The organism is Desulfatiglans parachlorophenolica (assembly GCF_055394735.1).
In genome coordinates this window covers 343,854-401,024 of sequence record NZ_AP042460.1, presented here as the reverse complement: position 1 = coordinate 401,024, position 57,171 = coordinate 343,854, and the positions used below count along the sequence as shown (strand labels likewise).

Here is a 57,171-nt window from a genome sequence, read left to right as displayed (position 1 = left end):
TGGCCCGATAAGGGTAATTCCAGCCGGGTGGTCGTGGGGATGAGCGACGCCCAGGTGCGGACCATTCAGGAGCATCTGGGGTTGGATAACGTCGTCCGGACCCTCGCCGGAATCCCGCGCATCGGCTACGTGAAAGTCGCCGCACCCTCCAGGGGCGGACCGGAGGCTGCGCCGGCCGCCTCCGTGACCATGAAGGAGCATGAGGGCCGCAGGGTGGCGGAGGCCCTTGTTTCCGTGGATGGAAAGGAGATTGCGGTAGCCCTGGATGCGGGTTATCTCAACCGGGCCATCGGACGGCTGTGGCGCGATTTCTTCCTTTTCAGCGCGGCCCTTGCCCTCCTTGGTGCCGTCTTGTCGATCGTCCTCTACAGGCGGCAGGCGGCCCATCTCGCCCAGATCCAGAAAATCGACGGGCAGCTTGCCCTGGAGCGGGAAAACGCCGCACTCGGCCGCTCGGCCGCCGCCATCGCCCATGAGGTTCGCAATCCCTTGAATGTACTGAGCATGGGCCTTCAGCGTCTTCTCATGGAGAGCAAGGCGTTGAGCGACGATAATCGCCACCTGGTTGATCTGATGCTTGGCGCCGTCAAGCGCGCCAATACCAGCGTGGAGGGTCTGCTCAAATACGCGCGCCCGCAGAAGCCCTTCAAAAAACCGATGCGCCTCGATCTCCTGCTGGAGAACATGCTCCACCTCTACGAGCCTCAGTGCGAGGCATCGGGGATCAGGGTAACCCGGCGGATCGCCTTCCAAACGCCGATCCCCGGAGACCCCAACCTCTTGGGACAGGTGGTGGAAAACCTCCTCAAGAATGCCATCGAGGCTCAGCCCGGCGGGGGAAACATCCACGTGGAGATGTTTTCCGAGCAGGATGCGTGGGTCTCCCTGAAGGTCACGAACAGGGGTTTCACTCTAAAACCGGAAGAATCGGAGCGCATCCTGGAGCCCTATTTTACGACCAAGCCGGACGGGACAGGGCTCGGGCTAACGATATCCCGGAGGATCGTCGAGGCCCACGGCGGCAAAATCACGGTCCGGGTCCCAAAACCCGAGACCGTGGAAATCTCCATCGAGCTTCCTGCAACCGCATCGGAAAACAGTCCCTAGCAGAAGAAGAAAAAACGGGAGAAGCTCCTGCATGAAAATTCTTATCGTAGACGACGACCCGGCTCAGAGAGAACTGCTGCAAGGATTCCTGGAAAACCAGGGCTACTCGACGCTTTCAGCCCCTGACGGTCAGGAGGCCCTCCGCCTCTTCGAACGGGAGCCGATCCACCTGGTCCTCCTGGACCACCGGATGCCCGGCCTCAGCGGGGACGCAGTCCTCGAAAGGTTGAAGGAGATGAACCCGAAGGTGAGGATTATCATGATTACGGCCTTCGGCGACATCGATACGGCCGTCTCGGTCATGAAGCTGGGGGCCTCCGATTTTCTCGAAAAGCCCGTGGACCTCTCCGTCCTTCTGAAGATGATTCAGCAGATCGAGCAAGCGGTCAACGTCGAAGAGGACGTTGCGCAGGTGAAGGAAGCCCTGGCCGACGGACCGCTCCCGTTGAACATCATCGGAGAAAGCCGGGCCATCGAGGATGTGCTCTCCCTCGCAAGGCGCATGGCGGGAAGCCCCTGGCCCATCCTGGTATGCGGGGAGACCGGAACCGGAAAACAGCTGGCGGCCCACCTGATCCACCTCCTGAGCCATAGGGGCGACGGACCCTTTGTGGACGTCAATTGCGCGGCCATCCCGGAGACCCTTTTCGAAAGCGAACTCTTCGGGCACCTGAAAGGGTCCTTCACCGGGGCCTCTCACACCCGCAGGGGACGATTCGAACTGGCCGACGGGGGCACGCTCATGTTGGACGAGATCGGCGAGATCCCCATCTCCCTTCAACCCAAACTGCTCCGGGCCATTCAGGAGGGGCGAATCAACCCGGTGGGGAGCGAAGAGGAACGGGACGTAAACGTGCGCCTCATATCCGCCACGAACCGGAATCTGAGGAAGATGGTGGACGAGGGAAGCTTCAGGGAGGACCTCTTTTACCGCATCCGCGTCCTCGAGATCGAGATCCCGCCCCTGCGGCATCGACGGGAAGACATCCCTCCCCTTCTGGAATTCTTCCTCAAACGCTATGGCTCCCCTTCCCTGCGTTTATCCCCGGAAGCGGAGGACACGCTCATCAAATACCCTTTTCCCGGCAACGTACGGGAGTTGGAACACGTCGTACAGCGGACGGTCACCCTCGCGCGGGGCCCTGTCATCACCCCTGCGGATCTCCCCGATGAAATCCGTCATTTCCAGGCCACGACCCAGGGAACCCTCGAAGAACGATTGGAGGCGGTGGAACGGGAAATGATCCTTTCGGCCCTGGAAAAAAACGGCTGGGTCCAGACCAGGGCGGCGGACCAGCTGGGCATCAGCGAGCGGGTGCTCAGATACAAGATGCAAAAGGCGGGAATCCGGAAACCCGGCTAGCAACCCCATGGATATGGCATGCCGGGGGCAAGTGTTTGTTTCCACTCTGTCATGGTTGGTTCTTCCCATTCGAACGTCTCATCTTCCTTCGGAAAGCAAACCTCATCGATCGAGAAGCAGCGAGCCTCACGAATAGGGGGGTAATTTTTTCACCGGGCCCACACCCAGCAAGTAGAGCATCCTGGACGACTGGTTCAAGCCCAGCAGTTTGGCCGCCTCGCCGTCATAAAAGGCGCCGATGCCGCAGCAGCCCAACCCCAGGGCCGTCGCCGCCAGATACACCCTCTCTCCGAGCCGCCCCGCCGTAAGCATGGCGTAGCGGTACCCGCGCGGCCCCCAGACCTCTTCGAAAAGATCCAGGTTGGCGATCATGACCACATGCAGGGCGCAGTGCGAAAGCCACTCCTGGTCCAGACACACCCGCGTCATCGGCTCGATCAGGGCACCGCGGGCGGCAGAGCCCCAGGAGGAGGCGGCAGGGTCCACCAAATAAAAGCCCGGGTCCACCCCTTCAACGTTTCCGGCCAGCAGCCCCGGGCAAACGCAGTGATCCCCCATCCGCTCCAACCCCCCCGGCGGGTCGTCCAGGCAAAGCACCGACAGCAGGGCTGAGAATGAATCCCGTCCCAGTGCCCTTGGCACAAAATTGCGCAGGGACCTCCGCCGCACCACGGACTCCGCGAAATCCAAACTTTCGGGCCAGTACCCAGGCCGGGGCAGGGGGCGCCACTCATCGGGTGCAGGACCCAGGCTTCCGGCCGCCGCAGGCACGTCAACGGGAGTGCGCGCGGCGTGGGCGCTGCAGGCATGCATCTCGGCTGGCAGGGGATAATCGATCTCTTTGGGTGAAACGCGGCTGGCGGCCTGGATGGCTTCAGGAAGGGCCTCCGCATGATCCGGAATGCGGAATGGCGCCACTGCCGGATCGGCCACCTGCAGGACAGCCAGGCACACCTCCCGCCTCGGCTCGACTCCCAGGAAGGCGTTGGCGCTCTCGTCCTCGAAATCATAGCTCACCCGGCAGGGCAGACCGAAAGCCCTGAGGGTCAAGACCAGGTTCTCCAGCAAATGCCCCGTGTCCATCAAATGGTATCGGTAGGACCGGTCCCTGTATTTCCAGGCGCTCCGGAAAAAGATGGCCGTCATGAAAAAGGCCAGGTGCGGTGACGCGTCTTCTTTTACCGGGCCGTTGCGGCGCAGGCGTGACAGGCCGTGCCTGGCGATGGAAAAATGATAGAGCCCGTCCTCCAGCCCCTCCACCGACCCGGCGGCCAGATAAAGTTCGAAGGGATAAAGGGCGCCTGCCGATGGGACGCTCCTGAAGAAGAAATCCCCGTCGGAGTGGCGTGTCCTCGCCGTCAGCGTGTAGGCCGTTCCGATTACGCTGCTCAACAGCTCTATCGAGAGCGGGGACATCTTCCCCGGGCTTCTCTTGAGCACATCGGAAAGCCGCCCCTCCGGCCTGCGTATCTCCGGCGGCAGCTCAAACGTCACCCCGCCGGGGTATTCTTTGTACACAGCGGGCTGGTTGGCCCAATCCAGAAAGTGCCCGCCCAGCCTGCCGCGCTCATAGCTGGTGCGATGGTGGTATTGTCTGCCGGAATCGATCATGACACTACCCTCCTTCATTTTACAGGCGCTGCCTTGGGCGGCGCCACCCATGAAATGAGAACGCCTGACACTGCAGCGAGAAGCCCCAGGTAGGAAAAAACGCCGTAGAACGAAACCCCGCGCTCCAGAAGGGTGCCAGACAATGCCGGACCCAGCACGCTCGCCACGCATCCATAGGCTGTAAAGAGGAAGCCGAAGATCACCCCGAAGTGCTTCAACCCGAAGCAATCCGTTACGAGAGGAGCGGATATCGCGAACAGCGTGCCCAGGGCAAGGCCGATGAGCAACGCCAGCAAGCAGATTCCGCCCAGGATCGACACGTAGGGCATGCCGAAAAACGCTGCGCCCGACGCCGAAGGTTTCCATCCAGGTCGCCCCCATCACACCGGGATAACCGAACGTCATCGCGCCAGGGAACCAGATGGCCACGAAAGCGCCGATCACCGCCCATTTCCCTGACTGCTCCTCCCTCATCGCTCCTCCGGATGGGAACAGGAGGGGGAATCGAACTCCCACCGGATATGTCCCAAGGCAGTTGCCATCTGAACAACATCTCCCCTTTTTGTTGTGATATGCGGGGAAATTACCACATACATGCCGGCTTTAGCCAGGTGGATTCCGCACAGGGTGGGCCAAGGGGACAATCGAGATGAGGGGTGTACGATGAAATGGCATTGCGCCTACCCTGCGACACTCCAACCGGCACCCAGGCCGAAAAACGGGATTGTTTCCACCCCGTCATGGTTGTATTCTATCGTCTTGGAAAAATGACGACAGACTCGCCCCCTTTACGGAGCATCCACGCCCCGACAACCCTTGAAACGCTGATGGATCTATACGGATGCGCATCCACTATATCGGGCACTTGCCACCAGATGATCCGCTGGATGGATATTTGCGTTTCGACATCGCCCCCCGGCTCGACCTTCAAGAAACCCCTTCCGGGTTCCGTGTTTCGAGGTTCACCTTTTCGAGAGACGTGTACTTGTACGAGGCTGTCGAGAACACCTTTCGGGTGGTGGGCAAATTCTTTCCCCCCGGCCGCCGATCACCCCATGGGGCAGCAAGCCCTCCAACGGAAACGGAATTCCACAACCTGGGCCTCCTGCACCAGCTGGGCCTGAACCGTTGGCCTTTCCGGGTGGCCCGTCCGCTGGGATACAACCCCTGGATCGACCATGTCTTGATCGTGGAGCATTTCGACGGGCAGCTGCTGGACGAGGTGATCGATCGGGCGATCCGGCACCACCACCCCGACAGGCTTTTCCAGAAGCTCTCCGCACTGGCGGCGTTTCTTGCGGCCTTGCACAACCGCACCGCCGGCGATCGAAGCGTCGACTTCCGGGCGCCTTATGAATACGCAGGCCGCCTGATCGAGTCTCTGGTTCAAAAACGAGGAATGGCCCGCACTGAGGCCGACGAGATCTACCGGCTGCGGGAAGGGTGGTGGAACCGAAGCTGTATGTGGGAAGACCGCCGGGTGATCGTACACGGTGATGTGACACCCTCCAACTTCGCCTTCGGCCCGGGCCAGGAGGTCATGGTCTTCGATCTGGAGCGGATGACCTGGGCGGACCGCGTCTTCGACCTGGGCCGCCTAACGGGAGAGTTGAAGCACTTCTTCCTGCGAGGGACAGGAGACGCCTCGGCCGCCGAACCCTTCATCGGGCACTTCCTGTGGGAATACTGCGGCTATTTTCCGGAGCGGCAGGACGCCTTCCGCGCCATTACGCGCCGCATCCCGTTCTACTTAGGCATCACCCTCCTGCGGATCGCCCGCAACTCCTGGATCGATGACGCCCACCGCCGCCTCCTGCTGAATGCGGCCAAAGAGAACCTGAGGGCCATGACATGAAAATCAAGGGCATCTTATTCGACATCAACGGGACGCTCATCGACATCCTCACGGATGAAGGTCTGGATGAAATCTACCGGGCGATCAGCCACTTCCTGACCTACCAGGGCATCTACCTCCATCGGGATGAGGTCCGCAGCCAATACTACCGGATCATGGACGAACAGCTGAAGGCCAGCGAAGAAAAGCACCCTGAATTCGACGCCCTCGCCCTGTGGAGGGAGTTCCTGGATCGCAACACGGACCCTGCCCGAACCCCCCGCCCCGCCGCGTCCGAGGACATGCCCCGGATTCTGGCGTACCTGTACCGCGCCATTTCCCGCCAGCGTCTGGAACTCTACCCGGATGTGAAGTCCGTGCTCGAGGAACTCGAGCCGCGCTTCCCCCTGGCCGCGGTGTCGGACGGCCAGAGCGTCTGGGCCATGCCCGAACTGCGCACGGTGGGCATCGACCGCTACTTCTCACCGATTGTCATCTCGAGCGACAACGGATTCCGAAAGCCGGATCCGAGACTCTATCACGCTGCGCTGGCCGGGATCGGGGCAAAGCCCAAAGAGGTGCTGTTCGTGGGAAACGACATGTACCGTGACGTCTTCGGCGCCGCACGGATGGGCATGAAAACCGTTTTTTTCGCCTCCAATCAGGGGCGGCGGCATATGGAAGGCGTGGAGCCGGATTACATTATCTACCGCTTCGCCGAACTGAGAGAGGCGATCCGGTTTTTCGAACGGAGGTAACCCGGCGAAACCGGGAAAACCGGCGCCCAAGCGGTTTTCCTTTGGAACAGGGAGGCGGTCTTCGACGCCCCCGGTTTTCCACTCCGTCTGCCCGCCTGCCGAGAATCCGGATTCCTGCCGGATGCGAGCCTTTTTCTATTTCCCGGCCCCCAGGCTGTTCGATATCGTGTTGATGTAATTGAAGTAGGATGTTACGGCCGCGGCCTCCAGGATCTGGGAGTCCGAATAGCCGGCATCCCTCAGAACATCGATGTCCTTCTGCGTCATCTTGTAGTTTTCCTTGCCGGCGCATTTCATGCAAAACTCCATCAGGACCCTCTCGTTCTCAGGGATCTTCATATGTTCGATCCCGGCCAGGACATCGTCGACCTGCTTCTCCGTCATGCCCAGCATTCGGGCGATCCGTTCATGCTCACCGACGCACATGGTGCAGCCATTGAGGTTGGAAATGAGAATCGCGATGCTCTCCTTGATGGGTTTGCTCAATTCGGTTTGACTGACCAGCAGGGCCTTGAACAACAGGGTCGTCGCGTGGTAGATATCCGGGCGGATGGACAGGATTCTTGCAACCTCGCCCACCTCTCCCGTCTTCTTTTGGACAGCCTCCAACTGTACTCTAACCGACTCCTCGAGTTCGCTGATCGGCGGAAGATCAAGATATGCCATGGGATGCCTCCTCTTGTTTTTTTGGCCCCGGGCAGAACCCCTGCCCTTCTGGGCCGGAAGATTAACGAGCTTAACTCCTTTTACTTACCGTAATGGTAACCTTCATGGTTTCGCCTTTTAGAGCCAGTTCTCCGGCCATGGAAGAAAGTCATAGATAACCTTGACTTATCCCATGGGCTCATCTATGTATTTGATTTTTTCTTTCATATATTTTCAGTTCTTTCCGCCAATATCCGGCACCGATCATTCTGATTTTCCGTTTTCTGTATATAAATCTGAAGTTTCCTGAAAATGCTCACGCCGCCATGCGCCGCAGGGCATCCACAAAGGAATTTAGCCTGGATTTACACGGCACCGAGAAAAGTAAACCGAAATTATCATCCGCCGCGGCTTGAGCAACCGATCTTCGCACATCGGAGAAGGCGAAATGGTTGCGGCCCTCCACAATGTGTCGCCGGGCCGGGGTCTTCTCCATTCGGCTCGCGTAGACCCAAGCCACGCAAGCGGCCATCATGCAAAAGTGCAGATGGTTGCTGACAGCATCCGGATGCCGGGTTTGCGTCTCGGCACTTCCGATATCGCGCTTGAGCTCTTTGAAAGCAGCTTCGATTTTCCACCTGGCGCCATAGTACTCGATGATCTGTTGGAGGCAAAGGCTTGTGTCGGTTGAAAACAGGGCCACGTAGTGGTTGCCCCGATAGACCCATACCACCTTGACCGCGCATTTGATCGTTTTGAGCATCCCTTGGCGCTCATAGGCGATAACGGTTCGCACCCGCCCGTACAGGTTGACCTCGTAGGGGCGGGCAAGCGCTTTGAACTTGCCGGCCAGCATCGATGCCGCGCCCAGCTTTGTGCCATACTTGGCCGGTCTGCCGCGCATCTTGTGCTGACGCTGAGCGGGCTGCGCGAAGAGATTGCTGTTGGAGCGCAGTCGCGATATCAGGCTCAAGCGCGGGCCGAGACTTTTGTGCAGCGGTCGGTAGAGGCCGTTATTGCCGAACCATGAGCCGGCAACCACCGTAACGGGAGCGTGACTGAACACTGTGGCGATCTGTCCGATCATGGATACGGCCTGGCCGAGTTTGGTCTCAAATTCGATCCTGACCCGGTTTTGCGCACGGTTGACCTTCTCTCGATGTTCTTTTTCATATGATAGAACCGCCAGCTCAGCGGCAGACAAGCCCAGCGCCCCTTTATGATCTTCAACAGGCCGACGGCCACAACGTTCTGTGCCCAGGGGTATTTGGTCTGGTTCTGTTTGGCGGCATGGTCAAAGGTCTTGGCGCACGCGAAAATCTTGCGCCCTGTTTTGGGGTTTATGTAGTCGTCGAGGGCCAGCAGCAACCGGCCTTCGGTTAACGGCTCGGGGATCATGTTCCAGAGTGCTGGCCACAGCCGCTGCCAGGGGATCTTCGGTGAGGCCATGAAGGTGTAGAAGCGTTTCTTGGCAATGTGTCCGAAGCCGAAAAGGGTTGTGAGGCATCGGCGGATATGGGATGTTTTCGAGCCGGTAAACGGGATGATGATCGCCACGATGGTGTAGACGAACCAGATGCCGCGTTCGTCGGCTTTTCGGGAATCGGCGAATTGATCTTTGAGCTTTGCGAGGATGTCGTGTAGGATAAACATGCGAGGTTCCTTTCGTGGTACCGTTGTTTTTGGTCGAACAAACATACCACGATTGGACCTCGCGTTCAAGGTTAAAGCACCGTAAACATTGATAAAAACAGCGGAATGTGTCAATGAAAATGAGACACGCCATGCGGTAAATTAGTGTACCCCCGCATCGCTCGCCGTCGGTTTGTTGATCCATACGGCATCGGGTAAGGGGGTAGGTTGTGGTACGATGCCCTTGAACCTTTTGGGAAAGCGCTGGAAAGCCTCAAAGAGGACTTCTTGGCGTTGTTTCTGAATGGTCTGGGCATAGCCGTAGTGAAGGCTTTCCGGTGTCATCATGGCGATGCCGGAATGATGGTGGTGCTTGTTGTACCAGTTAAAGAAGAACCGGCAAAACGCCGTGGCATCCTCGATAGAACCGAATGTGCCTGGAAATTGCGGGCAGTATTTCAGTGTCTTGAACTGGGATTCTGAATAGGGGTTATCGTTGCTGACGTACGGCCGGCTGTGGGTCTTGGTAACGCCCAAATCAGCCAGAAGTTGAGCGACGGCCTTAGATTTCATGCTGGAGCCGCGATCAGCGTGCAGCGTCAGTGTTCCAGGTTCGATGTTCTGTTTGATGCAGGTTTCCTCGATGAGCTGTTTGGCCAATTCACTACTTTCATGGGGGGCTACCAACCAACCAACGACATAGCGACTGAAAATATCTATGATGACATACAGATAAAGATAAGTCCATTTTTGCGATGTTTTGAGTTTAGTAATATCCCAGGAGTAGACCTGATTCGGACCTGTAGCCAGTAATTCAGGTTTTTCGTAATGTGGTCGTTGCACCTGACGACGACGCTCTTTGACATCACCGTGTATTTCCCTGATGAATCGGTACATGGTGCTTACAGAGCACAAGTATTGCCCATCATCAAGAAGATTGGTATAGATCTGATGTGGTGCCATGTCCTGAAAACGCTCCGAATGCAACACGTCGATCACGGCCTGCTTTTCTGCGGGCATCAAGGCCAAAGGCGGAGCAGGCGAGCAGATCTTTTCCATGGGAGTGTCGTTGTTCGAGGTGTGACGGTAAAAAGTGGCACGAGAAACGCTCAATGCGCTGCAGGCGGATTTTATCCCCACTGTCCGATGGAGATCCTGTGCCACAATCATGAGATCCTTCCGCTGCCCTTGTCCTGGTCTTGAGGGATCCCCAGGATCTCTGAAATTTTTTTTTGAACTTCGATGATGGTTTCAGCTTTGTGCAGCTTCTCTTTGAGTTTCCGATTCTCCTTTTCGAGCTGCGCAACGCGTGGTGCCAACGGATTTTTCTCGATCTCTTTGCGGCCGCGTTTCTTCGGTTGAAGTGCGTGCAGCATCCCCTCTTCCCGCTGGCGGCGCCAACAGGTCAGATTCGAAGAGTAAAGCCCTTCACGGCGAAGCAGGGAGGCCACTTCTCCGGGTTCAGAGCACTTGTCGACCTCTGCAAGCATACGCAGCTTGTATTTGGCTGTAAAATTGCGGCGCCGTTTTCTCGCGACAACCTCGGGGTCTGGAGGCTCGACCGCTGCAAGCCCTGTGGGTGACCCGGTCGCCCCTAGGGCGACCGGGTCACCCACAGGGCCCGTTTCCTCAACCCTGGACCTTTTCAATGCAATTTGCGTTAGCTTTTTCATGGCTTAAAACCTTACCCGCCCTACACTAAATTTTCAAGGGGGGCGTGTCTCACCCACATTGACACAGAGGGTGGGGAAAACCAGTGGTCGAGGCCGGATGGACCGCGCCCATCAGCGTCATGGAGCGGAAGTGAAAACCGTGATGGTCTACCCACTTGTCAAGGATGCAGCGATAAGGCTCCGAGACGGCTTCGGAGGGTAAGGAACGATGAATGCATTGGCCGTATTGTCGTCCCGGGAGCGCTTTTATGAGCAGTCGAGGCAGGGGTTTGAAGAAATGGTTGGGCGCCTGGATTCCGAGGAGGTTCGCTCGATGACCCATAGTGAGATTGAACGGGAGCTCGAGAAGATGGGTCGGGAACTGATGCGCAAACTCTTGCAGGAGCATTTGGAATCCCGGGGTCCTGGAGAAAGTGCACAACCCGTTCAGGGCTCCGATGGCGTCAAGCGGCCGCGGGCGAGGCTTCAGAAGCGAGAGTTCGAGACGATTTTCGGCACGGTCTCGATAGAACGCGCGGGCTACGGCCAGGAGGGGAGCCGTAGTCTGCATCCGCTGGATGCCGAGCTCAATTTGCCCGACAAAAAGTATTCCCTTGAACTGAGCCGCCGTGTGGCAGAAGAAGCTGCAAGGAGTTCCTTCGACGAGACCTTCGAGAGCATCGGTAAAATCACTGGAGGTCATGTCCCGAAGCGTCAGATCGAGGAACTGGTCAGGCTTGCAGCTCAGGACTTCGATGCTTTTTACGAGACCCGTCAAGCACAATCGGCAGTGGTTGAAGAAAATGACTCGATTATGGTGATAAGCGTCGATGGCAAAGGGGTAGTGATGCGGACGGAGGATCTTCGAGAGCAAACCCGTAAGGCCGCCAAGGCGCGTAAGCACAAGATGGGCGCGAGGCTTTCCAAGGGGGAGAAGAAAAACGCCAAGCGCATGGCTACTGTGGCCGCCGTTTACACGATTGCGCCCTTTGTGCGTAAACCGGAGGACCTGGTTCCCGAAACCGACTCTGAACGTGTCGAGCTGCCTCGCCCCCGGCCTGAGAGAAAACGGGTTTGGGCGAGTCTGGAGAAGACCCCGGAAGAGGTGATCGAAAAAGCGTTCGAGGAGGCAGTTTGTCGGGATCCCGGGCATCGAAAGAAGTGGGTGGCACTGGTTGACGGCAATAAGACCCAGATTCGCCTCCTGCGCCGCATAGCCAAAGAGAGAGGCATCGATCTGACCATCATTCTCGATTTCGTTCATGTAACAGAGTATCTTTGGAGTGCGAGCAGGGCGTTTCACTCCGAATCGGGTGAAAAGCTGGAAAATTGGGTTCGCGTGCGGCTTCTTGAAATCCTGCGGGGAAAGGCCGGGTATGTTGCAGGAGGCATACGCCGCAGCGCCACATTGCGAGACTTTACCCCGCCAGAACGCAAACCCGTCGATGTCTGCGCCAATTACCTGCTCACCTATGGACCCTATCTGAAATACAACGATTACCTTGCTCAAGGATTTCCCATTGTTACGGGAGTCATTGAAGGCGCTTGTCGTCATCTGGTCAAAGATCGCATGGAAGTGACTGGCGCCCGATGGAGCTTGAACGGGGCCGAGGCCGTGTTGCGTCTCCGTGCATTGCGCTCCAGCCACGATTTTGATGAGTACTGGGAATTTCATGAAGTACAGGAGTATGAAAGAAACCATCGAAGCCTTTACGCCGGTGGCATCGTACCCCCCACAATCAAGCCAACACACGCTCCCGAACGTAGTCGTAGTCATCTGAAGATCATTAAATAAGGGAAATATTTCCGTTCAAATTTTTGATAACATACGATGAAAAATGCTGCTCAAAGTCGTTCTAAAAGAGCCGCACCCTTTTGATTTTGTGGTCTACATTCAGGAGGTCCGGTGATATCATTAAAAAAGTTGGTGAAATGGTCTGCCTCTGGCAGACCTGTACCTCCATGTGAAGCCTTCATGTGCATCGCCGGCGGGCAGGGTGGTTACGACTTTGGCGGGTCTGCCACCGCCTTTTTTTAGCCCTCCTTCGGGCGATCCCCTCCCTCCTCCCGTGAAGCCCTTTCTTGCTCCAGTTGTTGCATGGCCTTGAGCGCGGCCTCTTTTTGTTTGGGATGTCCGGCCGCGTTTTCAAAGGCGCTGTATGCGCCCTGCAAATTCTTTGCGTTCCAGGCCGCATACCCTGCCATAAGCCAGGCCCTCCCGGCATGTTCCCTTTGATGGGCAGCCGTTTCAAAGACATGAATGGCCTCCGGATACCTTTCCAGCTCATAGAGGAGATCTCCTTTGAGCAGCAGTAAGCGGCCGTTGTCTTCTTTTTGCAAAAGGGCCTTCTCCACCCATTCAAGGGCCTTTTCAGGCCGATGGAGCCGGAAATACCCCTGTGCGATCCGGTATGCCATATCGGACCCTGGTTCTTGCCCCGCGAGCCTTTCATAAACCCGGACCGCCTGAGCCGGGATATCCAGGGTCATGTTCAGATCCGCGACAATCCTTTCCTCCTGGGCCGTGAGAGGCTCAAGGAACCCCTTAACGGTCAGGGCCACCAGGGCGGGTTTGTACTGGTTCTCCTTCAGGTAAAAATGGGATAGTCCCTTCCACCATTTGGGCTCAGCCGGGTATTCCATGACCAGGCGCTTTACGTACGGGAGGGCCTTTGCTTTCATGTCCAGGGAGAGATAGGTGTGCAGTCTCAGTTCCTGCCACCGTTGGCGTTTTTCTCCTTCTGCTTTTTCCGAGAGTTCCTCGATAAAGGGCAGGGCCTTTTGAGGCTGATCTGAATCCAGAAATGACTGGACCAGGGCCTCCTTCCATTCAAGTTTGATGTCTGAATGAGAATGCTCGTTCAAAAGCCTCTGAAAGGTTGCCAGGGCCTTTTTGGCATCTTTTGCGGTGATGAAACAGATCGCGCCGTAATAGAGGGTTTCAGGGTCCTTTTTGGGGGCGGTCTCATACCCCTTTAAAAAGGCGTCGCCCGCCTTGCCATGGGCGTTCATGTCGCAACGGCATCTGGCCAGGTTCATCCAACCCGCGTGAAAATCCGGATACCGGTCCAGGGCCGCGCCATAATGGGACGCTGCTGCGGCATGGTCCTGGGTCATCAGGCAGCAGTTGCCAAGGGTGAAATGGACCAGGTAATGGTCATACCCCGTTAATTTGCCTGCCTCAGAATCAAGGCCTTTCCCCTTTTCCCGGAATTTTTGGAGAATGCCGATTGCTTCTCTAAACCGGTTCTTTTCCATTAATTGCTGAGCCTCACGGATGGCCACCCGGACGGGCAGGGGAATATCGGCCTCTCCCTGGTCCGCCCAGGGGATCCCGTGACACGCCAAAAGCCCGATAATAAAGACCCATAGGCCCAAAGCATATTTCGAGACAGAACTCATCCTCTCTCCTCCTGAAGATCAAATTGAATGGTTGTCTTAACCCATGTTTTGACCGGGACCCCGCCTACGGTCCCTGGCGTAAAGCGCCAGCCTGAAACGCAGCGGATGACGGCCTCGTCGAACACTTCTTGCGGATGACTTTCAATGATCCGGATATCCTCGACCTTCCCCGCCTCGTTCACAATGAACCGCACCTTGACCCACCCTTCGATCCCCCTTCGTCTCGCCCGCATTGGGTACATGGGCGGGACCCGGGCAAGCGGTGTCAGGGGGTTATCGATTTCCCCCACCCCATAGAACCCCTTCAAGTCCTGCGTACCCAGAGAAACCGTCTGCATGGGCAATACCGGCACCGTGCCGGAAATCGCAGGCATTTTCGGGTTGATTTCAAATGGGAGGTCAACGGCCTGTTTTATGGGATGGTTTTCATGAACCCTCTTTTGGGGATTCAGTTTTTTCGGGGTTTCCTGGGGCTTGGGCTCTTCCTTCTTTTCTTCTCTGCGGGCAGGGGGTTCGGATCGTTTGATCCGGACCACATTGACCGTCTCGATATATGGGCCGTACACAGGCCTCCCTATCTCCCTATCGATCAGCCGCGGCATGAGATCAAACAAAATCATATTGAGGACCAGCGAAGAAATCACCGCGACGGTCCAAACCACAGAGCAACGGATTGTCCTCCAGGCTTTGATCTGGTTCGGCGAGACCGATTCCATCACCACGCCCATCTCGTTACTCCCCTGTTTCCGATAGGAGACCCGCGCCTAACGAGACACTTTTGGCCCCCGCCAGCTTGCATTCGTCCATGACGTTGATGGCAATGCCGGTACGGCTTTCCCGGTCGGCCACCACGATGACGGCCCCTTCCGGATTCTCGGCCAGGGCCCGTTCCACATGCGCCCTTACCGCGCGAATATCGATCTCGCGCCGGTCCATGAAGATTCGATCTTCCTCGGTGACTCCAATCAGGATATTGGCCTTTTCCTTGCTGACCGCCGTAGCCGCGGTCGGCCGGTCGATGTCGATCCCTGTTTCCCTGACAAAACTGGTGGTCACCAGGAAAAAGATCAGCAGGATAAAAACCATGTCTATCAAAGGCGCGATGTTCAGCTCGATCCCCCGTTTCCTCGCCTTTCGCGCTGCGGATATGTTCAGCATGATCCCCTCTCCCACAACATAAAACAGCCCCCCATACGATTACACATGCCGCCTCAGATAGATGCCCACCGCTGAGATCCGTTGTTTCAGGTTCTCGGCCCGGCGACTCAGAAACCCGCTCATATAAAGCCCGGGTATTGCCACCAAAAGCCCGGTCTGGGTCGTGATCAGGGCCTCCGAAATCCCCCCGGCCATGGCCTTGGCGTTCCCCGTCCCGAAAATCGAGATAATGTCAAATGTGGCGATCATCCCGGTCACCGTGCCCAAGAGGCCCAGCAAGGGCGCCATCGCCGCAAGAACGGCGATCAAAGAGAGGTGCCGGTTCAATGAGGACGTCAGAACGAGCACGGTCTCATCCAGAATGAATCGATCCACCTCGGCCATGCCGCACCGACGAAGCAGAAAGGCGTTGACCAGCAGGGCCCCAGCCCCCCTGTACTGCTTGGGATCCGGCAGTTGGCAGGCCTTTACATGCGCCAGGGCTGTTTTTCGGCTCATACTCTTCCGGTACAATCGCCTGAAGAAAAAGACCCGGTTGACAATGAGCGACCACATCACCACCGAGAGGACCGCCAGGGGAACCATGACCACGCCCCCTGCACAAAAATAGTCCTCCAGACCGAGAAAATGATCGTGAAAGACCCCCATCATCTCCCCTCCCGTGCCTTGAACACGGTGTTTACAAATGAAACCGCCTTCTTTTCCATCTGGCCGATCAGGTTCTCGACCTTTCCGGACAAGAGGGTGTGACACAGCATGATGGGAATAGCCACTGAAAGCCCCAGCATAGTGGTCACCAGGGCCTCGGATATTCCGCCCGACATCATCCTTGGATCCCCGGTGCCATAATAGGTGATCACATGGAAGGTATTGATCATGCCGGTAACGGTTCCCAGGAGTCCCAGCAGGGGCGCGATCGCCCCCAGCATGCCCAGGGTGGACAAAAACCGCTCCAGCTTCGGGACTTCGTTCAGCGTAGCCTCCTGGAGCACGTTCTCCAGGTCCTCACGGCCCATATCCCGACCATTGATACCTGCCAGGAGCACATTGGGCATCGGCTTTTTCCCGGCCTGGTTGCAAAGCTCCACACACCTGTCCCACTCGCTCCGGCTTGCATGGCCGCATACCGCATCCACAAAGCGGTCTGTTTTCATTCCTTTCCGGAACAGATAGAAGGTCCTCTCCAGAATAATCAGCAAGGCCAGAACCCCGATGCCGAGGATCGGGTACACGATGGGGCCGCCCTTGGGGATCTGTTCCATGAGGCTCAGTTGATGGGTCAATTGCCGCAAGGCCGCACCCTTGGACATATCGATGGGAACATCCTCCGATTCACCCTTCAGATACGCCTCCAGCTTTCTTGCCATACGTGGCGGAGGAGCTTCGGAAAGGGCAAAAAGATGTCGATTGTCGTCGGAATAGAGCAAAAACCCGGTCTCTCCGGCAACCTTATAGGCAGCTGAGAAATTCCCCAGCACCAGGATGTCGCCGGAAACCTCTTCCCCGGCTCGATTGACAAACGGTCCCTCCTTTATCCGAACCTGACCCGATAAACTGATTTCATCAAACAGGAGATCCACCATCGCCCGGATGTGATCCATCCCCGGATATTCCGTCTGGTTCAAGATCGGCTGCAATGCCGCCTCCCGGCCCGCGACAAGGGCGCTCTGCAGGCTCCGGCCCAGAAGAAGGTCAGTATCCTTGGCATTGACACGCACAAATCCAACCAGTTCCCGGACAGCCCCCTCCACCTCCTGCCGGCGGCCAAGCAATTCCCTCTCCTTGGCTTGAAGGGCCTTCAGACTCTCTGCCAATGCCAGGCTTTCAGTCGTCAGCCGCTCCTTTTCTCCACTCAGCCGCTCAAGTGATCGGTTGAGTGCCGATCTGTCGGCAAATATGCCTTGCCTGCTCTCTTCCGCCTCCCTCGCCGCACGCTCCTTTTCCTCCCTTGCCTTCTCCAGCATGATCGCCCGCCTCTCCCTGGCCTCGGTCTGCACGGCCCTCATATCCTGGGCAAAGGCTGCTGTGGACACACACAGTAGGATCATGGCCACAAGGCACATACCAGATCCCCTTTTCATTTCATCACCAGCCTTCCAAGCGGCAGAACCAGCAGATCCACCGGTCGTTGCTTCGCCCCCATCTCCATGGCCGCGCTGATCGCCTGGTTGTATCCAGGCGGAAACTTCTTCCACTCAAAGGCCGCCGGATCAAAATGCCCGGCCATCTTCCCGTCCAGAGATTGGAAAAACAATGAGATCCGTCCCAATCGGAAGATGTTGACCTGGATCTCCTTGCCGTCAATCTCGACCTCTTCACGGTACACCTCCACGGTGTTCCCGTACTCCGCCTCGACCGACAGGGCCTCCATCACCTTCCTGAACTTCTCACCGGCAGAGACCGTGGCGTCATCCAGGGTCCGTCTCAGGGTCTCAAGGCGTCTCTCCCGTTCATCCCGAAGAAACGGGACATCCCCCCTCACCAGGGTCTCCAGCCGGTCATAGGTCTCTTCAAGAAAGGGGATCATTTCATTGGAGATACGACCAATTTGTGCTATCTCCTCTTCCAGAACGTCAACCAAGGCTCGGCGGGCCGCCACGTCCCGTTTCAATGCGTTGTTTGCGGCCGTCAGCCGATCCTTTTCCACTTCCAGGGCTTCATGCTCCTCCTTGAGCTTGCGTCGCTCCTCGGCCCATCGATCCTCGGCCTTCTGGGTCGCCTGACGGAGCGCAATGGATTCATCCACCGGCTTTTCAACCTTCGCCGGAAGATCTTCCGAGAACCCCGGTCGCCCAATGAAAAGGCCTGAAAAACAGGCGATGGAAACAAGAATAAATGTAAACTTCGCCAACAGCTTTCCCTCCCTTGGTTCCTGACGCCCATATTGGAATTGAAAGTTCAGACCGCAGATCCAGGTCCGGGGAGGAGCAAACAACCTGTCCCCGTAAAGATATGTCTTGTTCCACATGCTGCTTACCTCCCCAAACAGATCAAACCGGCCCCACCCAATGCAGCCCATGCAGGACTGCATTCGATTCTCACATCGCATACGGTGCGGCCAGGCACTAAGGCCTTATTGTCGGAGCAGGTATACTGCATGGATTCACACTACAGATTAAAAATCACTCAAAAGTTCTCTCTGGGGGTGTAGTAAAGATCCGCATACACCCTGTGCGTCGCCTTGCAAGCCACCCATAAACCCGCCTCTTCATCGATGGCCCTCAGACATTTATAGGTCCGTCGCCTTGAAGGTCTTCCATGAGATTTTCCACCGACAGGCCGTCAACTCCGGGAGTGTCCTTGTTCGCCCTGACTCGGCGATAGGCCGCCACCATGTTCTCGCGTTCGACCACTACTTCCATAAAATGAGGAATCTTCGCCTGGGAATACTCCGTCTTTGCCATCACGTTTGACGCACCAAGGCCATGCTCTGGCGGATTCCGTCCGCTACCCTCCGGGCTGGCGGCGGCCATCCCAGACCGCCCTTCTGCCTTCTCCGTTTGTCATCGAAATTCCGGCTCCCATGCCGTAATTCATGCTCGGGCCTTCAGCCGGGTCGACCGGCCTAATATGCCCTCGGCTGACTTCCGCCGATCCATCCCAGCACCTTTCGATGCCGGTAGCACGTGGCAAATCGACGGATCTCCCCGGGTAATGCGCACCGACCTTCACGCTTATGCCCACCGCATATACGTCCATGCTTTCTGTATAGGTATCGGATTTTGAAGATATGTGCCTTCTCATCCAGCATGACCGCCTCATATACGGTTCCTGTTCGTCGGACCAGCGCTTTGCCAGCGGCTTCCTTCAGATCCCGTCTTACGACGGGCACCCTTGCCGTCCGGCTAACATTTCCCCCCGTCGGGCGTGCAGAGGACTTTCACCTCCAAGTCAGTGCGCCCTGCCGGGCGCACAAAAAAAATCCCCGGACCGAAATGAATCAATCCGGGGATTTCCCAATTTTATCCTCAGAACCGCTGAGCCACCTCTGTCCGCGAAGGTTTGCGCTCTCTCCGTTCGGGCAGGTCTTCTGACTCTCGGATCTCCCTACTTGCCGCGCCTTCCCGTCAGATGATCACTCACTTACTGAACATCCGACAGTGGCAACATGCGGCTTTCGTCTCCGATCACAGCGGCGGGTCCGCCCTCGACTTCCACGAGGTTCCCTATTAAGCCTAGTTAAAGGCACCTGAACGAATTTCCCTTTTGCGCGGGGATTTTACTGAGCGCAAAAACTAAAGTCAAGAAGAAAGATAACATCTTTTCGCAAAGCCAGACCCAAGACGACCTCGGCGGCCTTGATCAGCGACCCCGGAACAGGGCACACCAGATGGCACTTGGAAGCCTCTGCAGCCCGGAAGATGGGGCAGTGGGGCAAAGGAAAAACAGATTTCTCGACGATATCCATTCGAGGTGGAAGCCGTGAACCAGGTCCTGGCCCGTGATTTTGGCGTCTTGTGCAGCGCGACAGGCTCCGGCAAAACGACGATGGCCTTATACTGCATCACCCAGAGACGGCAACCGACCACGATCCCTTTTGTCGGTTGGCAGAATATGCTGCCCTCTGTGTCAATGTGGGTGAGACACGCCCCCCTTGAAAATTTAGTGTAGTGTCCATCCGGAAATGATTTCCCTATAGAACCCGGTTTCCAATCCGGAAACGAGGATTTTTGGCCAATATCAAGGAAATCAAGCGTTTGCGCGGAGGCGACCTGTGGGTCGCCGCACAAGCAAACGTGCAGATTGACGCCGAGATTGGCCAAAAAGACCATTTCCGGATGGAAACTGGCTATCAATTGAACGGAGGCCTCGGAGAGGCCGATCAGGGATGTCAAGGGCCTCGCAAATTTTTGGGTATGTGCCATAATGCCGGAATTGGCACGGATAAAGACAAGGAACGTAATGGGAATCAGGACAATTGAAACGGACTTAAGCCCGGTCAATGCCTCAAAAAGGGACTCAGGGTCTGTCTCAATGGGAGTCGTTCCTGATTCCCGTCGTGTGCAACCTCAACGAGGCAATGCCTTTTAAGCAATGATCTTCCGATAATAATACCGATAAGCGTTTGAAGTGCCCCGCATGCCACAAAACAACCTATATATAAAGAACCGACCGCCATCCCCAGGACAGGCAGGGCAATGGGACATGAAAAAAAGAGCGCAATGTAGATCATTACCGGAGCCCTGGCCACAAGGGATGCAACCACGACTGAATTATCGCTGACCATACCGTCCTTGCGGAACCGTACCAGGGTCATCACGGCCGCGGGAAGGTTGATGTGGCAGGCTGTAAAATAGATGGAGCAACAGAACGGAAACCTCGATAAAGAACAGAGGGGCCGCATCACAATGCTTAACTTTTGGAGACTAGGAATGCGATATGCCAGTGAGGCGAAATAAAGCCCCAGGAAAACCAAGGGAATAATTTCAGCCAACAGGCTGAATGAATCCTCGAATGTCATTTAACAACTCAGGCATCGATTATGCTCACTCGTTACAAACCCCTCAACATCCCATTTATTATCTCTTCTGCCAGCGTTAGCACACCGTTAAACCCCATGTAGGGTGCCGATGTCAGGGTGATATGCGTGATGGTCGGATAGGAGATGGTGATAAGATACGTGTCCTTTCTGCTGCAAATGGGCCGGTCCAGGTCAGAACCAAACACAAACTCCACATCCAATTTTCCCGCCAGGTCCTTAAACCGCTCCCATGAAGCATGAGAGAGGATTTTGGGGCAGACATGTTCAAGCCCGGTATTCCGTTGAGCCCGGGCGGGAGACGAGGTGATATGCACGACCCGTACATCCATGCCCAATTCTGTTGAAAGGAACCGTGCCAAACCTCTGGCTCGTGGAAGGTCCGCTGAAATGGCCGCCGGCAATCCATACAGAGAAGGAAGATAGAGATGTGCCGTCTTCAAGATGTCCAGGACTTTCCTCTCTTCCCTCTGGATCGTTCTCTCCATAAGTCTTGGATCAATGTCCATCTTCTCGCCGACAGAGCGGAGAAGATGCGTTATGCCCGCAAGGCCATAGGGATATTCCGCAAACACGACGCTGGGAATGCCCCACCTCTTTTCCATCCTTTCCGCCAGATCGCCGCCATACCCAAAAACGATATTCAAATCGCCATAAGGCGCCTTCTTGAGCTCATTCATGCTGATTGGGGGGAAAACTGAGTTAACGCGTATCCCAATCAGACCAAGTGCCCTTCCTATTTCTTTGGTATCCGCTGCGCCCCTTGCAATATCGCGCTGCATGCCGACCAGATTGACCTTCGGCCCGGATCCTCGCCCCACCCGATGGGGATCATCCATCCACTGAGACAATTCAGCCAGGCACGCATCATATCCCTCGCCCATTGTTCCCAGATACCCACCGCAATCCAGGGCGATAGAGTGGAAATCAAAGCCCACCGGGTCAATGACCCCCTGCCAGTCTTCCCCGATAATGGAGGGTACGCTCCCTGCCAGAAGGATCAGATACCGCCGTTTTCGGTCCTTAAAAATGATCTCAATAGTCTTTTTGAGGCTGTCCTCCCCCCCAAAGACCACACTCCGCTCCCGAAGGGCTGAAACCGTCCCGCTGGTCTTGATCGAAGACAACCTCTCCATATAGTTCACCCCCCAGTGACAGCCAACAGGGGCATGCACCAGCACCAGGGCGCCTCTTATCCCGCAGGCTGCCCGGAATGCGCCCAGCAGCTTATCCCCCTGAACAGGGTCGATAAAAGCGTTTCTTTCCCGCTTGTTACCCATAATCCCGGGCTCAATTTCCAACATTATGACCTCCCCGCCATACCTTCTTCATGATCTTCTCCCATCTGAATTCATCGCTCACATCCGATAGGAGGGTCGGATATCTGCCTGGATGGTATGAATATCGAAGATAGACAAGGTCCCTTTTCCATACTGGAACTCGCAAGCGGTCGGCGATGATCTTCCCGAGCCGAATGTTTTGAGAAAAGGATATACGAAAAGACGAATAGCCCATAGAGTGGGGATTCAAGGCCCTTATGCCATGGTTTTCATAGAGCATGCTCCGCGAGGTATCCGAAATGAGGACATCGGCCATCACGAGGTCCACCCCGCTTCCCTTTAACCGCTCGACCTCTTCTTCAATAGTCAAATCGGAATAGATCATCGGGTCGGATCGGATATCGTTCAGCCTGGCCCTGAATTCGGCCACAACCCTGTCAACGGTCCTTTTGGACATCCCCCACCGTCTCCACCACTCCGTGTTGATGCAAAGCACACGGATATCGAGGCCCAGTATTTCAAGGAGTCGTACAATCTCAGGGGAGGTATGAAGGGGAGTACAAATATAGGCAACTTTTTTTCCCTTGGTTTCTGTTCGAATCTCAGAAAACCTTGTTTCCAAGTCCTGTTCCATCTCCCTGACAACTGCCTCCCCCTGCTTTTCCAGGCCAAATCTTTGAGCAATATCGAGGTAAAAGCGTTTCGCGCCATTGACGCCGACATAGCGTGTCCCGAAAATATCAAAGATATAGTCCATTCCGAACTTTTCCTTAAGGAATCTGGCGCTGCGTTCACTCCGCCGCATAAAATTCAGCTTGGCCCGCGCCATTTTCTTCATCGCTTCCACCGAGCATCCGGGAAACACGGTATTGACTCTTATCCCTATCTTTTTCAATATCGTCGTTATCTCGTTCAGCTCTCCAGCCAAGTCTTCATAATAGTGAAATCGCCCATAGGTATCGATATTTATGGACTTCTCTAGCTTATGGTCGGGCTCTTCAACCAATTGCTCGATCAATGAATACAGGGTGTCAAGCCTGCCGCATTTTTCGATCCCCCATTTGGGTTTTTCATCAGGATTTTTCCAGATATTGATAAGATCGTCGGCATGTCTGTTGAAGTCATCCGTGCGCTCATCATCTCCAAAACCTGCGGAAGAGGGTGTATAGATCACATCGGCATCGACCCGCTCTCTTACGCTGTTCACGATATCGATGATATCGTCCCCAATGATAGCGGCAGGACACGAGACAATGACCCCGATCAACTCAGGTCGGTAGTATCGGTCCACGTCAATGATGGCCCTGGCCAGTTTTTCAGCCCCGCCGTAAATCACATCTCTTTCGTCCATATCCGTACATGGAAAGGGCGGGGGTTGGTCCAGGCCGAGAAGCTGCATCCGTATGGCGTCCGGGGGCACCAATTTGGGGAAAAAGGCGCACCCTAAAGGGCCATGCAGAAGGGGAACCGCCCCCCTGATCTCCGAAAGATAGCAATAGGCCCCAAACATCTTGCAGTCGAGGCTGAAACGGCAGGCATGGGAAAGGCGGGCCGTGCAAATCTCTTCACGGGTCCTCTTCATGATCCCTCCTCCGCGCCATCTTGCTCGATCTTCCAGAAGATCAGGGCATTCTTGCAATGGTAGCAATGGAAGAACCTCCCATCCTCTTCGGTGACCTTGTCGGATAGATACTCGCTGAGGGCATCTTCCTGTTCCTGGGTGAGTTCCTCCCTATTGAGGTAATTTTTCCATCTGTTAACGAGTTCCTGAACGTTTTTGATCGGTCGTTTCACCCTCGCCTCAAACATCTCGATATCCGGCTGTATTCCGACCTCCCTGAGCACCATATAAAGGAAGGAATAATCAGGATAGGGCGGGAGGGGCTTTTTGTGGAGGACAAGATAGAGCTTTTCATAGGATTGGTCCCTCATGTAGCCGGAACACCCGGTAAAGAGATATACAAAGCCCCTTGAAACGTCGTTCATCTTTAAAAAAGACCTGTGCAAATCACCGATATAATAGATGGAATGGGAGGCCAAAACCGCGTCGTAAGGCCTGCCGTCGTTCAGGCCAATGGCCTCGTCACACGTTATGTCCTCCCATCTTTTCATCACATAGACGATGTTATCCAGGCCCTCCTTCCCGGCCTTATCCTTCAGGACGTTCAGCATCCCTTCTGAGGGCTCGGCCACGACCACCCTTTTTACAGACCGTGCAAGGGGGACGGCAAAAACGCCCGTACCGCCTCCGATATCCAGAACACTCTCAGGTCCGGGTTCGATGATCTTGCCCAACAGGTCCGCCCGGTTGGAAAATTTAATCTCGCCGTTTTCATACTCATCTGCATAATTGTCCCAGGCCCTGTTGATGGAGCCATGTCTGACCACCATATCATCAGCCCAGGCGGTCCTTATACCCTTTTCCCACATCCTGGCCCAATCCGGCTTAAACATGTAGTTTGAAAAGGCATTCGTCTCCATTAGTCCTGTCTCCCTTCTGAATTAGTCCCTTAAATTCTCTGCAATGAATTTTCCCAATTCATCCATCTTGTCGTCGGGAAGAGGCCTTGGATGTTGATAATCCCTGTTCTCGATGATACTTTTGGCTAGGTCTTTGAATACTTGGGTTATGGTGGATTGGGGATTTTGCTGAATCACTGTCTTTTGCTCAAGTTCACATAATAGAATTTCATCACTTCTCGGGATGGTCTGAATCACGCGTGTCCCCGTCAATTGCGCAAACTCGTCAACGATGTCCCTATCTCCGCCTTTTCCCCGGGAATTGTGGATCAGACCGCCCAACAGGGATCCCCCGCGATCGGAAAATCTCTTGATTCCCTTCATGATATTGTTGGCCGCATAAAGGGGCATGAATTCACCGGAAGTCACAATATAGATGGCATCGGCAAATCCCTCCCTGATGGGAACGGAAAATCCACCACAGACAATGTCACCGAGCACGTCATAGAGGACTACGTCCCAATCCCGTTCAAATACCCCCAGTTTCTTGAGGGTTTCGATCATACTGATGATCCCTCGGCCGGCGCAGCCGACACCCGGCTCCGGGCCACCGGCCTCTACGCAGCCGATACGGCTGAAACCATAGTAGATAAAGTCCTCTTCCTTAAAATCCTGTGAATAGCCCTTCTCCCGAAGGGTCCCCAAGACCGTCGGGATCCTTTTTCCCATCAGATTGCGTGTGGAATCGGCCTTCGGGTCGCACCCGATCTGCAACACCTTAAGGCCCAGAGCCGAAAAGGCGGCGGACAGGTTTGACGATATGGTCGACTTACCGATCCCCCCCTTTCCGTAAATTGCCATCTCTATCCTTTTTTTGCCCTCAGCCTGTTGCCTGTCAGTGCTGCTCTGTTTACCACTCATAGTTAGTCTCCATCCGGAAATGATTTGTTCAGCACGACCCAGTTTCCAATCCGGAAATGAGGATTTTTCCCTCACACGCTTTTGCGTGCTCAGTCCCACCGCTTCGCGGCGGTTCCCGGTTTGCCAATATCTAGGAAATCAATCGGTTGCACGGAGGCGACCTGATGGTCGCCGCACAAGCAAACGTGCAGACTGACGCTGAGATTGGCAAAAAAGACCATTTCCGGATGGATACGAGTTACATTGTTTCTTATGCCCATTGAAAGGGCGATCCCGCTGGAGAGCTTGCACTTGATGCTGTAGAGATGCACACCACTGGCAAAATCACTCAACAAGACATTGCCCGGGTCATCGGGGGTGTACATCCCTATCCTGCTACTTCCTTCCTGGCCTTTTCCCGTATCCGTTTGGCCAGGTCAATCAGATCTCCGCCTTTTAAAGGAGATGGCGGAACCCTATCCGTATTCTCAAGGATTCTATCTGCCAGATCACGGAATCTTTGGGCGATATCCGAGTCAGGTTGGCGTTCTATCGTGGTCTGACCGTATATTTCGTTTTCTGTAATCATCATGTTTTTGGGGATGGAACCGATAACCCTCCCGCCCGTCTGCGCGGCAAACTCCTCTACCAGCCCAAAGTCATCGACAGCGCCTCGAACATTATAGATAAACCCACCCAGTGGCGTGCCCTGGCGCTCAGCATAACGGGCGATACCTTTGCAGATATTGTTGGCTGCGAAGATGGACAAATAATCGGCGGAGGTAACGATATACGCCTGGTCGGCCATTCCCTTCCGCAGGTTCATCCCGAAGCCTCCACAAACAATATCGCCCAAAATATCGTAGATGACCACCTCGGGCTGATAAGTCTTGAATACACCGATTCTCTTCAAAAGCTCCACAGCCAGAACAATACCGCGTCCGGCGCACCCCACGCCCGGTTCGGGTCCACCCGCTTCGGCGCACATGATACCCTTAAATCCGGGAAACACGACTTCTTCCATCTTCACGTCCTTCCCGTAGATGAATTCGTCCAATTCCAGTTGAGCCTCTTTCTTGTCCTTTAGGACATCAGAGATAGTAGGGATATCCAGATCCCCTCTCAAATTCCTGGTACAGTCGGATTTCGGGTCACAGCCCACCATCAGCACCTTAAGCCCTTTTTCCACCATGGCGGCCGCCACGTTTGAGGATATGGTGGATTTTCCAATGCCTCCCTTCCCGAAAAAAGCTATTTGACGTATTTCGTTCATATCAATCTCCTTGGTTTTCTACCCCTGGCCGATAATTGCATTAATTATCGTCTGAGTAACGTTTGCAATCCCTTTGAATCCCATATAAGGAATATCGGCTACGGATACGGCATCCAGAATTGGATAGGATGTTCGTATGAGAGGAATCCCGAGTTCCCGGCAAATGCATTTTTGCATGGTTGAACCAAAGATGGCATGGACATTCTTTGACTTGATTGCCTCTTCCATGTGGAATTCATCACGTGAAACCAATATCTCCTCAAATTTCTCTTCAAGGCTTGTTTGGTCCCGGTCCTTCATTTCTGTGTTGGACAGGCTCTTCCGCTCAGATGTCAAGCAAAGCTGCCTTACATCCATCCCCAGTTCATCGCTCAGAAAAAGTGCCAGATAAATACTTCTTTCCCCGTCTCCGACGACGGCAACGGGGAGTCCGTAAATGCCCTGAAGGTACGTGTAGACCCTGCGCAGATTTTCTGTCAGCCGCTCTTTCTCCCATGACAAGACGTCCTGATCCAGCTTCTTCCCCAACGCCTCGGTTATCTTTCTAAGGAATTCCGTACTCAAATTCCATCCAAAAGGATAAGGGACAGTTATATACGGGATGCCGAAACGCTCGTTCATGAGGCGGGCACAATTGAGACCTTCTCCGGACATGATTACATTCAATGACGCCGACGGCGCACGCCTCACTTCGTCAAAGGTGCACGAGGTAATGACTGCATTTACCGTTACCCCCTGATTGACAAGCATCCTTTTGATTTCTTCCATTTCGGCCACTGCGTGGGGATCATCGGACTTGAAGCCAATGATGTTTATGCTGTCGTTCACCGGTTGAAATGCCTCCATATACTGAACCAATCGCGACAGGACTTCTTCGTAGCCCCTGTTCGCATTCCCCTCATAACCTGCGCAGGAAAAACTGCACAATCGACAAGGGATATCCTCTTTCAGCCGTTCCAGTGCCCCATCCACGTCATCTCCCATAAGGGTCGGGAAACTGGCAACCAGAACGGCGATCAGCTCCGGTTTGAATTCCTTGTATGCCGATCGGATGGACAACGACAGCTTCCTGAACCCTCCCACAGAGACGTCCTGGGATCGCATGCCGCTTCCAAGGACCCTGACATAGTCATGAGAACCGTTCAGGACATGAAAGAGCAAGGTGTCCGCATGACAACAGCTCTTCCCATGTACAATGGCAACTGCATCCCTTATCCCTGTTATACCTCTCATCACCCCCAATATTTTTGAATCGGGAAATGGCTCAAGTATTGTTTCAACCATATATGCACCCTCCATCTGCTCCTTCCGTAACCGCTCTCCAGACGTTCTCCAGCTTAACCCAGTTCGGCAGCAAGCTGGATTCATAGGGATCATATTCCAGCATGGAAAGAAGTGGTCTTTTTTTGGCGTTTCTTGCAAGTGCCATTTTCAGGTCGCGGGCAAGATCTATGGGGCACTCAAAACCAGTGCGCAGCGAATTCATATAGAAATCCATAGAGTCAAAGGCGCATATCCCCTGCTGGTGGTAGCGAAACATGTCCGCAGTAGCGGCAATAACGATCTGCGTGCCGGTTTCCTTTATCGCCTTTATCTCTTCTTCATGTGACGGGTTTACAATTATGGCGGGAGTCGGTCCATACGCCTTTGCCGCTTCCAGATCCATCTGGATCATCTGTCTTATTGCCGTCCGGGCCATGCCGTGATTTTCAAAACCATAGGTCTTATAGATCAGCAGCGACGCCTCCATCCCCATATCTTTGACCAACATCATCCCCATGCCGAAAAAAAGCCCCCCCACCACGGCGACCTTTATCGCCTGAAGTCCGGCCTTTTCTTCTTCAAGTTTCTCCCTTGCCCTACGTTTTCGCCTTTCCACCACCTCAACGGCCTTTTCCTTCTTACCCATGAGGTCGGCTATCTCCAGAAGGATGCGCGCACTGTTTTCCATGCCATTGGGATTGATCTCATCGGGATCCGTGGGATAGGCCAGAGAAGAGGTGGCATAGTAAGGCACGCCAAAGCGCTCCTTCATCCGATCCAGCCACGGCAAGGGGAGATCCGTAATGTTTAGAGCGGCTCGAGGGAGGTCGAAAATGTCTTCAAGAGATGTGTCGCCAAAGAAAATCTTATTCACTCCTATATCCATTTCTCCCAGAATTTCCACCATTTCAGTGAGTTTGCCGCTCGCACTGTGAATGGGAAAGGCGATGAGATTCACGGCGTCCTCCATGGGGTGAATCTCCATTCCTTCCGGCAGAAGCTGGTCAAGCAGAGAACAGAGGACATCGTGGTAACCGATGGGCCGTCCTTTAATCAACTCTCCTGTGGAATAAACAACCCTGCAACCGACATCCTTTTCCACCATCTGTACGGCCGCGGCCATGTCGTCGCCGATCATATCGCTGGGGCAGGTGGGGATGACCACAATAAGGGCCGGATGCCATCTCTCATCCGTCTCCCGTATGGCTTTCGCCAATTTCGCTTCAGCGCCATAGATCAGATCCAATTCATCCAGATTGGTGCATGGCGACCGGGGGCACAGGGAGTAAACGCCGAAAGAATTCAGTTTTCTCAAGGCGGCGCATCCCAAAGGGCCGTGGATCAGGGGTATTGCATCGGATATGGCATTTACCGCCATCAAGGCCCCGGCGTTTTTAGCCGGCTGGCACGCCATGGCATGAACGATCATACTTACAGACCTGTATGCCCTTTCAAGGGACCTTGGCTGTAACTTTCGTTCTTTTTGGTACACGTTCTTTCTCCTATTTCTCTTCAAGTCTGATAAAATGTTTCAGTTCATATTCTGGAAAAAGCTCAGGATGAGGGAGCGCCGCCACATCTTCGACGATCTCCCCCATCCGGTCCATGGACTGATGGAACCAGGGCTGAAAGGCGAAGATTTCTCCTGAGGTCATGGGCCCAATATCGGATAGCAGTGGGTATCGCTTACGCATCGTGGCTTTTGAGGTAATCCCGTGTCCAGGTCCTATGCAGATAATGAGGATATCCGCATCACTGCTCGAGTACAAAGCGACCCTTCTTACGGGTAACTCGATCCTCGGGAAATCTCCACTGCCCGGCAATGGCCTTTGTCCGCGGGGGATTCGTAAAAATCTTCTCTGCGCTCCATCCGTGACCTCTTTGAAGCCGTCCGCAAAATAGCGCCACCCGGATTCACGGGGTGCTTGGATAGGGCCAACCCCTGCTCTGTCACGTCCCCATGCCGGCCCGACCACCAGAAAAATGATCATCGCCCCAAAAACAATCCATCCCCTCATGCCCCCGACGATGCGCCCACTCCTGCTCTTAAACCTGGATATCATGGGCTTGTTTCAAAAAGGTGAGGGGGCCCTCTTGGTACTGATCCCCCTGGTACGGTTCGTTGGAGCGCGCATCCTTTTGTGTTTCACGGGTCATCTTTCTCCCGACATACAAGAAATATTTCTCATGTCCCGCGCCCATCAATCTCCCCAGCAAAGTTGACGTCTTACGCTGAATATCCTGATCATGGTACACAGGGATACAGCCCCTTTGATTGAGGCAGTTCTCAATCATGTTAAGATTGACGAGCGGGTTGCCCCTTGTCTCTGCCATCAAGGCCTTCCATATATCCCGGGTATCGCCTTTGTTGAAAAAAGCCCGTGTGATAATCCTGTACACGGCATAAAGAAGCTTGCTCGTTAACGGTACCTTGCCGGGATCATACTTTTTTTGCCGGTCGACTTCGGCCACGACCACGCGGCCGCCCCGCTTGACCACCCTAGCCATTTCCGCAAGGCCGGTTGCAGGGTCTTTCAGCGGCCAGATGGCGAATTTGCAGTATACCGCGTCAAAATAGTTGTCCTCAAAGGGAAGGGCATGGGTGTCAGCAAAGGTCAAGGCTATGGTCACGCCAGCCTCTGCAGCCCTCTTCGCGGCAAGATCCAGCATGCCCAAGGAATGATCGCACCCGTAAATCTCGAACCTTCGGGCCAGGGGAACCGCAAGAAACCCGGCTCCACAACCCACGTCCAAAACCCTGCGGCAACCATCCAAGGCCCTTTCGAACATCTCCACCCAGATATCCGCCCGGCTCCACACCCGCTTAAAGGGGCTCTTGGGGTCGTATTCAAACACAAGCTGATCCCAATGATTCATTACCACCTCCTGGTATGCGAAAGGCATTGCCACGATACTGCTAACACAGCGATGACGTATGAAAACAGCATCTTTCATTTCCTCTATCCATAAGGGGCCCCGGCCTGTTTCCGGGTGAAAAAGCCTTTCCAGGTCATTTTGAAGCACAGGCCGATGCAATTGTTCCATCGTCGACTCCCGGTATACCGCAGGCATCTGCGCGGCACTGTTTACACATCTCAAATTGCTCGATATGTTTCGCACACGACTGCCGGGCCAGGATAAGCTCCCCACATGTAGGTGGACGCCCCCCGGCAAACCGTCCCAGAGGAATCAGGGGTATGATGTTCATAATGTTCGCCCCCAACTTGGCATAACACTTCGCAATTTCCTCCATATGGTCTCCATTCACGTGGGGGACATATACCGTGTTGATCTTCACCACCATCCCCCTTGAGACAACCTCCCTGACACCCTCTTGCTGTCGATCGATCAAGATCCTGGCAGCTTCCTCACCGAAATGGCTTTTTCCATTGAGCCTCACATACTCATATACCTTGGCGCCGACGTGACAATCGACCGCATTGACTGTAACGGTTACTGTGTTGACCCCTAACTTCTCCAATAAGAAGGCTTTTTCACACAGGGCCAATCCATTTGTTGACAAGCATTTCATGAGATTGGGGAAACTACATGACACAATCTCAAGGGCCTCAAAGGTTTCATCATTGGCAAGGGGATCGCCCGGGCCTGCCACGGCCGCGACCCGGATCTCAGGCCATATTTCAAGCGCAGCACTGACCCTTTTGAGCACACTGGAAGGCGAGATAATCTCCTCAGCTACGCCGGGACGGTCTTCATCTTTATTCAATGCCCGTTCACAGTATCCGCATTTGATATTGCACTTGGGCGCCACTGGCAGATGGATCCGTCCATATTTGAAATGGGCCTGATTGCTGAAGCAGGGGTGCTGTTCCTTTATTATCTCAATATTCTTTTCGACCATATTCCGTCACATGACATTCTTCTGAGCCTGAGAGGATCTTCAAATTCCTCAAGGCAGAATTGATTTTCAAGCCAGGCATTTCCGCAACGATAGGATATTGTTCCATTTCGACCACCTCCCTCTAAGCCTCTCTCACCACCAAAAGGGATACCCCAACCAATATGGAAATTGATAAGGATAGAAGGGATACTCGTGATACACCCTTATCGTCTCAGGCCTCAACGCCCACAGGTGAACCGTCTTTGCCTTGAGAAAGGGATAGGTATATTCGGTTTCGCCTAAGGGATGTATCTCTAATCCTTGAATCTCTCCCATCACAGTCACTTCCCGTTTAGGGCGATAAATGATCCCATCCAGATAACCCGGGCTGAGCGTTAGGAATCTCCCCTGGGAGATATCCACCGTTTTCGGCCTGTTACTGCTGTCCAAGGGCAATTGCAATATCTCGATCAGGGTGCCTTCCTTTTTGTTAATGCAGCGCACGATCTCTCCGCCCCAAAGAACTGTTTTACCTCTACACGCTTCATAGTTCTGAACCACCTGGCTTAGGGAAATGTGCCTGTCCGCGCCCTCATCATCTCTCAGGTCTTGTGGCTTCAGGCTGGTTATGCAGCCTGAAGCCACCACAAAGGACAGGAAAAATAGAACCGCAGAAATCATTTTCGGCATGATATGCGTCCTCCCTCTTTTTGGTGAGACCTTGATATCCCTCGTATCAGTGCAAAATCCAAAACGTCTCTTGCCCGCTTTCATATCTCGCGCCGCTTCAACGGTAGGACTCGATAAATTCTGATAATACCTGATTAAATTTCTCCGGCTCCTCCAGAAAGGGACAGCGCCCGCTAAGCTGAAAGCTGGTAAACGTCGAACCCTTGATTCGTTTATGCATGTATTCCCCAGTGGGGTCGTTTTGACCCAGGTTGTACCACGCGCCTCGAACAATGAGCGTTGGAATATCTATTTTAAGAAGGAGACTGCGGTAATCGCCACAAAGGAGATCCAGGACGAGTAGCGAACGTACATAGGCAGGCACCTTTTCGTAGTCGACCTTTAACTGGTCAAGCAAGGAAGGATCAGCTTTTTGACGGAACATCTTCTCTACAAACGCTTCCCCTTCGTTTTCTGATTCCTGAAACGACATGGTGTATTTACGAACCAGCTCCAACCGTTTTCCATAGTCCATACAGCCGATGGGATAATCATCCGTCTTCCAGCTGTAGGGGCCGATATCCACAATACAAATCCCCTTCAGGTGTTCGTCTCCGTATTCCCGCATATATTCAAAGACAATGCTGCCCCCCATGGACCAACCAATCATGAAAAGATCGTCCAGGTTCAGCTCCTCGATGGTATCGTGAATGTCTTTGGCCAGGTATGCCAAGGTGTAGCCGAAATCAGGCTTCTCTGATCTCCCGTGTCCCCGCAAATCCACGGCGACGGTGTAATACCTGGAGGAAAGGTTCTCCATCTGTTTCGCCCAATATTGGGAGGAACAGAACCAGCCATGGATGAAGAGGAGAGTTGGATCCCTTTTTCGCCAGCGGCCTCGTAATAGATGCGGACGCCATCACGCAGGGCGATCCTGTCCCTTTCTTCCGCTGGATAACCTCCCCTTGTGAACACAAACACAACAAGGAGCAGGAGCATCAATGACAGGCCCTTCTGGAGCCCTCTTGTCCCAAATCCCGTTTTCATAATTGTCACCTCATCCAATGTCCAGCAACAGGTCATGGGCTCATGATGGACGTTGCCGCATCTTTTGGATCTATCCCATGTTCAGAGATTGCTCCGGATAAAAGGCCGGAGCAATCGGCAGCGACTCTCAGATCAGAACTCGAACGAAAGCCCTGCCACGTACGTCCTGTCCGGAGCAGGGTAGTATAGGTCATCCCCTGCGTACCCATCGTACTCTGTGTTAAAAATATTGTTGATTCCCACAAAGCATTCCACCCATTTATAGCTCAATTCAAGTTTAGTATTGGACACCTCGTAGCCTGGATACCTCTGGGTATTTTCCATATCCTGGTAATAGGAGGACGTTACCCTGATATCGAAGTGCCAGTTCAATGCCACATGCCCACTGTTGAAAAACAAATAATCGAGCATGGTGGTGAGGGTGTGGTTGGGGGTCCTTACGATCTCCTTCCCCTCCAGGTTCATGGACTTTGTCTTTCCCTCCTTTACCTCGGTGTCGAGGTAGGCATATGAAACCCGATAGCTCAGGCGGTCAAAAAAACTCCCGCCGATCGTCATCTCAGCACCCTGATGGATGGTCTTTCCATAATTCCTGGCTCCTGCGTATTTCCCATCAATATAATAGTAGTTTATCTCGTCCTTCACCTGGGTATAGAACAGATTTGCGTCCAAGAAAAACCACTCGTTGAAATCATGCCGATACCCCAGTTCGTAATCGGTGTAATGCTCCGGCTGGATCTCATAGTCGTATTCCTGACTGTAGGCCACCGTTGAAATGTAATCGTACAGGGTGCCGGGCCGATAGGCGTTTGCATAACTGAAGTAAACACTGTTCTCGTCAGTGAATCGCCAGCTCAAACCCATCTTGGGGTTCAGCTTGTAAAAATATGGGCTCTCGTCAAATGATTTATCCCAATAATCGAAATCATAGCGGATAAGGTCGTACCGAAGCCCCAATGTCAGAGTAAGGGGATCCAAGACATTGAATTCATCCTGAACAAAGATTCCGTATAGATCCCGGTTGAAATCCCCTGAGGATTTGTTCATGGTGTTAATGTTCGATGAAGAATTGACGAGATAGGCTCGTTTACTCTTCAGATTGTCCCAATCTGCATCGAACCCGATAATGAAGGTGTTTCCCCTACCAAAAAGGGGCGTCTTGATGCCGAACTGGCTCTTCAACCCCACAACCCCTTCATCAACATGTTCGTTATATTTGTATCGGTCAGGATCGCCGGTGCCGGTGTTCGTCTTATTATAGAAATATTTCTTGGCCATGTCTTTGTAGTACAAAGAGGCCTTTGTCAGGTAGGTTTCCGTATCCCGATCATAGCTGAGGCCAGTAATTACCTGTGTGATATTCTGCTCATTGAGGTAGGGCGACTGCCTCCTGTTTTCCTCTTCTTGCTCTTTGGTCAGCCCCACCGCATACTTACGTTCAAAATCATCCACCGAAACCAGCAAACCCAGATTGGAGAAGTCATCCAGAGAATAACCGGCATTTCCCAGGAAATTGGTCCCCCCGTATTCGGAACCATACCTATATCCGTCGTATTGTCTCCTGTTTATGGATGCAGAGTAGTCGAACCTGCCGGTCGCCCCCCCCGCTGAAGCGCTGCATCTCACATCCCCGTATGATCCAACCATCCCAGATGCCTTGTACCCCGGTTTTTCTTCGCCCTTTTTCGTAATGATATTGATCACACCCCTGGCTGCATCGCCCCCGTACAGGGAGGACACAGGGCCTTTGACGATCTCGATCCGCTCAACGCTGCCGGGCAGAATACCTTCCAACTCTGCATACCCATACTTGTCCATCTGGATCGGTATGCCATCAATCATCATATATGCGCCGCCACTCGATCCTGTCCTGGTACCCCGAATCGAGAGCTGGGGTGAGGAACCTGTATCGGTAATAAAAAAGCCGGAAAGTTGCTGAAAGACATCAGTGATCTTCATGGGATTGATCTTTTCAATGTCTTCCTTTGTTATGATCTCAACACTGGCCGGAACGTTCAGGATGTCTTCCTCCGTCCTGGTCGCCGTCACGACCAAGTCCTCTATCTTGAGGGCCTTTTCCCCCTTTTCGGCAGCGTCGTCGCCTTTCTTTTCTGTATTTTCGCCCATCCGTCCCGGAGCAGATTCCTCGGCCTTGCCTGTAACCGGATACGCCAGGAAGGTCATCAACACCATCACTATCGGCACTGTCCATAAAAAGTATCGCATTCTCTCCTCCTTCGATCTCAAAGGATCTGTACCATCTTGACCAAGGCTACCTCGCCAATTCACGGTTTACATTCAGGAAACCCTGGGGTAGCATAAAAATGCCGGTGACGTGGTCTGCCTCAGGCAGACCGGGGCCTCCGGGTTCCATATGCACTACCGGCGGGCAGGGTGGTTCGGACTTTGGCGGGTCGGCCACCCTGCCGCTACCTTATTCTTTTTTTCGGCTCGTTTTTTTGTTACCCCTCCTTCCTGGCGGTTAAGGTGGCTTCCGATTCCAATTGCCGCAATATCTTCGAAGCGTCATCCTTCTGGCGTGGTGGATGCCTGGCCGCATTTTCAAAAACCCTGAATGTGCTCTGCAGATCCTTTGCGCTCCGGTCTGCACATCCTGCCATGAGCCAAGCCCTCCCGGCATTTCCCTTTCGATGAACAACGGTTTCAAAAGCGCACGGCCTCCGGGTACCTCTCCAGCTCACAGTGGAGTTCTCGTTCGAGCAGCGATAATCGGCCATTGTCCCTTTTTTCCAAAAAGGCCTTTTCCACCCATTCAAGGGCCTTTTCAGACCAGTCGAATCGGATATACCCCTGGGGGATCCGGTATGCCATGTCCGGTTACAATCTTTCTCGTGCAAGCTTCTCTTATGACCGGACCGTCCGAACCGTGACCTCCAGGCCCATGCTCAAATCTACGACAATCCTTCCCTCCTGGTCCGTAAGGGGTTCCAGAAACCCCCTTGATGGTGAGCGTAACCAAAACGTTCATTCAAAAACCTCTTAAAAATCACCGGCCCCTTTTGATATCCCTTGCGGTCACGAAACAGATTGCACCGTAATAAAGCACCACAGGATCCTTAACAGCTTTCCTTCCCTTGATTCCTGCCGCCTTTATTAAAATTGGAAGTTCAGACCGCAGAGCCAGGTCCGGGGCGGGGCCAGCAACCCGTCCCCGTAAAGATACCTCTTGTTCCACATGTTGCTTACCTCCCCAAACAGATCAAACCGACCCCATCCAAACGCAGCCCATGCAGGACTGTATTCTATTCTCAGATCGCATATGGCGCGGTCCGGCACTGAGGCCATGTTGTCGGAGCGAGTGTACTGCATGGATTCATAGTCCAAGTTAAAGATCGCTGAAAGGTCATCTCTGGGCGTATAGCAAAGATCCGCATACACCCTATGCCTTGGCTTGCAGGCCACCCACAAACCCGTGTCCTCATCGATGGCCCTCAGGCATGTATAGGTCGCCTTAAAAGACAATTCCTTTAAGAGTCTCCAGCTGATTAGAAAATCCGCCCCGCTGCATGTCACTTTTCCGAAATTATCATACTGGCCAACCCCGCCATCTCCCAGTACATAGGTGATCCGGTCAACAACAGAGTTGTAAAACAGAGAAACACCCAAAGAGATGCCGGAAAAGACGTCTACGGAAGATGAAAGGCTGAAGTTGTCCGCTGTTTCCATGCCCAGGTCGGGATTCGGTTCTTTGGTACTGTTCTTATCATAGCGCTGGTAAAAGGAAGGAGTATTACAGACCCGATTGTATGCAAAAGAAAGAGTCCAAGCCATTTTCTTATATGTAATTTTCATTTCCGGGTTGAAGGTGTTGTCGAAATCCGAATAGAGGCTGCCCCGCAATCCAAAAGAAAAGGTGAATGGCAGAGGTTTGATGGAAAAGGTATCCGCCACAAAAATAGAGGCGGAATACTCTCTTCGGGAATCGAACTGGGTGCTTTCCGCCTCTCCCCAGCGAAGTGCCGCTCCATAGTTAAGGGATCCCCAGCCCCCCATATCGAGGGAGCTGTAAAGATCCTCACCGAGATTTCTAACGGTCATGGAATTGTCGATTTGTTTGTCAGGGTCTCTGTTTTGGATGTCTCCTTCGTTATAAAAGGCCTCACTCCGGATACCCTTTGCCTTAGCCGACAGGGCGCACGAAAGCATGTCGCTCTCTTTTCTGGAATGGGGCGTGGGATACTCCGGTCTTCCGCTCAGGCCATATTTGTCTTTCAAATAATCCGCAGAAAAGGCCATCGTCACATCTTCTTTAGGTAGGTATTCGATCTTGCCGCCGACCCGCTTCTTTTCCCGGTCATTGTTTATGTTATAGCCATCGGTGTTATCATATCCCACGGAAGTACTGACACCGAAGGTCCCCGTGAGGGACCGGCCGTTGGCACTGTAGCTCGATGTGCCGAAATTCCCCCAGTACGACTTCATATTTCCATGGAAGGCCCCGATCTTCTTTGTGGTGATCAGGATCACGCCGGCGCTGGCGTCATCCCCATATTTCAAGGCCCCTTCTCCTCGATAGATTGCAATCTTTTCCACATTCTCCAGGGAGACCAGGTCGAACTTGACCGCATTATAGCTGGAGGTGGGATCGTTGATGGGACGACCGTCCAATAGAACCTTCACCTTGTAGGAGCCCCGTATGGAAACGGAATTGTCCCCGGCATTTAACCCCGAGACCTGATTAAGAACCCCGGCAATCTTCTGAACGTTCATTTTCCTTATTTCATCTGCTGTGATAACGATTACGTCCGTGACATCAGATGCGAACACGGGTATGCCCCAACTAAAAAAGAGGGTCCCCCAAAAGCCCGCAACCATCACTAGCAGCCGGAAGGACGCACGGCCCTGTCCACTATTCTCTAACCTATCCAATTCATCCTTCTTCCATGGGTCCAGTCAAACCGCGGCCAACGGGCCTATCTTCATTTTGGGTCTTCGAAGAAAGATCTGAGTTTCCAATCCGGAAATGGTCTTTTTGGCCAATCTCGGCGTCAATCTGCACGTTTGCTTGTGCGGCGACCACCAGGTCGCCTCCGCGCAAACGCTTGATTTCCTTGATATTGGCAAAAAATCCTCATTTCCGGATTGGAAACTGGGTTCTATAGGGAAATCATTTCCGGATGGATACGAGTTAAGCCCTTCCAAACCTCTGGCAGAGGATTTTATTTACAGTTCAAGAATTCCGTCCAGCGATCCCCGCCAGCATTGATTGACCTCCCTCGCAATAGATCAGGTTTTCGTACGCCTTGCCATAAGGCTTCAAGTCAGCTCTCCTGCTGCGCAGGGTATAGACTTGCTTCCCCTGCTCAACGGCATAAAGCAACAGATCCACATTTCGCCTGTTCAATGACGCCACCGAAAAACCGGCGTCGACAACGAGATCGCTTTCAGCGATGCAATGGATTGCCTCGAAATAGGCCTTGTCCCCCACATCCTTGAATGGCTCTTCACCAATGACTGTTGCGCCCATGGCTCGGGCGATGTGCCAATCGATATCATTTTCATGGATCACCCCTGTGATAAGGCTATAGTCGTTTCTTGAAAGAAGGCGGTAGAGGGCCGTGCCGGTCCCGGCCCCTGCCACCACAAAAGCCGTCTTCCCGTCCCCCGTATTGATCAATTCAATGGTTCCCAGCTGTGGATCGAAGCGCGCACAGTCAAGATCGTACAAATGAGTGACCATATCCTGGTTGAGAATCTCCTCTGGCGCCCCACAGGCAATGATCCCGCCGTCTTTTACCAAAATGACCGTTTCGGAGACCTTGGAGGCCAGGTCCACGTCATGAAGGGATACGATTACCGTAATACCCTTTACCTTGGAAAACCGGCGCAGGATGGCGATCAATTCGATTCTGTGTCTCAGATCGAGGTGGAGGGTCGGTTCGTCGAGTACAATGACCTGCGGCTCCTGGGCCAGGGCCCTCGCAAGGATAACCTTTTGCCTTTCTCCATCGCTCAGCTCGCTAAAATATCTGTCTGAGATATTTTCGGCATTGACTAAACGCAGGGCCTCTTCCGTCTTGCGTTTGTCTTCTTCGGACAGCCTGCCCATAAACCCTGTGTGGGGATGCCTGCCCATGGCAGTAAACTGAAATGCCGTGATCAGACCTGGGGAAAGCCTCTCTGTCAGGACCACTGCCAGGCTTTTCGCTAATTCCACGGGCCTGAGATCGCTTAACACCCGATCATTGAGATATATTGCACCCTTCAAGGGGGATAAGAGCCTGGCCAGGGTCCTTAAGATGGTTGTCTTACCCGATCCGTTGGGCCCTAAGAGGCAAACGAAGTGTCCTTTGAGAATCTCATGATTGATGTGAGCCACAACAGTCCTTTGTCCGTAGCCCACCGCCAGATCTATGGTCTCCATTACCTTGCTTCCCTGTTTCAGGGCAGCGTTCTGCGTCGATTGCTTGTCCAGGCTTTTCATATGGCAGTCTTCTTTCTGAGTAAGAGACCGATTACAACGGGCGCGCCAAAGATGGCCGTGATGGCGCTGATTGGCAATTCCACCGGAGAAAACAGGAGCCTGGCAATGAGATCGCACAGGCTGGTGACAGCGGCACCCAGAAGCGCCGCGCCAGGGATCAGAATCTTGTTGTCCGAGGTGCCGAATGTCAGTCTGGCCATATGGGGAACGGCGAGACCGATAAAGGCGACAGGCCCTGCAAATGCGGTGACCATCCCGGCCAAGGCACTTGAAAATGTTACGATCAGCAACCGAAAAAGCGTGATGTTGACACCCATGCTCTTCGCATAGTCCTCTCCTAATAAAAGGGCGTTGAGGGGCTTGCAAAGGAGATAGGCCCCGAACAGCAACCCCCCCCCCATTACGCTAACGAGATAGACTTCATTCCAACAAATCCCGGAAAAGCTGCCCATCTGCCAGAGCACAAATCCCTTGAGCTTCTTTTCTTCGGCAAAGGCGATCAGGACACTTGTGATGGCATGACAAAGGTACCCCGTCATGAGCCCTATGACCAGCAAGGTGACGACACTCCTTATCCTGCCTGCCACCGTCAGGATAATCAGCATCACAGCCAATGCCCCGGCAAAGGCCGCCACGCTTATGAAAAGCGGATGGATGCTCAGAATCCCCAAACTCAAACCACCCAGCATGACCAGCCCCACCATGAGGGCAGCCCCGGATGAGACGCCCAAGATATAGGGGCCCACAATAGGATTGCGGAAGAAGACCTGGAGCAAAAGACCGGCCGCTGCCAGATAGGCCCCGCACAATGCGCCGGCCAGGGCCCGAGGCAGACGTATCTCCCATATGATGGCACCATAGGTCGAATCAGAAACGTTCTGACAAATGATCTTGCAGACTTCAACAAACGGAATGCTTTCCGTGCCGACGCCGATGTTCACAAGAAGGGAGACTGCCAGAAGGACCAAGAACAGGATGAACAAACCGGCATATCTTGCTATATTCATGCTATATATACCTCACGCCCTTAGAAGAACGCTATGTAGATGGGTCTGGAAATGACCGTACTGCGCTTTCACACCCTTTCACTTCCGGGGAAGCTCAAAAAAATAATGAGGATCCGTTTTTTCCGGGAACAATCCGGGATGAAAAATCGCTGCGAGTTCTTCGATAATGCCTGCCACATCCGCGGTCTGATACAATTTGTAGCCTGTAAAAAAAATCCTTCCCTCGTTCATAGGCTTGATTTCCACTGCCTCAAGCAACCTGTTCGCTTGGCGAAGCCTTTCCTTGGATGTGATCCCGCTCTCCGGTCCACGGTATGTGATGAACATTTCAGCCCATTTTGTCCTTGCAAAGAATTTCTCCAGGGTAACCTGCATGCAGCTTGCGCCTTCAAGATCACGAAACAGATAATCGCCCCCCGCCTTTTCCACCAACTGCCCAGCCCATGAGTTCCCGGGCTCGACCAATACCTTCCTTTCGTAGATATCCCCCCAGACAAGCTTCGGCCTTGTCATCGCATTCTCCAATCTGACCGATATTTCATTAATTTTTTTGAACTGTACATCTACAAAAGACGCTGCCCGCTTCTCTTCAACGTAAAACACCGAAAGAAATTCAATGAATTTTATGTGCGCGTCCAGGTCCTTGGCGATCCTGGTTGAGGTCAATACGCATGGGATGGAGAGTTCTTCGAGCTTTGGGATAACGCCTTCATCCCAGGTAAAAACCACGTCCGGCTGGATGGCCCTCAATCTCTCGAAATCGATCGACTTGTACTCCCCGAGATAGGATATGCTGCCGTCTTTAATCCCCTCTCTTATCTCAGGGATGTGCCATCTCTCCTCAGAGGCGATAACACCTCTAACGCTGTCCAGCCGTCCCAGCTCTTTGATCAGCGCAGCATCGTATCCAGAATACACAACGACCTTTTGCACAGGGATTCTTATGGCTTTTCCCTCTTTGTCTGTGTTCTTGGCGGTGTCAGTACGCGGCACCAGCAGCACTTTTCTCCCGATGCCGTCCGTGATTTCCTTGGAGCCGTTCTCGAGAGACTTGATGGAAAACTCGCCGTACTGCTCGAAATCTGTACTGCACCCCCCGAATAAAAGCACAAAAAGGTAAGAGACCATCAGTAGATGAGGCATGCCAGGCCGTCTGTTTATCGTCTTGGATCGTTGCGACCCCTCGTAATGCTTAACAGGCATGCCGTAGAACACCTGCCCGCCGTTGATACGGGACTGAATGACAGAGATGAGGTAGAGTACAAGCCCCAATCCAAACATAACTCCCCCCGCAATCATCAACCTGATGCCCGGGTCTCTTCTGAGCGTCATATTGATATAGGGCGGCCTCTTGTTCCCTTCGCTTTTTGGGGAAAAATCTTGAATGAATAGGCCCCACCCCTTATACATCATAGGGTGGTTCATGGAGATTCTCTTTTCATGATCCTCATGCCGGTCGTAGATGGAAAGAGTCCCAGAAACGGTTTTTGCCTCTCCTTCCATGCCCAAGAACTCACGATCTCCCTTGAAGAAATCTATCCTCAAATCCTTCAGAACAACAACTATGTCAGATCCCGGAACAATCATACTTCCTCCTACGTCCAGTATATGCCCATGCGAATTGACCCCAAGCGTATGGCTTGCAAGCTGCCCCAAAAGGAGAAAGAGAAAGCCGAGATGAATAACTGATGGAGATAGCTTTAAAGCAAGTTTCAAAAAACCATTCCCATAGAATCTTTTGATAACGGAAATCACCTTGTTTATGCTGCACACCGATGTGGTTATTCCAAGAGATAACAACAAATACAAACAGACAAAGAACCACCAAGTGGCTTTGAGATTGTTCAGTCCATATGTGACAACCCATTCTTGAATCGTTATGCTGTCAAGCACTGCAAATATCTTCGGATTGTCTCTCATGATGAAAGAGCCTACCAAAATATCCGCAACAATAAGATATATCAGACAGACTGAAAGAGAAGGCCTTCCCAAAAAGGTCCAAATCGCCCTAAAAGAGATCATACAATCCGCCATTAAATACTCTCGGAATATGCATTGCGCCAATCTGAGGCAAGTAGTCCAAGCTTAATATCATTACTGCGCCTCCCACAAGTATCCAGATCTTTTTGTTTTGATCCCATCCTTTAAAAAGGTGAAGATGCAAAAAACCGGCATAGTAGAGCCAGACTGCAATTGAATGAAAATAGTAGTGATTCCACGAAACCGTGTCAGATCTTCCCGCATAGCTCCATAACATGCCAAACATGCCCGATACTGACATGAAGGCAAACCCCCAGATAATCATCTGATACGGAATACCATCTCTTCTCTTCCTCACAAGAGAGCAAACGGCAAGATAGGCCCCGGTTATCAGACAGCCATGGCCAACAAAGGCAAAAAGATGAAACAAATGTGCGTGGATGCTCTTTGACTGCATGGTAAAGGGCGGGTAGTACCCTTCTGAAAAAAAGACAGCGACAAGCGAGAAGAGTGCGATGAGCGGTAGGAGGGATAGGCCGTCTTTTGCTGTTCCTGAAATGATGAGGACAACGGAAACGGCGGCTACGCATATGGGGAGGAAGAACGGTTCCTCGAACATGTTGCAGTACGGCCATACAATGACTCTGCCGGATATCTCAGAGACTGCATTGATCAAAATGCCTGCTGTGAAAAACCAGATGGCAGGCTTCTCCCTTGCCAAAAGGTGAAAGACCGTACCTACCAGGTAAAAGCCGGCCGCGATATAGAAACTCTTTAGCGGAAATGTCAAGGAAATCACGCTCTGCCCTTTCTCCGGTATCCTCAAGAATTGGCCTAATTGCCGCTCTGCCAATCTTTTCCCGACGCAGAATGCCCCCTTCGCGGCCGAACTCCAAATCGAGCAGGAGGCGTAGTTGCCCTCGCCGTCCTCCCATACCGCCAGTCATATGGCTCCGTACCATAGCGGTACAGTAATTAGTCTCCATCCGGGAATGCTTTATCCAGCATGACCCGCTTTCCAATCCGGAAATGAGGATTTTTCTTCACCGCTTCGCCGCTCAGTCCCACCGCTACGCGGCGGGTCCCGGTTTGGCCAATATCAAGGAACTCAAGCGCTTGCGCGGAGACGACCTGTAGGTCGCCGCACAAGCAAACGTACAGAGTGACGCCGAGATTGGCCAAAAAGACCATTTCCGGATAGAGACTAATTACATTGAAGCTGCTTCACGAGACCGAGCAGCGACACGACTCCAAGCTTTGTGAAGAAGCGCACAGGGAAGGCCTCGTTCATATGGGAAGCGACACCGAATTCCACTTCCGCCAAGTCTGGGGATATAAACCCTAAGCATGGGCTGGGGCACGTACCGACCCTCCTACAGTTCTTTCTCAATACGCTGCCATTCAGCGTTGAGATGTTCCATGAAATTTTCGATTGATAGGCCGTCAACTCCGGGAGCACTCTTGTTCGCCCTGACTCGGCGATAGGCCCCCGACATGTCCTCACGTTCAACCACTGCTTCCATTGAATGAAGATTCTTCGCCTGGGAGTATCCCGTCCCCGCGGTGACGTTTGACGCACCAAGCCCTTGCTTTCCGCACAGATATCGGACTTTGAAGATATGTGACTCCTCATCCAGCATGACCACCTCATGTAAGGTTCCTGTTCGTCGGACCAGCGCCTTGCCTGCGCCTTCTTTCAGCTCCTGTCTCCTGGCTGGCACCCTTGCCGTCCGGCTAACACCTCCCCCTGACAGGCGTGTAGAGGACTTTCACCTCCACGATTGTGGGCTCTCCCGGGCGCACACAAAAAAAATCCCCGGACCGTAATGAACCGATCCAGGGATTTCCCAATTTTACCCTTAGAACCGTTGAGCCACCTCTGTCCACGAAGGTTTGCTCTCTCACCGTTCAGGCAGGTCTTCTGACTCTCGGATCTCCCTACTTGCCGCGCCTTCCCATCAGATAATCAGTCACTTGCTGACCACCCAACAGTGGCGATGTGTGGCTTTCGTCCCCGATCACAGCGGCGGGTCCGCCCTCGATTCTCACGAGGTTCCCCTTTGAGCCTGCTCCAGGCACCTGAACGGCAGATTATATTCTTATGATGCTAATGATGCTATTCGTCCATAGGAAACATTTCAAGAAAAATTCTTGCACAAATAATACTCAATATCATTGACTTAAGAAGCCGGGGCTAAGGTTTTTACTTGCATATATAGCAAGTTATACTTCTCTGTCAGCAGTATAAAATGAATCAAATGTCAATTTCAAAGGAAGTGACATATGCATACGGAAAAATTATGTAAAAATGTTGCGCTTGGCACAGAATCTACTTTCCAAAATTTGCATCAAACCGATTAGGTTCCTTAGAAAACATTTCCATTTTCATAAATTTCTTCAACCGCACAGTTTCTCTGAAAAATATTTTTCCCACAATCGTAAGGTATCCTTCACTGCCGTTTTATTTTTCCTCATGCATCTCGTCCACTGTTCATTACAGAGAGAAATCGACGAGTTTTTCAGCTTCTTGGATCTTCCGATCGCTCCGAAAGAAAGGTCACGGCTGGTATATCTATCGTCTATGAAAAACAATATCGTGCATCTCTTTACTCGACGACCCATCAGCAAAATCCTTCAAGCCATATCCATACTGCTCAGCAAGTCTTTATCGATTATCCGACCAAGCCGGAAAAATCCCGGGAAGAGGGAATGCACAAACCAGCACGTCCGATCCGGTCCCCGGACAAAAAAAACCCCGACCGAAATAACTCGATCCGGGGATTTCCCAGTTTCATCCTCAGAACCACAGAGCCACCTCCCTCCGCGAAGGTTTGCGCTTTCTCCGTTCGGGCAGGTCTTCTGACTCTCGGATCTCTCTACTTGCCGCGCCTTCCCACCAGACGATCAATCATTTACTAAACACCCGGCAGTGGCGATATGCGGTTTTCGTCTCCGATTACAGCGGCGGGCCCGTCCTCGACTTTCACGAGGTTCCCTATTAAGCCTGGTTAAAGGCACCTGAACGAATTTTCTTCTTTCAGAGGAAAGCTACTGAGGGCAAGAATAAAAGTCAAGAAAAATTTGGTATCGTTCTGCGACGTTCCCAGTTTACACCCAAAGGCCTTGTTCAGGCCCTTCAGTTAGAGAAGCGAACTCCCTGACTTTCCCGACATATCCACCATCACCCCGAAAGAGGGCGTGTCCATCGTTGCGATGAGGGATCCTGACGACGCTGGAGACCTCTATACCCACGATGGTGCACGTATCTGCGCCAAGAATGCCATCGTCTCCTTCGGATCCTCCCTCTTGATTTTGGGCGGTGTTATGGGGTCATTTGCCGGTCTCCCGCCGCAGGCAGGCCCTCACCTGGTCGGCATCCTCCAGGGCGAGGACAGAGCGGGCCAGGTGTCTGGCCTCACCGCTGTCAACCGTTAGGATCGTTTTCTTCACCTCCGGGATGCGCGGCGCAGTAGCCGAAAGGGAACTGAACCCTAGCCCGATGAGCACGGGGATGGCCAGGGGGTTGCCGACCATGTCCCCGGCCGGGTTTCCCGGCACGCGGCGCAGGATGTTCTCGTAGATGCAGGCCTGCCCACCTCCTCGGCCTGCCCGGCCCTGGCGCGCAGGACCGGGTCTGGAAGTGCGCCGAAGATGACGGCGAGGTCGTTTACGCTCTGCACGACGGCGTCAGCCGCCGGCCGACCGGACTGGATCCGGTCCGTAATGCTTCCGTGGAAAAGCGGGCTCTCCGGCATGGCCAGGAGCGCCTCCCTCGCGGCACCGTCTTCCAACCCTAGGAGCGCCGCCGCAACCTCCCGGCAGACGGCCTCGAGGCGCCCGAGTTCCAAGGCCGCCTCCTGCGGGTCGAGTTTCCGGCCGCTGACCTCAAATTCCACATGCCGAAGCCTGAACACCGGCCCGATGCCGATCCCAGGCGAAAGGGCCTACCCCTCTATGCAGTGATTCGCTGCCAAGCGCTCCCTCCTTGCATTCCATTGTCCCTTCCGGCCCGCGGCAACGATCCCCCAAGACGGCATGCGGGGGCTTCTCCCACTGGCTGAACTTCATGTCTTTTAACCCCAATCAGCCGTCGAGGCAAAGATTAATATGCCCGAAGACGAGCTTGATTCAGCCAAAAGGGCATCCATTACCCTTTACTAGGGCATTGCAATCCGCTCCTAAAAGTATTACTATGAGCAGTAATACCATCCACCGGAGGCACAACCATGAGAGTCACCACAAAAGGCCAGGTTACCATCCCGGAGCGCATCCGCGACAAACTGGGCATAACGCCGTCCACCGAAGTCGATTTCATTGAGGAAGGCGGCCGCGTTTACCTCGTGAAAAAGGAAGGGAGCAGGCCCTACACCCGGAAATTCAGGACCTTGCGCGGCGCAGCGACCGTCAGGATGACAACGGATGAGATCATGTCACTGACGAGGTCGGACGAGTGAAGGCCGTGCTTGTCGACTCGAACGTCATCCTCGACCTCTTTCTGGACGACCCCGAATGGGCGGACTGGTCGGAATTTACATTGGCGGAGCGAAGCGCCGAAGCGATTCTCCATATCAATTCGATCATCTACAGCGAAGTTTCGATGGCTTTCGAGAGGATAGAACAACTGGAATCGGCCTTGGGCAAAGCCCGGTTTCAGATGCTCGACATCCCCAAAGAGGCCCTTTTTCTCGCCGGAAAAGCCTTCCTGACCTACAGACGGCGTGGAGGCGCAAGAACGTCCCCTTTGCCTGATTTCTATATTGGAGCCCAGGCGGCTGTCCTCGATATCGACCTGATCACCCGGGATGTGTCCAGGTATCGCACCTATTTCCCCTCGGTCCGGCTGATCAGCCCGGCGTGCCCATGAAAACAGGGATCGATATCGCTAAGCCTCAAGTGGCATTCATAAAGCCCCTTCCTCAAAGATGGTATTTCGAGGCGATTTCCCTGAGCTTTTTCATTAGTATCCATCCGGAAATGATTTCCCTATAGAACCCCGTTTCCAATCCGGAAATGAGGATTTTTGGCCAATATCAAGGAAATCAAGCGCTTGCGCGGAGGCGACCTAGTGGTCGCCGCACAAGCAAACGTGCAGATTGACGCCGAGATTGGCCAAAAAGACCATTTCCGGATGGAAACTCATTATATGGCACTCCAGACAGGTTCATTTTTCAGAGCTGCTATTACATGTTGAAACCATGGCAGCAAAACAGGAAAAGGAAGAATTCATCCTTAATCCTGAAACTTTAGAGGCGAATTCGTTGACAAAAGGTATTTTGGCGAACGCTTTAAACCCCCATCCGTATTTGTTCTGGTTCAGTGTCGGTGCCCCAACCATGGTCGCAGCGATGGAGAAAAGCATCATCGCACTGTTCGCTTTCATTGTCAGTTTCTATGTTTTTCTCCTGAGATCAAAGATCCTGTTGGCTGTGTTGACTGGAAAATCAAAATCCTTCCTGACCGGAAAAGCATATATTTACATCATGCGCTTTCTTGGAGTGGCACTGGGAACCTTGGCGGCCGCTCTTTTTTACAACGGGCTGAAACTCATGGGAATAATCGAAGCCTAGCCTCGTGTCCATCCGGAAAAGAGCATCCAGCGCGGCCTCTTGCCCCTGCCTCAAACCGTTATCATGCTGCAGCCCGTGGATTCCCGGCGGCCGACTGGATCGGTAGTAGGGAAAGCCTCCGCACCGCACCGGCCTTGCCGGCAATACCCCCTGTGCCAGGATCGCTTCCTTTTGCCTGTCCGTCACCTTGAAACCCGATCATTGAAACCCGTCCTGCTTGTCAATCTGCCGGACCACTTCAATCTCATGCATGTCGACTTTTTCAAGGCGAATCTTGGGCTCATCCTTGCTTGATTTTACGTGTCCGCTTCCTGAGCCTTGCATGATCCATGGTCCCGTGAGATCGGGGATGTCTTGCCGATGTCGATCCGGAGCGGCGGGACTCTATCCAGAAGCGGCTTTTTGTTTGACAAATAAGCGGTTTTGTGCCGTAGACTAACTTTGAATGGGCGACTTTTTATGGACCTTTTCGAAAGGAGCCTCACCATGCCGCTCGTACACTTGAAAACCCCCTGGGATGCAACGGTTGAGAATTGGGAAGCAAGAGGTCTCTCCGATGCTGCAGCCTTTCCGGGGCTTGCCGGCGATTGCGGTGTGGCCAGGCCGGGTATGACCCCGGTGGTGCATCGTTTCCTCGATCTCTTCAAGATCAAGGATTTTCCGATCCGTTTCGCCTCTTCGAGCAACGAGTTCTCAGCCATGCCGCCCGATCCGGATTGTGCGAATGCCTGGCCGCGCTGCATCCGTGCCTGGGAGGTGCTCGAACCGGTGCCCATGTTCGCCGTCGCCTTCGAACAGGCCTGGTATCACATGGGTACGACCTTGGGTGAATTGATCGAATCCTTGAGCCTCACCCCCGGCGAAGAACTCGAGATACAGGTGTTTACCTGGGACCGCATAAAGGTGAGTCGGGATCTCGAGAGCACGGACATTGTCGACAAGGCAGGTGAGAGCAGCCTGACCCGGCATGACAGCTCGCAGGTCGTCAGCCGGATGGAAAAGGAGAAGGAGTGGCAACTCGGCGCCAATGTCGGACTCAGCTACGGCCTGACAGCCGGCATTGACTTCAGCATGGGGGAGTCGCTCAGCGACTCGATAGAACGCCGTCGTGAAGAGCGCCAGGAACAGACCAACAAGACTACATACAAGCTGCGCTCCGAGCGCAAGCTCAAGATCTCGACGGTGCACGAAACCGGCTTCGAAGAAAAGCGCAGGCGTGTGCTCAAGAACCCGAATCCGACAAGGTCGGTGACCTACAATTTTTACGAGACGCTGTCGCATTATCGTGTAGACCTGGCTATGGTCGAAACGGATCTGGCGATCGCGCTGCCGAATCGACTGCCGTTGATCACACCCGAGTGGGTCGTCTGCCACGAAGGGATCCTGCGCGGGCATTTGCTCGATGAGAGCCAGGAGGGCGGGTTCGCCTCCGCGCGGATGCTGGTTGTGCCGGGAGTGACGAATCTTGCGAAGGGGGCGATCGATGCGCTGGTCCATGCCTTCATCGACATGGAGGAAGCCATCCGCAGCGGCGAGGGTGATTTGCTGGCCGACCGGGAGAGCATCGGCGCCGCACGCGCCGATGCCTTGTGGACTGCGATGCGGACGGTGCTCGAAGACCACCCGCCCATCGACCCCTCGTCCTATCTATACACGCGCGCAGCGCTCGAAACTTTAGGGACACGGCCATCCCTCCGCGGACTAAAGCACGCACTCTGGATGCTGTCCGGATGGGTGTGGGCTGCGGGCCTGGGCGATGCCGCATGCCCCGTTTCGACACGGCTCGAAACCGCCATCGCGTCTGCCTGTTCGATCCTCAAGCTGTTGACGAGCGGTCCCGGTTATCCCCCGCTCGACCGGATGGAGGCGCCTCCGGGTATGACGGGTGGCATGTCCACCGGCGAGGAGGGCACCGCTGCCGGCGAGCTCCCGGCGGGAGAGACCCTGGAGGCGGGCCTGGTCGAAATCGAGCCCACCATGGAGGAGGCCACCGCCAAGGACCGCGCCTTGTTCGATGCGCTCAAATGCCATATCGAGGCGAACCTTTTGCACTATCTGCGTCCGATCTGGCTGGCGGAGGACCCGGCTGTGAGGCTGCGCCGGCTCGCCGACGAGCTTGGCTTCGACATCGCCGAACTCGAGCAGCAGATCGTGGAGCCGATGATCGGTTTTCACCTCAATTGCTGCGTCTACCGTATGAGGCTCGGGCGCGAACTCGAGGCGGAGCTGCGCAAGCGGCTTCAGTCCAAGGATCTGAGCGGGACGATGCCTCAGCCTCAGGCGTTAAAGGCCTACCTTTCGTCTTCCCGAAGGAGGGCCGGAGAATGCCTGTCGCGGGTAAAGACCTATCTGAGAGACACCGCGCAACACCGATTCGAGCGGAATGCCCAGACCCTGCTCGACAAGGCGGTAGCTGAGGCGAGGGTCCATGTGCTCACCTGCAAACGGCCCAAGAAACGTCTCTCGCCTGAACTGGTGCCGGAGGTGCTGAGTCTTGCCGAGCGCATCGCCGCCGAGGGTGTGAAGCGCTTCGAGGCAGAGGAGGGTTGGCTTGCATACCTCACCGAGGGGGAGCGGGCGGTCCGGTCCCGGATGAAGCGCGAAGCGGAGACCTGGGTCACGGCAGTCGAAAGATCCCAGTCTGCACTGGATGAGAATCGTCATTCGGCGGTGTTCTCGACCCAGCTCGAGGCGCTCATCGCCACGCCGGGCCAAGATCTGAAAACCGTCATGGTCGTTCTGCCCGATGGGGGATACCACTGCGAGCCTGTCGTCGGGCTGTGCTCCGGGGCCGATCCACTTCACGCGCGCCGGCTGGAGGCCGATCTGATGCTTCGCGAAGCCGAGGCCCGGCAGGCGCAGCTCGAGGTTGACCGACGTGAACGGCGCCTTGAAAGCGGCGACCTCGGGCCCGAGCCCGCAACTCCAGTCCTCACAGTGCACATGCCGAAGCCGGACGAAAACTGAGGGCAGGCGCATGGTCGCCGGGAGGATTCTGGAGATGATCCATCCCCTTTTCCAACGAAATGCGATCCGATGACCCTTCCCGGAGAGTTCCCGCCTGATTCCCCTGCAGGCCGCCCATGGTTCGCGCTGGGCGTCAACTATCCCTATGTCTGGACGCATGGATGCGATATCGGGCCGAACCAGATCGCCGCCGCCGACCCCTCACGTCCGAACGGGACGGCCTTCGGCCCTGGGCGAATTGCCCGGCTTCGAGCCGATTTCGAAAGACTCCGTTCGTGGGGCTGCCAGGTGGTCCGCATATGGGCCTTTGAACAGGGTGAAGGGCTTCGGTGGCGTCAGCGGGGCGTTGATTGGATCGTCGCGGGGATCGATCCGGCCTTTCTCGACAACGTCCGCCGGATCACCGCCTTGGCCGAGGAGGCGGAGCTGCGCATCTACTGGACCCTGCTTACAGCCGCCAGTTTCGAAGAGGGCAAACAGCCGACCGAGGCCGCTCGGCGCCGTGCGGGGGCTTTTCAGCTCCTTCTGCGGAGCGATTGGGCGCAGGAAAGGTTTTTCCTGCACGCGGTCCACCCTTTCGCCGATGCGCTGTGCGCCCACCGCGGAGGCGTCTTCGCCCTCGACCTGATGAACGAGCCCGACATGCTGTGGCCACTCGCACCCTGCAACATCCGCGAGGCCCTGTCGCGTTCGAGTGCAGACGGGCGCGCTGCGTTCGAGGCATGCCTCGCGGTTTCTCGACTCGCTTTCCTTGCAGGCGCCGGCGCGGCATACATCTTCAGAAGGCGCGAGCTTCGCGTTCTCCGATTTCTCCAGCGCATGGCCCTCTCGCTGCGCGCTCATCTCGCAAGGGGGGGCCGCCGCCTGCTGCTGTCCATCGGCTTCGCGTATATCAACACGATCACCAGGAACCGCGGTCTGCTGGACGACTGCCTCGATTTCCACGACTTCCATTTCTATGACCTGCTCGACGTCACCCACGCCACACCGAGCCTCCCCCGCTGGACCGACACTGCAAAGGCGTGCATCATCGGCGAATGCGGGCTGGGTGGGCAGTTTGTAAAAGACACGCTGGGCATGTCTCTCATCGGCCAAAGGTCCTTTCAGTTCCCTCCTCGGACCACATTGCAGGACATCTTTCGGGTGCAGGCCGAGCTGGTTCGGCATACCATGAGCACCGCGCGTCAAAATGGGTTCGGTGGCTGCTTGATCTGGGAGTACGGCCGGCAGTTTGAACGGGTTTTCGGACTGGAGCGCAGCCTTACCGAGCGCGGAACGTGCCGCCTGGAAGGAAACGCCCGTCGGATGGAGCACTGTCTCGACTGGGCAGACCGCATCCCGCTGTTGTGGAAGCAAAGAGAAGGCGTTGTTCAACCGTCCGATCAATGTGTGCATCTCGGCTCTTCCCCTTCAAGCGAAGAACTCTGCGGGCGGCCCGCAGTGCGAGATATCAGGGCCTTCTCCGAACAGTTGACACGCGGCAACCTGCGTCTCTGAAATAGTATCCATCCGAAAATGATTTCCCGGTAGAACTCAGTTTCCAATCCGGAAATGAGGCTTGCGAACAGGCATGGCTGCGCAGGGCACGCTGCTCCATCATCTCCTCCAAGGCCGATTCCACCCGTTCATCCTCGGTGTCTTGCAAACTCAGGTAGACGGAAAACCGCTCCACTACACCGTTTTCAGCAAACAATTCCGGAGAATAGGTCCGAATCTCAAGTGCGCAGGCCTTCGGATCCTCGAACGGTAGTTCCATGGGATCATAGACCATGCGAAACCTTTTCCACTCCTTGCCTTCCATAGCAAAAACCGGATTGGCCGACCCGGCCAACGTGGAATATCGTGCCAATGCAGCAAGACCGGCCTCCACTCCGGGGAGGTGCTTGGAACCAAGGTCAACCCATATGCGCTTTTTCACAGGTGTCGGTTGGCAGAATATGCTGTCGGCAAGGGGGCCGCAAATGGCTTCGTTGGCATCGGTGTCTCCACCGCGCATGACCGTGTCGACGACGCCTGCTTCAAAGCGCGGGGCATCGAGCAGTTGCCACAGGGCATTGCGAAACGCGATCAAGACCCAGCCCTGTTGCCGGACATAGTCAGAGGGAACTTTTTGCCGGGCAGCAGGGTTTAGAGGTCTGCCAGCGAATAACTCGTGCTCCTGCCACCTCCGGTATCTTTTTGCAGAATGCCCAACTCAAGAAGCTCTTTGATGTCACGCAAAGCCGTATCCTGAGAACAGCTCTCGATCTTGGCGTATTTCGAGGTGGTCAGCTTGCCTTTAAGGCCCTCCAATAGATGCATCAGAATATCTTTCTGCCGGCCGCTGAACGTCACCTTAGCATGACATTCCCAGAAGCGTGCTTTTTTGAAGACGTTGGCTAGGATCACCTCGGCTCCTTCGATAGCACGATCCAGACAGTCCAGGTACCAGCGCAACCATTCCGTGATATCAAGATCCCCTTTCTGTACTCGTTCCAGTTCGTTGTAATATATGTTTCGTTCCTGCCGGATTTGCGCTGACATGCTGTAGAAGCGCTTCGTACTCCCCTCGGATCGAGCCAGAGCCATATCGGCAATGGCCCGTGCGATGCGACCGTTCCCATCATCAAACGGGTGGATCGACACAAACCACAAGTGAGCGATCCCTGATTTCAGAACGGGATCGATCTTTTGCTCCGCGCTGAACCACTCAAGAAAGAGTTTCGTTTCACGGTCGAGACGCACGGCATCGGGAGCCTGATAGTGGACTTGTTCCCTGCCAAAAGGGCCGGAAACAACTTGCATAGGTCCGGCGCTGTCATCCCGCCATGCGCCGACACGGATGCGCGTCATGCCACTCCGCCCTGTTGGAAACAGCGAAGCATGCCAGGCGAACAGACGTTCGACGGTCAAGGGTTGATCGAATTTCTGGGTAGCATCGAGCATCATCTCGACAACGCCCTCGACATCCCGATCCGCCGGAACCAGCCCGGCGATGTCCATGCCCAAACGCCGCGCGATCGAGGAGCGCACTTGCGCCGGATCTAGAATTTCACCTTCAATTTCGCTGGATGTGAGGACATCCCGGGTAAGGGTCTCGAGGACCGCTTCGTCCCGCAAAGAAAAGCCAAGGGTTTCCATTCGTCCGATCAGTCGCCCCTGCCGATGCCGAACGGCAGCCAATCGATCTGGCAACGTCTCTTTATCCCAATGAAAATTGGGCCATTCGGGCCGTTCGTGTATATATTTCGTCATAATCGCCGCACCTCTTGCGGATATTATGATCCCTATTTACCGCAAAGGCAAGAATTTTCTCCGCAAAATCTGCAGAGAATATAGGATCTAATCACCGCAAACCGCACGGGTTCGCACGACAGATCGAAGCCCGAAGAGTGCAGGCCACAAAGAGGCTCCACACGTTCGAGCCCGGTCGGCTATACCGACGTGCATATCTGGAGATTATTGTTCGATAAGGATTCTTATTTGGTTACCATCAGGAAATGGTCTTTTGTGCCGATCTCGGTGTCCATCTACACGTATGCTTGCGGGCGACCTGCAGATCATATTCACGCAACGTCTTGATTTCATTGATATTGGCCAAACCGGGACCCGCCGCGTAGCGGTGGGACTGAGCGGCGAAGCGGTGAAGAAAAATCCTCATTTCCGGATTGGAAACTGGGTTCTATAGGGAAATCATTTCCGGATGGATACGAGGTAGGTCACACCATGCTTCGCCCCGGAATACATCTCCCACTGGGCGTGGTCGAAGCCCATGTGGCAGGTCTTGCAGGCCTCCGGTTCGGCCGCCTCGCGTTTGGAGAACGCATGGCGGGTGTGGCAGTTCTGACAGTCCATCCCATAGGGATAGTACTTTCTCTTGTCGCTCTCCCGGACACTCTGGTCTTTCAAGCCCAGGGTATGGCACCCGCCGCACCCCTTCTGGCCCTCCACGAAGGCCGCGGGCTGCATGTGGGTGTACGGCATGGCCTCGAGTGCGATCAGCCCGAGCGCATGCTTCCCGGACAGGTACTGCTCGGCCTGCTCCTCGTGGCATGCCTGGCACGTCGCGATCGTGGGCAGCTGGACCTTGTCGACGTCCTGGTCGCTCTGATGGGCGGACCCGTGGCAACTGGTGCAATCCAGGGTCTCGGCCATCTGGCCCCGATTGAAATCCTGGACCTGCAGTGGCGAGATCTTGATGTGGCATTCCTCGCACTTGGAAGGCTTGGCCGCCGCCGGCCCGATGTTCCAGAAGAGAAGCAGGACAGCCGCCAACGAGAACGGAATCAACTTGCGCATGACCTTTTTCCTCCTTGATTGAAAGATTCGGGTTTCTTTCCCCGCCGGCCGGAACGGACGTCTCACCCTTCGCCGCCCGTCCCGGCCTGCCATATCTCCACCCGGTGCCCTTCGGGATCAACCACGTAAAACACTCGCGCATCCCAGGGATGGCGCCGAAGCGCCGTCGGTTTCAAGCCGGCCCTCTCGGCATATTCCCGGACGCCTTCGATGTCATCGACCTCCAGGGCGAGGGTGATGCCGAGCCCCCTCGAACTCTTCACGGACGACCGCCGTTCGTCCGCAACGCTGAGCCGCGCCCCCTGGGTCAACTCGAACTCCACGAACCAGTCGTTTGAAAAGCGGACGGGCAGATGCAGCCGGTCCCTGTAGAACCGCACCGTCGCCTCCCACTCCCGGCAATACAGAATCGTATTCGCACTCTTCATACGCTTCTGGAGCGCCCGCTGCGAGCCCATGGACTCAGGATGTCCGCCGCAGAGTCAGGGCGCCATCTCGGTGATTTACGGACGGCCCTCTTCCGGATTTTTTCGGTATTCTCTTTCCTGTTTCTCGTGATATTTGCTCTCTTCTCTTGTCTGCTCTTCGTACTGCCTTCTTTCTTCCTTCCCTCTTTCATCAGCGAAACCTGTTAGGGACAAAGGCAGTAAAATAGCGATCATTGTGGACATCATTATTTTTTTCCAAGCTGTCCTCTATTTGTTTCATACCTGGGTTCCGGGTGGCTAGTCAAACCGTAGCCGAAAACGGATGAAAATCCGGATAGTTAGACATAGGCCCCAAAAACGCGTGTTACTACGCCTTCAAATGGCGGTTCACGATTTCCCCGATCCTTTTACGCATTGGAATCGTTAAAGCTTTCACTATAGGCAGGACCTGCTGCGGCGGTTCATCGCGCCGAAACAATAGGTGACTGGGGCGGGCTCTCGAATTCCGTGGTCTGGAGCTGAGCCACGCCATGAGGACACCACCCCCATGGCTTGCCGGTCATGAACTCCGAGATATCGGATATGGGTTTGGATGGATATCCGGAAAGCCGAAAGACCGTCAAGGAGAAGACGTCCTTCGAGCTGCCGACCCAGCGCGGAAAAGACGTTTTGAAACGGGTAGGGACTTGTGGTCACAGAATAATGTTGGTAAAAGGTACTGGATATTGGGTAATGGATATGGGGTGCTGGTACACAACCGATCCATCTTGAAGCGTCCTCGATGTGGGAAGGGGCTGGGGATTCTGATCGAGGGTTCATCGACCATCCATCATCCAGCGAGCGGTCCATCGATGCGACTGTCTAAAAAAGCGACCTGCGTTCTCATGCTGATATCTGCTGCTGTGTTTCTGCAGTGCACCCTGGCGATACCCGAAGGGGATATCGATCTGGAGCGGATAAAACTCCCCGAAGGATTCAAAATCCATATCTACGCTCGGGATGTGCCTGGAGCGAGGAGTATGGCGAAGGGGACCAAGAACGTGGTTTTTGTGGGCTCCCGCGATCCCGGAAATGTCTATACCCTGGTGGATCATGATGGAGACGGGCAAAGCGACAAGAAGACCG

55 protein-coding genes, 2 pseudogenes and 3 riboswitches (2 of these 60 running past the window's edge) are annotated in these 57,171 nt (G+C 54.3%); of the genes and pseudogenes, 15 read left to right on the top strand and 42 right to left on the bottom strand.

Annotation, left to right across the window (positions count from 1 at the left end; translation table 11 throughout):
- Together ACZ500_RS01855 and ACZ500_RS01850 are read left to right on the top strand one after the other, a co-directional pair.
- A protein-coding gene (locus ACZ500_RS01855; protein WP_464230831.1) for a sensor histidine kinase crosses the window boundary here: on the top strand, positions 1-1,107 show its 3' portion. It extends 456 nt beyond the left edge of the window; the window shows 1,107 of its 1,563 coding nt (coding positions 457-1,563); its start codon lies off the left edge, out of view; the stop codon is at positions 1,105-1,107.
- A gap of 31 nt (positions 1,108-1,138) precedes the next feature.
- Entirely contained in the window at positions 1,139-2,470 is a 1,332-nt protein-coding gene (locus tag ACZ500_RS01850; protein WP_464230830.1) for a sigma-54-dependent transcriptional regulator, read from the top strand.
- A 126-nt stretch (positions 2,471-2,596) separates the two neighbouring features.
- Here ACZ500_RS01850 and ACZ500_RS01845 read toward each other — a convergent pair whose 3' ends face one another.
- Together ACZ500_RS01845 and ACZ500_RS01840 are read right to left on the bottom strand one after the other, a co-directional pair.
- On the bottom strand, positions 2,597-4,081 hold the full coding sequence (locus tag ACZ500_RS01845) for a SagB/ThcOx family dehydrogenase (RefSeq protein WP_464230828.1): 1,485 nt from the start codon (positions 4,079-4,081) through the stop codon (positions 2,597-2,599).
- Between the two features lie 14 nt (positions 4,082-4,095).
- Positions 4,096-4,410 carry a hypothetical protein gene (locus ACZ500_RS01840; RefSeq protein ID WP_464230827.1) on the bottom strand — a complete coding sequence of 105 codons (315 nt, stop codon included), beginning with the start codon at positions 4,408-4,410 and terminating at the stop codon, positions 4,096-4,098.
- Between the two features lie 536 nt (positions 4,411-4,946).
- On the opposite strand from ACZ500_RS01840, the gene ACZ500_RS01835 reads away from it, so the two are divergent.
- Complete coding sequence (locus ACZ500_RS01835) at positions 4,947-5,936, top strand: phosphotransferase (RefSeq protein WP_464230826.1); 990 nt, start codon at positions 4,947-4,949, stop codon at positions 5,934-5,936.
- Complete coding sequence (locus ACZ500_RS01830) at positions 5,933-6,673, top strand: HAD family hydrolase (RefSeq protein ID WP_464230825.1); 741 nt, start codon at positions 5,933-5,935, stop codon at positions 6,671-6,673. The genes ACZ500_RS01835 and ACZ500_RS01830 overlap by 4 nt, the downstream gene beginning before the upstream one ends.
- A 135-nt stretch (positions 6,674-6,808) precedes the next feature.
- Here the strand turns inward: ACZ500_RS01830 and ACZ500_RS01825 are convergent, their stop codons facing one another.
- The 3 genes and pseudogenes from ACZ500_RS01825 to ACZ500_RS01815 form a co-directional block, all read right to left on the bottom strand.
- Positions 6,809-7,339: a peroxidase-related enzyme gene (locus ACZ500_RS01825; protein ID WP_464230824.1), complete on the bottom strand. Its 531-nt coding sequence runs from the start codon at positions 7,337-7,339 to the stop codon at positions 6,809-6,811.
- A 295-nt stretch (positions 7,340-7,634) separates the two neighbouring features.
- Positions 7,635-8,971, bottom strand: a pseudogene (locus ACZ500_RS01820) (IS701 family transposase).
- Positions 8,972-9,112: 141 nt separating this feature from the next.
- Positions 9,113-10,623 (bottom strand): IS3 family transposase gene (locus ACZ500_RS01815; protein ID WP_464230823.1). Its coding sequence is split into 2 segments (ribosomal slippage): positions 9,113-10,176 and positions 10,176-10,623, totalling 1,512 coding nucleotides; the frame shifts between segments, so codons are not numbered across the junction.
- Positions 10,624-10,831: 208 nt separating this feature from the next.
- On the opposite strand from ACZ500_RS01815, the gene ACZ500_RS01810 reads away from it, so the two are divergent.
- A complete protein-coding gene (locus ACZ500_RS01810; RefSeq protein WP_464230822.1) occupies positions 10,832-12,397 on the top strand; it encodes an ISKra4 family transposase in 1,566 nt (521 codons plus the stop codon).
- Between the two features lie 239 nt (positions 12,398-12,636).
- On the opposite strand, the gene ACZ500_RS01805 is transcribed toward ACZ500_RS01810, so the two are convergent.
- The 8 genes from ACZ500_RS01805 to ACZ500_RS01770 all read right to left on the bottom strand — a co-directional run bounded on the left by ACZ500_RS01805 (position 12,637) and on the right by ACZ500_RS01770 (position 19,570).
- Positions 12,637-14,004: a tetratricopeptide repeat protein gene (locus ACZ500_RS01805; protein ID WP_464230821.1), complete on the bottom strand. Its 1,368-nt coding sequence runs from the start codon at positions 14,002-14,004 to the stop codon at positions 12,637-12,639.
- Positions 14,001-14,666: an energy transducer TonB gene (locus ACZ500_RS01800; RefSeq protein WP_464230820.1), complete on the bottom strand. Its 666-nt coding sequence runs from the start codon at positions 14,664-14,666 to the stop codon at positions 14,001-14,003. The genes ACZ500_RS01805 and ACZ500_RS01800 overlap by 4 nt, the downstream gene beginning before the upstream one ends.
- 70 nt (positions 14,667-14,736) lie before the next feature.
- Complete coding sequence (locus tag ACZ500_RS01795) at positions 14,737-15,162, bottom strand: ExbD/TolR family protein (protein WP_464230819.1); 426 nt, start codon at positions 15,160-15,162, stop codon at positions 14,737-14,739.
- Positions 15,163-15,201: 39 nt separating this feature from the next.
- Complete coding sequence (locus ACZ500_RS01790) at positions 15,202-15,810, bottom strand: MotA/TolQ/ExbB proton channel family protein (RefSeq protein WP_464232979.1); 609 nt, start codon at positions 15,808-15,810, stop codon at positions 15,202-15,204.
- Positions 15,810-17,225 (bottom strand): MotA/TolQ/ExbB proton channel family protein, encoded by a 1,416-nt coding sequence (locus tag ACZ500_RS01785; RefSeq protein WP_464230818.1) that lies wholly within the window; start codon positions 17,223-17,225, stop codon positions 15,810-15,812. The genes ACZ500_RS01790 and ACZ500_RS01785 overlap by 1 nt, the downstream gene beginning before the upstream one ends.
- Before the next feature lie 14 nt (positions 17,226-17,239).
- Complete coding sequence (locus ACZ500_RS01780; RefSeq protein ID WP_464230817.1) at positions 17,240-18,013, bottom strand: DUF3450 domain-containing protein; 774 nt, start codon at positions 18,011-18,013, stop codon at positions 17,240-17,242.
- Positions 18,014-18,383: 370 nt separating this feature from the next.
- Positions 18,384-18,635: a hypothetical protein gene (locus ACZ500_RS01775; RefSeq protein WP_464230816.1), complete on the bottom strand. Its 252-nt coding sequence runs from the start codon at positions 18,633-18,635 to the stop codon at positions 18,384-18,386.
- A gap of 530 nt (positions 18,636-19,165) precedes the next feature.
- Positions 19,166-19,370, bottom strand: a riboswitch (cobalamin riboswitch).
- 11 nt (positions 19,371-19,381) lie between these two features.
- The gene (locus tag ACZ500_RS01770; RefSeq protein WP_464230815.1) at positions 19,382-19,570 is read right to left on the bottom strand and encodes a DUF6951 family protein; all 189 of its coding nucleotides are present in this window, start codon (positions 19,568-19,570) and stop codon (positions 19,382-19,384) included.
- Positions 19,571-19,832: 262 nt separating this feature from the next.
- Here ACZ500_RS01770 and ACZ500_RS01765 point away from each other — a divergent pair, with 262 nt between their 5' ends.
- Positions 19,833-20,084 carry a hypothetical protein gene (locus ACZ500_RS01765; protein WP_464230814.1) on the top strand — a complete coding sequence of 84 codons (252 nt, stop codon included), beginning with the start codon at positions 19,833-19,835 and terminating at the stop codon, positions 20,082-20,084.
- A 571-nt stretch (positions 20,085-20,655) separates the two neighbouring features.
- Here ACZ500_RS01765 and ACZ500_RS01760 read toward each other — a convergent pair.
- From ACZ500_RS01760 to ACZ500_RS01680, 17 genes are all read right to left on the bottom strand, one after another.
- Positions 20,656-21,921: a nitrogenase component 1 gene (locus ACZ500_RS01760; RefSeq protein ID WP_464232978.1), complete on the bottom strand. Its 1,266-nt coding sequence runs from the start codon at positions 21,919-21,921 to the stop codon at positions 20,656-20,658.
- 10 nt (positions 21,922-21,931) lie between these two features.
- The gene (locus tag ACZ500_RS01755) at positions 21,932-23,431 is read right to left on the bottom strand and encodes a nitrogenase component 1 (protein WP_464232977.1); all 1,500 of its coding nucleotides are present in this window, start codon (positions 23,429-23,431) and stop codon (positions 21,932-21,934) included.
- A 68-nt stretch (positions 23,432-23,499) separates the two neighbouring features.
- Complete coding sequence (locus ACZ500_RS01750; RefSeq protein ID WP_464230813.1) at positions 23,500-24,402, bottom strand: class I SAM-dependent methyltransferase; 903 nt, start codon at positions 24,400-24,402, stop codon at positions 23,500-23,502.
- Positions 24,403-24,423: 21 nt separating this feature from the next.
- Complete coding sequence (locus ACZ500_RS01745) at positions 24,424-25,302, bottom strand: nucleotide-binding protein (protein ID WP_464230812.1); 879 nt, start codon at positions 25,300-25,302, stop codon at positions 24,424-24,426.
- 89 nt (positions 25,303-25,391) lie between these two features.
- Entirely contained in the window at positions 25,392-25,523 is a 132-nt protein-coding gene (locus ACZ500_RS01740) for a hypothetical protein (RefSeq protein ID WP_464230811.1), read from the bottom strand.
- A 146-nt stretch (positions 25,524-25,669) separates the two neighbouring features.
- Positions 25,670-26,554 carry a nucleotide-binding protein gene (locus tag ACZ500_RS01735; protein ID WP_464230810.1) on the bottom strand — a complete coding sequence of 295 codons (885 nt, stop codon included), beginning with the start codon at positions 26,552-26,554 and terminating at the stop codon, positions 25,670-25,672.
- Between the two features lie 18 nt (positions 26,555-26,572).
- On the bottom strand, positions 26,573-27,838 hold the full coding sequence (locus ACZ500_RS01730) for a nitrogenase component 1 (protein ID WP_464230809.1): 1,266 nt from the start codon (positions 27,836-27,838) through the stop codon (positions 26,573-26,575).
- Positions 27,831-29,246, bottom strand: a complete 1,416-nt coding sequence (locus ACZ500_RS01725; protein ID WP_464230808.1) for a nitrogenase component 1 — start codon at positions 29,244-29,246, stop codon at positions 27,831-27,833. Before ACZ500_RS01725 ends, ACZ500_RS01730 begins: the two co-directional genes overlap by 8 nt.
- Positions 29,247-29,319: 73 nt before the next feature.
- Positions 29,320-29,472, bottom strand: a complete 153-nt coding sequence (locus tag ACZ500_RS01720; RefSeq protein ID WP_464230807.1) for a hypothetical protein — start codon at positions 29,470-29,472, stop codon at positions 29,320-29,322.
- Between the two features lie 391 nt (positions 29,473-29,863).
- Complete coding sequence (locus tag ACZ500_RS01715) at positions 29,864-30,607, bottom strand: class I SAM-dependent methyltransferase (protein WP_464232976.1); 744 nt, start codon at positions 30,605-30,607, stop codon at positions 29,864-29,866.
- Between the two features lie 220 nt (positions 30,608-30,827).
- Entirely contained in the window at positions 30,828-31,679 is an 852-nt protein-coding gene (locus ACZ500_RS01710; RefSeq protein ID WP_464230806.1) for a radical SAM protein, read from the bottom strand.
- Positions 31,660-31,785 carry a hypothetical protein gene (locus ACZ500_RS01705; protein ID WP_464230805.1) on the bottom strand — a complete coding sequence of 42 codons (126 nt, stop codon included), beginning with the start codon at positions 31,783-31,785 and terminating at the stop codon, positions 31,660-31,662. The genes ACZ500_RS01710 and ACZ500_RS01705 overlap by 20 nt, the downstream gene beginning before the upstream one ends.
- Before the next feature lie 26 nt (positions 31,786-31,811).
- Entirely contained in the window at positions 31,812-32,348 is a 537-nt protein-coding gene (locus tag ACZ500_RS01700; protein ID WP_464230804.1) for a Slp family lipoprotein, read from the bottom strand.
- 97 nt (positions 32,349-32,445) lie between these two features.
- Complete coding sequence (locus tag ACZ500_RS01695) at positions 32,446-33,147, bottom strand: alpha/beta fold hydrolase (RefSeq protein ID WP_464230803.1); 702 nt, start codon at positions 33,145-33,147, stop codon at positions 32,446-32,448.
- A gap of 359 nt (positions 33,148-33,506) precedes the next feature.
- Complete coding sequence (locus ACZ500_RS01690; RefSeq protein ID WP_464230802.1) at positions 33,507-35,600, bottom strand: TonB-dependent receptor; 2,094 nt, start codon at positions 35,598-35,600, stop codon at positions 33,507-33,509.
- Positions 35,601-36,038: 438 nt separating this feature from the next.
- Positions 36,039-36,206: a hypothetical protein gene (locus ACZ500_RS01685; RefSeq protein WP_464230801.1), complete on the bottom strand. Its 168-nt coding sequence runs from the start codon at positions 36,204-36,206 to the stop codon at positions 36,039-36,041.
- 282 nt (positions 36,207-36,488) lie between these two features.
- Positions 36,489-38,264 carry a TonB-dependent receptor plug domain-containing protein gene (locus ACZ500_RS01680; protein WP_464230800.1) on the bottom strand — a complete coding sequence of 592 codons (1,776 nt, stop codon included), beginning with the start codon at positions 38,262-38,264 and terminating at the stop codon, positions 36,489-36,491.
- Between the two features lie 94 nt (positions 38,265-38,358).
- Between ACZ500_RS01680 and ACZ500_RS01675 the strand changes: the two genes are divergently transcribed.
- A complete protein-coding gene (locus tag ACZ500_RS01675) occupies positions 38,359-38,601 on the top strand; it encodes a hypothetical protein (protein ID WP_464230799.1) in 243 nt (80 codons plus the stop codon).
- On the opposite strand, the gene ACZ500_RS01670 is transcribed toward ACZ500_RS01675, so the two are convergent.
- The 8 genes from ACZ500_RS01670 to ACZ500_RS01635 all read right to left on the bottom strand — a co-directional run bounded on the left by ACZ500_RS01670 (position 38,566) and on the right by ACZ500_RS01635 (position 46,702).
- On the bottom strand, positions 38,566-39,759 hold the full coding sequence (locus ACZ500_RS01670; protein WP_464230798.1) for an ABC transporter ATP-binding protein: 1,194 nt from the start codon (positions 39,757-39,759) through the stop codon (positions 38,566-38,568). The genes ACZ500_RS01675 and ACZ500_RS01670 overlap by 36 nt on opposite strands.
- A 56-nt stretch (positions 39,760-39,815) precedes the next feature.
- Complete coding sequence (locus ACZ500_RS01665; protein ID WP_464230797.1) at positions 39,816-40,826, bottom strand: FecCD family ABC transporter permease; 1,011 nt, start codon at positions 40,824-40,826, stop codon at positions 39,816-39,818.
- Positions 40,827-40,904: 78 nt separating this feature from the next.
- A complete protein-coding gene (locus tag ACZ500_RS01660; protein ID WP_464230796.1) occupies positions 40,905-42,848 on the bottom strand; it encodes an ABC transporter substrate-binding protein in 1,944 nt (647 codons plus the stop codon).
- Positions 42,835-43,659, bottom strand: a complete 825-nt coding sequence (locus tag ACZ500_RS01655; RefSeq protein WP_464230795.1) for a hypothetical protein — start codon at positions 43,657-43,659, stop codon at positions 42,835-42,837. Before ACZ500_RS01655 ends, ACZ500_RS01660 begins: the two co-directional genes overlap by 14 nt.
- Before the next feature lie 122 nt (positions 43,660-43,781).
- Positions 43,782-43,997: a hypothetical protein gene (locus ACZ500_RS01650; protein WP_464230794.1), complete on the bottom strand. Its 216-nt coding sequence runs from the start codon at positions 43,995-43,997 to the stop codon at positions 43,782-43,784.
- A 182-nt stretch (positions 43,998-44,179) separates the two neighbouring features.
- Entirely contained in the window at positions 44,180-44,446 is a 267-nt protein-coding gene (locus ACZ500_RS01645) for a hypothetical protein (protein WP_464230793.1), read from the bottom strand.
- Between the two features lie 254 nt (positions 44,447-44,700).
- A riboswitch (cobalamin riboswitch) is annotated at positions 44,701-44,904 on the bottom strand.
- A 734-nt stretch (positions 44,905-45,638) separates the two neighbouring features.
- A riboswitch (cobalamin riboswitch) is annotated at positions 45,639-45,843 on the bottom strand.
- Between the two features lie 293 nt (positions 45,844-46,136).
- Positions 46,137-46,340 carry a hypothetical protein gene (locus tag ACZ500_RS01640; RefSeq protein ID WP_464230792.1) on the bottom strand — a complete coding sequence of 68 codons (204 nt, stop codon included), beginning with the start codon at positions 46,338-46,340 and terminating at the stop codon, positions 46,137-46,139.
- Entirely contained in the window at positions 46,298-46,702 is a 405-nt protein-coding gene (locus tag ACZ500_RS01635) for a phosphoenolpyruvate-utilizing N-terminal domain-containing protein (RefSeq protein WP_464230791.1), read from the bottom strand. The genes ACZ500_RS01640 and ACZ500_RS01635 overlap by 43 nt, the downstream gene beginning before the upstream one ends.
- Positions 46,703-47,032: 330 nt before the next feature.
- On the opposite strand from ACZ500_RS01635, the gene ACZ500_RS01630 reads away from it, so the two are divergent.
- The 6 genes from ACZ500_RS01630 (at position 47,033) to ACZ500_RS01605 (ending at position 52,837) form a co-directional block, all read left to right on the top strand.
- Complete coding sequence (locus tag ACZ500_RS01630; protein ID WP_464230790.1) at positions 47,033-47,260, top strand: AbrB/MazE/SpoVT family DNA-binding domain-containing protein; 228 nt, start codon at positions 47,033-47,035, stop codon at positions 47,258-47,260.
- On the top strand, positions 47,257-47,670 hold the full coding sequence (locus ACZ500_RS01625; RefSeq protein WP_464230789.1) for a type II toxin-antitoxin system VapC family toxin: 414 nt from the start codon (positions 47,257-47,259) through the stop codon (positions 47,668-47,670). Before ACZ500_RS01630 ends, ACZ500_RS01625 begins: the two co-directional genes overlap by 4 nt.
- A gap of 156 nt (positions 47,671-47,826) precedes the next feature.
- Positions 47,827-47,997: a hypothetical protein gene (locus tag ACZ500_RS01620; protein ID WP_464230788.1), complete on the top strand. Its 171-nt coding sequence runs from the start codon at positions 47,827-47,829 to the stop codon at positions 47,995-47,997.
- Positions 47,998-48,001: 4 nt separating this feature from the next.
- Positions 48,002-48,373, top strand: coding sequence for a LysE family transporter (locus ACZ500_RS01615; RefSeq protein WP_464230787.1), 372 nt, complete (start codon positions 48,002-48,004; stop codon positions 48,371-48,373).
- A 459-nt stretch (positions 48,374-48,832) separates the two neighbouring features.
- Positions 48,833-51,340, top strand: coding sequence for a hypothetical protein (locus tag ACZ500_RS01610; RefSeq protein WP_464230786.1), 2,508 nt, complete (start codon positions 48,833-48,835; stop codon positions 51,338-51,340).
- Between the two features lie 69 nt (positions 51,341-51,409).
- Positions 51,410-52,837, top strand: a complete 1,428-nt coding sequence (locus ACZ500_RS01605) for a glycoside hydrolase 5 family protein (protein WP_464230785.1) — start codon at positions 51,410-51,412, stop codon at positions 52,835-52,837.
- Here ACZ500_RS01605 and ACZ500_RS01600 read toward each other — a convergent pair.
- Positions 52,791-53,429 (bottom strand): annotated as a pseudogene (locus ACZ500_RS01600) (hypothetical protein); the annotation flags it as partial. The gene ACZ500_RS01605 and the pseudogene ACZ500_RS01600 sit on opposite strands and share 47 nt — an antisense overlap.
- A gap of 38 nt (positions 53,430-53,467) precedes the next feature.
- The gene (locus ACZ500_RS01595) at positions 53,468-54,574 is read right to left on the bottom strand and encodes a Fic family protein (RefSeq protein WP_464230784.1); all 1,107 of its coding nucleotides are present in this window, start codon (positions 54,572-54,574) and stop codon (positions 53,468-53,470) included.
- A 283-nt stretch (positions 54,575-54,857) separates the two neighbouring features.
- Between ACZ500_RS01595 and ACZ500_RS01590 the strand changes: the two genes are divergently transcribed.
- The gene (locus tag ACZ500_RS01590) at positions 54,858-55,007 is read left to right on the top strand and encodes a hypothetical protein (protein WP_464230783.1); all 150 of its coding nucleotides are present in this window, start codon (positions 54,858-54,860) and stop codon (positions 55,005-55,007) included.
- A 5-nt stretch (positions 55,008-55,012) separates the two neighbouring features.
- Here ACZ500_RS01590 and ACZ500_RS01585 read toward each other — a convergent pair whose 3' ends face one another.
- Positions 55,013-55,618, bottom strand: a complete 606-nt coding sequence (locus ACZ500_RS01585) for a multiheme c-type cytochrome (RefSeq protein WP_464230782.1) — start codon at positions 55,616-55,618, stop codon at positions 55,013-55,015.
- Positions 55,619-55,680: 62 nt separating this feature from the next.
- Complete coding sequence (locus ACZ500_RS01580) at positions 55,681-56,076, bottom strand: VOC family protein (protein WP_464230781.1); 396 nt, start codon at positions 56,074-56,076, stop codon at positions 55,681-55,683.
- A gap of 854 nt (positions 56,077-56,930) precedes the next feature.
- Between ACZ500_RS01580 and ACZ500_RS01575 the strand changes: the two genes are divergently transcribed.
- Positions 56,931-57,171, top strand: partial view of a PQQ-dependent sugar dehydrogenase gene (locus tag ACZ500_RS01575; RefSeq protein ID WP_464230780.1) — the 5' portion only. Its footprint extends 851 nt past the window's final position; the window shows 241 of its 1,092 coding nt (coding positions 1-241); it begins with the start codon at positions 56,931-56,933; its stop codon lies off the right edge, out of view.

Bases quoted from the DNA above. Each gene is read 5' to 3' on its own strand.
- ACZ500_RS01850 (WP_464230830.1), top strand. From the start codon at position 1,139: ATGAAAATTCTTATCGTAGACGACGACCCGGCTCAGAGAGAACTGCTG.
- ACZ500_RS01845 (WP_464230828.1), bottom strand. From the start codon at position 4,081: ATGATCGATTCCGGCAGACAATACCACCATCGCACCAGCTATGAGCGC.
- ACZ500_RS01840 (WP_464230827.1), bottom strand. From the start codon at position 4,410: ATGCCCTACGTGTCGATCCTGGGCGGAATCTGCTTGCTGGCGTTGCTC.
- ACZ500_RS01830 (WP_464230825.1), top strand. From the start codon at position 5,933: ATGAAAATCAAGGGCATCTTATTCGACATCAACGGGACGCTCATCGAC.
- ACZ500_RS01825 (WP_464230824.1), bottom strand. From the start codon at position 7,339: ATGGCATATCTTGATCTTCCGCCGATCAGCGAACTCGAGGAGTCGGTT.
- ACZ500_RS01810 (WP_464230822.1), top strand. From the start codon at position 10,832: ATGAATGCATTGGCCGTATTGTCGTCCCGGGAGCGCTTTTATGAGCAG.
- ACZ500_RS01805 (WP_464230821.1), bottom strand. From the start codon at position 14,004: ATGAGTTCTGTCTCGAAATATGCTTTGGGCCTATGGGTCTTTATTATC.
- ACZ500_RS01795 (WP_464230819.1), bottom strand. From the start codon at position 15,162: ATGCTGAACATATCCGCAGCGCGAAAGGCGAGGAAACGGGGGATCGAG.
- ACZ500_RS01790 (WP_464232979.1), bottom strand. From the start codon at position 15,810: ATGGGGGTCTTTCACGATCATTTTCTCGGTCTGGAGGACTATTTTTGT.
- ACZ500_RS01785 (WP_464230818.1), bottom strand. From the start codon at position 17,225: ATGTGCCTTGTGGCCATGATCCTACTGTGTGTGTCCACAGCAGCCTTT.
- ACZ500_RS01775 (WP_464230816.1), bottom strand. From the start codon at position 18,635: ATGGCCGCCGCCAGCCCGGAGGGTAGCGGACGGAATCCGCCAGAGCAT.
- ACZ500_RS01770 (WP_464230815.1), bottom strand. From the start codon at position 19,570: ATGGATATCGTCGAGAAATCTGTTTTTCCTTTGCCCCACTGCCCCATC.
- ACZ500_RS01760 (WP_464232978.1), bottom strand. From the start codon at position 21,921: ATGGGTAACAAGCGGGAAAGAAACGCTTTTATCGACCCTGTTCAGGGG.
- ACZ500_RS01755 (WP_464232977.1), bottom strand. From the start codon at position 23,431: ATGTTTGGGGCCTATTGCTATCTTTCGGAGATCAGGGGGGCGGTTCCC.
- ACZ500_RS01750 (WP_464230813.1), bottom strand. From the start codon at position 24,402: ATGGAGACGAATGCCTTTTCAAACTACATGTTTAAGCCGGATTGGGCC.
- ACZ500_RS01745 (WP_464230812.1), bottom strand. From the start codon at position 25,302: ATGAGTGGTAAACAGAGCAGCACTGACAGGCAACAGGCTGAGGGCAAA.
- ACZ500_RS01740 (WP_464230811.1), bottom strand. From the start codon at position 25,523: ATGGTCTTTTTTGCCAATCTCAGCGTCAGTCTGCACGTTTGCTTGTGC.
- ACZ500_RS01735 (WP_464230810.1), bottom strand. From the start codon at position 26,554: ATGAACGAAATACGTCAAATAGCTTTTTTCGGGAAGGGAGGCATTGGA.
- ACZ500_RS01730 (WP_464230809.1), bottom strand. From the start codon at position 27,838: ATGGTTGAAACAATACTTGAGCCATTTCCCGATTCAAAAATATTGGGG.
- ACZ500_RS01725 (WP_464230808.1), bottom strand. From the start codon at position 29,246: ATGATCGTTCATGCCATGGCGTGCCAGCCGGCTAAAAACGCCGGGGCC.
- ACZ500_RS01720 (WP_464230807.1), bottom strand. From the start codon at position 29,472: ATGACCTCAGGAGAAATCTTCGCCTTTCAGCCCTGGTTCCATCAGTCC.
- ACZ500_RS01715 (WP_464232976.1), bottom strand. From the start codon at position 30,607: ATGTTCGAAAGGGCCTTGGATGGTTGCCGCAGGGTTTTGGACGTGGGT.
- ACZ500_RS01710 (WP_464230806.1), bottom strand. From the start codon at position 31,679: ATGGTCGAAAAGAATATTGAGATAATAAAGGAACAGCACCCCTGCTTC.
- ACZ500_RS01705 (WP_464230805.1), bottom strand. From the start codon at position 31,785: ATGGAACAATATCCTATCGTTGCGGAAATGCCTGGCTTGAAAATCAAT.
- ACZ500_RS01700 (WP_464230804.1), bottom strand. From the start codon at position 32,348: ATGCCGAAAATGATTTCTGCGGTTCTATTTTTCCTGTCCTTTGTGGTG.
- ACZ500_RS01695 (WP_464230803.1), bottom strand. From the start codon at position 33,147: ATGGAGAACCTTTCCTCCAGGTATTACACCGTCGCCGTGGATTTGCGG.
- ACZ500_RS01690 (WP_464230802.1), bottom strand. From the start codon at position 35,600: ATGCGATACTTTTTATGGACAGTGCCGATAGTGATGGTGTTGATGACC.
- ACZ500_RS01685 (WP_464230801.1), bottom strand. From the start codon at position 36,206: ATGGCATACCGGATCCCCCAGGGGTATATCCGATTCGACTGGTCTGAA.
- ACZ500_RS01675 (WP_464230799.1), top strand. From the start codon at position 38,359: ATGGTCTTTTTGGCCAATCTCGGCGTCAATCTGCACGTTTGCTTGTGC.
- ACZ500_RS01670 (WP_464230798.1), bottom strand. From the start codon at position 39,759: ATGGAGACCATAGATCTGGCGGTGGGCTACGGACAAAGGACTGTTGTG.
- ACZ500_RS01665 (WP_464230797.1), bottom strand. From the start codon at position 40,826: ATGAATATAGCAAGATATGCCGGTTTGTTCATCCTGTTCTTGGTCCTT.
- ACZ500_RS01660 (WP_464230796.1), bottom strand. From the start codon at position 42,848: ATGATCTCTTTTAGGGCGATTTGGACCTTTTTGGGAAGGCCTTCTCTT.
- ACZ500_RS01650 (WP_464230794.1), bottom strand. From the start codon at position 43,997: ATGGTCTTTTTGGCCAATCTCGGCGTCACTCTGTACGTTTGCTTGTGC.
- ACZ500_RS01645 (WP_464230793.1), bottom strand. From the start codon at position 44,446: ATGCTGGATGAGGAGTCACATATCTTCAAAGTCCGATATCTGTGCGGA.
- ACZ500_RS01640 (WP_464230792.1), bottom strand. From the start codon at position 46,340: ATGGTCGGCAACCCCCTGGCCATCCCCGTGCTCATCGGGCTAGGGTTC.
- ACZ500_RS01630 (WP_464230790.1), top strand. From the start codon at position 47,033: ATGAGAGTCACCACAAAAGGCCAGGTTACCATCCCGGAGCGCATCCGC.
- ACZ500_RS01615 (WP_464230787.1), top strand. From the start codon at position 48,002: ATGGCAGCAAAACAGGAAAAGGAAGAATTCATCCTTAATCCTGAAACT.
- ACZ500_RS01610 (WP_464230786.1), top strand. From the start codon at position 48,833: ATGGACCTTTTCGAAAGGAGCCTCACCATGCCGCTCGTACACTTGAAA.
- ACZ500_RS01605 (WP_464230785.1), top strand. From the start codon at position 51,410: ATGACCCTTCCCGGAGAGTTCCCGCCTGATTCCCCTGCAGGCCGCCCA.
- ACZ500_RS01595 (WP_464230784.1), bottom strand. From the start codon at position 54,574: ATGACGAAATATATACACGAACGGCCCGAATGGCCCAATTTTCATTGG.
- ACZ500_RS01590 (WP_464230783.1), top strand. From the start codon at position 54,858: ATGCTTGCGGGCGACCTGCAGATCATATTCACGCAACGTCTTGATTTC.
- ACZ500_RS01585 (WP_464230782.1), bottom strand. From the start codon at position 55,618: ATGCGCAAGTTGATTCCGTTCTCGTTGGCGGCTGTCCTGCTTCTCTTC.
- ACZ500_RS01580 (WP_464230781.1), bottom strand. From the start codon at position 56,076: ATGGGCTCGCAGCGGGCGCTCCAGAAGCGTATGAAGAGTGCGAATACG.